The sequence below is a fragment of the Actinoplanes sp. NPDC051343 genome (assembly GCF_044455125.1).
Classification (GTDB): Bacteria; Actinomycetota; Actinomycetes; order Mycobacteriales; family Micromonosporaceae; genus Actinoplanes.
This window is the reverse complement of record NZ_JBITEL010000004.1, coordinates 621,897-679,567: the sequence shown is the minus strand read 5'-3', so window position 1 is coordinate 679,567 and position 57,671 is coordinate 621,897. Positions and strand designations below refer to the sequence as shown.

Genomic DNA, 57,671 nt, shown 5'->3' with positions numbered 1-57,671 from the left:
CACCGTCGTCGGCCTGTCCCCGCTCCAGCTGGTGCTCGTCGGCACCCTGATGGAGACGGTCTGCTTCGTCGCCCAGGTGCCGACCGGTGTGATCGCCGACCTGATCAGTCGCCGGCTCTCGGTCATCATCGGCTATCTGCTGATGGGGGCCGGCCTGCTGGTCTGGGGCCTGTTCCCCTCGTTCACCGCGATCCTGATCGCCAACGTGATTTGGTCGGTCGGCGCGGTCTGCGTCGACGGCGCCGAACAGGCGTGGGCGGCCGACGAGATCGGCGACGACCGGGCCACCCGGGCGTTCGTGCGGGGCGGCCAGATCGGCCAGGCCGGCGCGCTGCTGGGCATCGTCGCCGCGACCGGACTGGCCGTGTTCGGGCTGGCCGTCCCGATCGTGGCCGGTGGTGTGCTCACGCTCGCTCTCGGCGTACTCCTGGCGTTTGTCATGACCGAGGAGCGCTGGTCGCCGACGGCGACCGAGGAACGCACCACCTGGCGTTCGATGCGCCGGCAGGTGGTATCGGGCGGCCGGGCCGTGCGGCGCGGCGGCATGCTGGCCGGCATCGTGGCCGGCACCCTGTTCGCCGGCATGAGCAGCGAGGGTTTCGACCGGCTGAGCCAGCCGTTCCTGCTGCCGTTCCTCGGCGGGGCGCCCACCGAGCTGGTGTTCGGCGCACTGACCATGGTCGCGGCGGTCGGCTCGATCGTGGTGACCGGCGTGGCGGGTCGCCGGCTCGACGCGCTGCATCCGCAGCGGACCGGCCGGGTCCTGGCCCTGCTGGAAGGGCTCACCGCGGTCGGCATGATCTGGTTCGGCCGGACCGGCCGGCTCGGCCTCGCGGTCGCGCTCTACCTGCTGGTCCGGCTGCTCCGGGACGGCGCCGGCCCGATCCTGACCGTCTGGCTGGTGTCGGCGACCGAGCCCGGCTCGCGCGCGACCGTCTTCTCGATCCAGGCCCAGGCCGACGCCCTCGGCCAGATCGTGGGCGGCCCACCGGTCGGCCTGGTCGGCCAGAAGCGCTCGATCGGCGCCGGCATCTCGGCGGCCGGCCTGTTCCTGCTGCCGGCCATCGGCCTGTTCGCCCTGGCCGCCCGGCGCTCACCGGTGCGCGGTGATCCCCAGCCGGTCAGCGGCTGACCGACATCGACGTGCCGGGTGGCGGTTCCGGTTCCGGAACTTGGCGTCTCGACGTCGCACCGACCTGGGGAGATGGCTGGGAAGCGCTTCCCAGGTCGGTAACCAGGGATTGACATGCCTGAAATTGAGGGTTCACAGTGTCTTCAGAAAGAGCGCTTTCCCCGGCGCTCCGCCTGTCCCCGACCCCAGGAGTCATCCCCATGACATCGCCAGTCCTTCAGACCAGACGCAGACGGGTCGCCCCCGCCCGCGCGCTGGCTCTCGCGGCCGGCCTCGCCGGCCTGCTGTCCCTCTATTTCGTCGCCACGACCACGCACGCCGACGCGGCCGAGGTCGTGGTCTCGCAGGGCAGACCGGCCACCGCGTCGTCGACCGAGTCGCCCAACGGCTACCAGCCCGCCGAGGCGGTCGACGGCAACAACGGCACCCGGTGGGCCAGCGCCTGGTCCGCCGCCCAGTGGTTCCAGGTCGACCTGGGCACGCCGACCGCGGTCAGCCGGATCGCGATCAACTGGGAAAACGCCTATGCGACCGCTTTCCAGATCCAGTTCTCGTCGGACGGCACCAACTACTCGCAGGCGTACGCGACGACCACCGGCACCGGCGGCCAGCAGAGCATCTCGGCTTCCGGCACCGCACGCTACGTCCGCATCAACCTGACCTCCCGGGCCCTGTCCGGCTACGGCTACTCGTTCTGGGAGTTCCAGGTCTTCGCGGGCGGCACCACCACAACCCCGCCTACGACCCCGCCGACGACTCCCCCGACCGGTGGCACCGCGCGCCTGTTGTCCTACAACAAGCCGGCGCACGCCTCGACGGAGCAGAACGACGCCCAGTGCAACCCGTGCACGGCCGACAAGGCGTTCGACAACGACCCGGCCTCGCGCTGGGCGACCAACCCGACGACCGGCTGGGTCGACCCGGGCTGGATCTACGTCGATCTCGGAGCCACTGCCCAGATCAGCCAGGTCGTGCTGCAGTGGGACCCGGCGTACGCCAAGGCCTACCAGATCCAGGTCTCCCCGGACGCCGCCAACTGGACCACGATCTACTCGACCACGACCAGTGACGGCTTCAAGGACGTCATCAACGCCACCGGCTCCGGCCGCTACGTGCGGATGTACGGCACCGCCCGCAGCAGCACCTACGGCTACTCGCTGTGGGAGTTCAGCGTCTACGGCACCGGCGGCAACCCGACCGCCCCGCCGGCCCAGCCCGCCGACCCGTCGTTCCCGGCCACCAGGATGGTCTTCGACGACGAGTTCAACGGCGCGTCCGGCACGAAGCCGGACGGTTCGAAGTGGACCCAGGACTTCGGCGGCGGCCAGAACGGCGAGCAGGAGTACTACACCAACGGTGACAACACGACCATGAACGGCAACGGTCAGCTGGTCATCGCCGCGAAGAAGGAGTCGTCGAACGGTCACGACTACACCTCGGGCCGGATCAACACCGGCGGCCACTTCACCTTCCAGTACGGCCGGGTCGAGTCCCGCATCAAGGTGCCGAAGGGTCAGGGCTTCTGGCCGGCGTTCTGGATGATGGGCGCCGACTTCCTCTCCGGGCGGCCGTGGCCGTACAACGGCGAGGTCGACATCATGGAGATCCTCGGCAAGGACACCTACACCTCGTACTCGACGCTGCACGCGCCGATGTACAACGGTGGCGGTGGCTACGGCCAGTCGTACAAGGCAGCGGGCGGGGCCGACCTCTCGGCCGACTTCCACACCTACGCCGCCGAGTGGGACAGCAAGGGCATCCGCTTCTACCTCGACAACCAGCTGGTGTTCAACGCCGACCGGAACACGGTCGAGAACACCCGGGGTGCCTGGATCTACGACCACCCGTTCTACATCATCCTCAACCTCGCGGTCGGCGGTGACTGGCCGGGCGCGGTGGACGCCACCACCCCGTTCCCGTCCCAGATGCTCGTCGACTACGTTCGCGTCTACCAGTAGTTAATTGATCATGGACATCGGCCGGAAGCCCCGAGAGAGCGCTCTCCCCCGGCTTCCGGCCGGTGCTATAAACAACGCCATGAGCACCCGGCCCCCGCGCGGCGGACACCAGCCGACCATGGACCAGGTCGCCGAGGCGGCCGGGGTCTCGCGGGCCACCGTCTCCCGGGTGATCAACGGCGCCCCGACGGTCGACGCCAAGATCCGCGAAATCGTCCAGCGGGCCATCGCCGAGACCGGATACGTACCCAACGTGGCCGCGCGCAGCCTGGTCACCCGCCGCTCCAATTCGGTCGCCCTGGTGATCAGCGAGCCCGACCGGCCGGACAACCACTCGTTCCTCAACCGGATCTTCACCGACCCCTACTTCGGCCGCATCACCGCCGGCGCTACTCAGGCCCTGCGCCCGCACGACATCCACCTGGTGATCATCCCGACCGACTCGACCGACCATCACCAGGTCATCCGCTACCTGCGCCAGGGGCACGTCGACGGCGTACTGCTGATCAGCAGCCACGAGCACGACGAACTGCCCCGGCAGGTGCACGACCTGGGCATCCCCGCGGTCGTGTCGGCCCGGCCCGCCCAGCCCATCCCGGCCAGCTTCGTCGACGTCGACCAGCGTCTCGGCGCCCGCCTCGCCGCCGACCACCTGCTCGGCCGGGGCTGCCGCAAACTGGCCACGATCAGCGGACCGACCGACATCCCGTCCGGCCTCGACCGCCTCGAAGGCTTCCGCATCTACCTCGAACAGCGCGGCCTCGGCCCGGTGCCGGCCATCGAGAGCGACTTCACCCGGGCCGGCGGCGAGGAGTCGGCGCGGCGGCTGCTCACCGAACATCCCAATCTCGACGGCCTCTTCGTCGCCAGCGACCTGATGGCCGAGGGCGCCCTTCGCGCGGTCCAGGACATGGGCCGCCGTGTGCCCGACGACATCGCGGTGGTCGGCTTCGACGACAGCAGTGCCGCCCTCGACTGCCGGCCGCTGCTCACCACCATCCGCCAGCCGGTCGAGGAGATGGCGGCCGAGATGGCCGAGGTGCTGATGGCCCACATCGCCTCGCCGTCGCGGCTCCCCCGCTCGGTCATCTTCCAGCCGACCCTGGTCATCCGGGACTCGGCCTGACTTGACTGACGGCAGTCTATTTTTAAGACTGTTACGCATTACCCCTCTCCCCGGAGGATTTCCCCCATGCGTAAATCCCGTTTTCTCATCGCGGCGGCCGTCGTCGTGGTGGCCCTGGGCGGCGGTCTGACCGTCGCCTCCCGAAGTGACACGGCCCAAGCGGCCGTCGTCTGGAACGAAGACTTCAACGGCGCGGCCGGCACCGGCGTCGACTCGTCGAAATGGAACTTCGACACCGGCGGCAGCGGCTTCGGCAACCAGGAACTGGAGTACTACACCAGCGGCACGAGCAACGTCGCCATGGACGGCCAGGGCCACCTGGTGATCACGGCCCGCAAGGGCAGCGGCGGGCACAACGACTGCTGGAACGGCACCTGCCAGTTCACCTCCGGCCGCATCCAGACCGCCGGCAAGTTCACCCAGCAGTACGGCCACGTCGAAGCTCGCATCCAGGTCCCCAACGGCTCCGGCCTCTGGCCCGCCTTCTGGATGCTCGGCGGCGGCAACTGGCCCGCCGACGGCGAGATCGACATCATGGAGGTCGTCGGCCGGGACCCCAACCGGCTGTTCGGCACCCTGCACGGCCCCGGCTACTCGGGCGGCAACTCGTTCGGCGGCAACATCGTCGCCGGCTCGCCGTGGTACCAGGCGTTCCACAACTACGCCGTGGACTGGTCGCCGGGCCTGATCGTCTGGACCGTGGACGGCCAGGAGTACTTCCGGGCCACGCCGGCCTCGCTGCAGGCGGCCAAGGGCAACGTGAGCTGGGTCTACGACCACCCGTTCTTCATCATCCTCAACCTCGCCGTCGGCGGTAACTTCGGCCAGGGCAACCCGGCCGGCCTGCCCGCCGAAAGCAAGATGCTGATCGACTACGTGCACGTCAGCACCTCGACCACGACGCCGCCGCCGAGCGGTGGCAACGCGCTCAAGTCCAGCCTGAGCGGCCGCTGCATCGACATCCCGGGCGCCAACCCGGTCGACGGTGCCCGGCTGCAGACGTACGACTGCAACGGCAGCGGCGCCCAGCAGTGGGCGGCGAACAGCGACGGCACGATGCGGGCGCTCGGCAAGTGCATGGACCCGGCCGGCGGCGCGCTCACCAACGGCACGCCGGTCCAGCTGGTCACCTGCAACGGCAACCCGGTGCAGCGGTTCACCCTGTCGGCCGCGGGCGACCTGGTCAACGTGTCCGCGAACCGGTGCGTCGACGTGAAGGACAACAACACCGCCAACGGCGCCCAGCTCCAGCTGTGGGACTGCGCCGGCACCGCCAACCAGAAGTGGACCCGCGCCTGATCCGCCCGGGTCGAACGACAGGAACGCCGGCCGCCTTCGGGCAGCCGGCGTTTCCCCTTACGGCAGCAGCAGGCCCCAGTGGACGGCCCAGGGAACGAACATCACGCCGCCGGCGACGAGCAGCGCGAGACCACGGTCCCGCCGGTGCCACCAGGCGGCGGTCACCGGGACGGTGAGAGCGACCACCGCGACCGCGAGCAGCTGCAGGACCAGCCAGGGCAACGGGCGTCCGGCCAGCACCGGGCCGACGACCTTGGCCGCGCTCGCGAGCATGAACAGGACATAGAGAATGGTGCCGGCGACGGCGATCGGACCCAACGAGGCCAGCCAGTGCGCCGACCGCGGGGACCGGACGGGTGATCGGCGCAGCCGGCGGGCCACGGGATAGCCGGCAAAAGCGCCCAGCAGGATCAGCAGAACGGCGAGCTGGGCCCACCCCGAGTCGTACCAGGCGGGCGCGACGATCCGCGGGGGCGCCGGCTCCGGAAGCAAGGGCACGACGCGGACCGCGGGCGGGTGCGCCGGATCCGCGGCGATCCAGGCCGCCTCGTAGTCGCCGTAGTCGGCCGGGAGGTCCGTCAACCGGTCGAAGCCGCCGTTCGCCGTCACGTGCAGGTCGTGATTGACCGCGGGGACGATGCGTACGGTGTGATGGGCGTTGCCGCCGGTCCGCAGCGCCGTCGCGATCAGCCGGCTGCTCAGCGCGGGCAGCGCGTCGCGGTCGAGCTGCCCCCACTCGGCCAGCACCGGCTGGCGCACCTGCCGCCAGGCGGGCAGCCCGTCGTAGTCCGCCTCAGCAAACAGATTCGCGCCCATCGCGCTGCGCACCGCGGTCCTCTGCATGGTGCCGACCAGTGATCCGGTGACGCCGGCGTGGTCCAGATACCGGCCGTACGCCCACGCCGTCTGCGCGGCGACGGTGGCGCCCACCGCGCCGACGGTGATCAGGAACTTGACATCGGTGGAGCGGTTCGCGGCCAGGGGCGCAACCCAAGCGCCCTCCGACAGTCCCCACAGCCCGACCCGGGCCGGGTCGACGTCCGGCCGGGAACCCAGCAGCCGCAGCGCGGCGAGCGCATCGTCGGCCAGCACCGAGTAGTCCCGATGAATCACCGAGTAGCCCACCGTCCGCTTGTCGTAGACCAGCGTCACGATGCCGCGACGGGCGTACGCCTCGGCGTCCGGCTCGAGATAGCCCCGGCCACGGTTGCCCGCACCCTCCAGCATGACCATTCCCGGGCGCCGCCCCGCGCCCGATGCGGGGATCAGCACGGTGCCGTGCAGGACGACACCGCCGCCGCCGGTGAACGAGACGTCGGCGCTGGTCACCCCGTCCGCAGCGGCGTGGGCCGGTCCGCTCGTCATGGCTGTGAGCAGCGCGGCGAACAACGCTGCCCCGATCTTGCGTGCCGTCCCGGCCGGTTCTCGGATCATCAACTGAGCCTGGCGAAACCGGCAGGTGCCGGCCAGGGTGGCAACACCCGCTTCGCCGATGAGGTGGCAGCACCCTGTGCTTCGGCCGGGGCAGAGCCTAGCGTCAAGGTCATGCACCGATTCGGGGACCGGATGCGTGAGTTGCGGTGGCTGGCCGTCGGCGCGGTGATCGGGCTGCCCGCGCCCGCGCTGCTACTCCTGACCGTGGTGTCCGTTCCGGCCGGCCTCGCGGCCGGGCTGGGCATCGGGCTCTTCACGACGGCGGTGTGGGCAACCCGCCGGTTGGCCGGCGCGCAGCGGCACCGCGTCGGCGTGGCGACCCCCTACCGGCTACTGCCCACGCGGATGACCGCCCGGTTGGCGGTCGTGCTCCGAGACCCCGGCACGTGGCGCGACCTCGCCTGGCTGCCGGTCCAATTCCTGGTAGGACTATTCGGTCTCGTCCTGCCGGTCACGCTCTGGCTCGGCGCGATCGAGTGCGCGGCGGCGCCCGGCCTGCGCCTTCTGCTGCCCGAGCCGACCGGGTTCGACCCCGTGGTGCTGGAGGTGACCGGCCGGGCGGGGCCGTTCACGTGGTTGCTGGTGCCGGTCGGCCTCGCGCTGGCCGGCGTCGCCTACCGCCTCCCCCGGCCGCTGATGCGTGGCCAGGCACGACTCACGGCGGCGCTGCTCCGGCCCACCTCCGCCGCCCGCCTCGCCGTACGCGTCGACCAGCTGACCAGCACCCGGGCCGCCACTGTGGACGCCTCGGCGACCGAGTTGCGCCGCATCGAACGCGACCTGCACGACGGCGCCCAGATGCGGCTGGTCGCACTCAGCATGAACCTGGGCATCGCCGAGGACGTCTTCGACGTCGATCCGGCCGGCGCCAAGGCGTTGCTGACCGAGGCCCGGGCCGGTGCCGGCGCGGCCCTCACCGAACTGCGGGACCTCGTCCGCGGAATACACCCGCCCGTCCTGGCCGACCGCGGCCTCGCCCCGGCCGTGGAGGCACTGACGCTGGCTGCGCCGGCCAAGGTCGAGCTGGATCTGCGGCTGGACCGGCGGCTGGCCGCACCGGTCGAGTCCGCCGCCTACTTCGCAGTCGCCGAGGCGTTGACCAACGCCATCCGGCACGGCAACCCCGGGCGGATCGAGATCACCATCGTCGACGCCGGAACCGCCCTGCACCTCACGGTGCGCGACGACGGCCGGGGCGGCGCCGACGCCTCCGGAGGCACCGGCCTGCTCGGCATCCGGCGCCGGCTGGCCGCCTTCGACGGCGAGATGCGCCTCAGCAGCCCGCCGGGCGGTCCGACCGTGCTGGATATGGTGCTGCCGTGCGGGTCCTGATCGCCGAGGACCAGGCCCTGCTGCGCGACGGCCTGACCCGGATGCTGACCGCGTACGGCTTCGACGTGGTGGCGGCCGTGCCGGACGGCACCCGGCTCGCCGAGGAACTGGTCGCGCTCCGGCCGGACGTCGCGGTGGTCGACGTCCGGCTGCCGCCCACCTTCACCGACGAGGGGCTGCGCGCCGCCCTCACCGCGCGCCGCAGCGTGCCCGGCCTCCCGCTGCTCGTCCTCTCCCAATATGTCGAGCGGCTCTACGCCCGCGAACTGCTGGCCGACCGCGCCGGAGCGGTCGGCTACCTGCTCAAGGACCGGGTCGGCGACGTACGCCAGTTCATCGACACGCTCCGCCAGGTCGCGGCCGGCGCCACGGTCATGGATCCCGAGGTGGTCGCACAGTTGCTCGGCCCCGGCGACGCGCCGGGGATGCTGACCGCCCGGGAAGGGGATGTGCTGCACCTGATGGCCGAGGGCCACTCCAACGCCGCCATCGCGGCCCGGCTCACCATCACCGAGAAGTCGGTCAGCAACCTCATCAACACGCTGTTCGCCAAGCTCGGCTTGCCCCGGTCGGCCGACCAGCACCGCCGGGTGCTCGCCGTCCTCACCTACCTCGACCACCGGTGAGCACTCCCGCCCGACGTACGGCTCATGCCGATGAGCGGATACGACCGTAGCCGTATGGACGTGTCGGTCCGCGTACGACTTTGCTTACGTGGACGTACGCGTTGGGTTGAGCGGCTGGAAACGTTTGCAGGAGTCAAATTGACAGATCTAGTGCGATATTCGGAAGGCGGAGCATCCTTTTCGGATGTCGTCTCCGATTTCGCGTCCGTTATTCATCCGCTTCTGGGGTTGAACAAAATAGTCTCCAAGGTCATCGCCTCCCGAGTGGAGATGAAGCGGCTGAACGTCACGGCCGCGCGAGATCGCAACACCCATCGGGAGCGCATGACCGAGCTCCGGGCGCTCGGCAAACAGCGCGATGCCATCGTCGCGGCGAAACGCGAAGAGATCCGCGTGCAGGAACAGCTTGGCTTGCAGCAACTCGAGATGAGCTTCGACGCCGAGATGCAGCACATCCGGCTGGACGGCGCACTCCGGCACTTCGAGATCGAGCAACGATTCGCCGCCGAGATGGCCCGCATCGACGTTGTCTTCCAGGTGCAGATGGCCCGCCTGGTCGAGACGCGCCGGCAAAATACGTTGTTGTTCAAATATGCGCTGGAACGAGCCCGAGAGGCCGACAAGTCGCGCCGGCACATTCACGATGCGCTCCGCGAGTCGACGCGGCTGATGGGACAGCATCGGTTCGCCGAAATCGCGGCCGGAACCGTCGGCGTTCTCTCCCGTTCGCTCGCCACCATGCACGTTCACGACCAGGATGCGGCCGCGGCGATTCTGACGTCGCTCACCCGGCCGGAACTCCCGGCATGAGCCACCGCGAGCTCCTGATCACCGGAGTCGTGCTGGTGATCGTCGTAGCGGTATGTCTGCTGGCTGCCGGCGGCAAGCCGCCGCCACCACCCGCCGTGCGGCCGGCGCCTCGGCCGCCCGCCCAACGACCCTCCACACCGGTCCGGGCCTCCCATTCGACCGCTACCGATCACCAGATCGCTCGTGCACGTGTGGTGTTCCAACAGCGCATCGGTGCCGCACGCGAGGCGGAACAGGAGCGGATCCGGCAACGGGTGCTCGACCAGGAACGGCGCATCGCCGAGCGGTTGAGTCGCGCGCAGCGGGAGTACGACTTCGAAGAACTCCGGTCGTTGCACCGCAGTTCACGCGAGACGGCCGACCTGGCGTACACCGTGATGAAGTCGGCGTTCGCGACGAAGAAGGAGTTGTCCGCGGCGATCAGCCGGACCCACCGGGCGATCGATGCCGACCGCGCTCGTGGGGGTCGGCAGATCCCCACGCTGCGGCGCACGCTCGACGTCCTGCACGACGACCGGAAGGTGCTGCAGACGTATTGCCAGCGGTACGAAGCAGACCTCGATCGACTCAACAAGCGCACCGGAGGATTGCGCGACGCCATCGCCGCGAACTGCGGTTCCAAGGGACGCGCGTGGTATCAGGCGTTGATGGCCCGAACCGCTGCCCGGCGCGACGGCCGCTCACAGTAGCCGTCGTGCTTTACACCTCAACGGACGGACGGAGGGGCGGCTCGAGCCGTTCGGTCTTGACGGCAGGCGCCGGGGCCGACCAGATCGCGGCGTTGAGCACCGCCCACGCCACCCCGACCAGCACCGCGGCCAGGGTCTCGCTGGTGCGGCTCCAACCCAGGTAGACCCACGACCCGGCACACATCACCACGTCGGCCGCCGCCACCGTCCAGACTGCCACCCGCCATTTCCACGGCAGCCGCCCCGCGAGCAGCCAGGCCAGCAGGCCGACCGCGCCGGCCAGCTGGGCCGTGTGCCCGGCCGCCAGGGAGGCCATCGGGGCGGCCGCCTTGAACGGGATGTGGCCGTCGAACTCGGCCGGGGACGGGAACACCACCGAGCTGGGTGCCTCCCAGATCGGCCAGGCCGGCGGGGTCGCCCACCACAGGGCTGCCGCCAGCACTACGACCGGCAGCACCGGCCCGATCGCCGACAGCAGGCCGGCCCCGGACTTCCGGCGGCGCCATCCCCGTACGGCCGAGACCACCACCGCCACCGCGAACAGCACCCCCGGGTCGGCGAACGTTGCCGTTTCGAGCGCGAACCGGTAGCCGTCCGACGTCCACTGCCCGCGCGCCCAGTCGCCGATTGCGGTGTCCGCGGTGGACAGTCCGCTGAATCGCATGATCAGCGGAATCAGCAGTACCAGTACGGTCGCCAGCACGCACAGCGCGGCGATGCTGAGAACGATGTCGACCAGGGGCTTCGTGGCCGCTCGACGCCCGGCGACGGAGATCGGGTGGCGCCCGAGCCAGCGCCCGGCCAGCACCAGCCCGACGATCAGGGCCGCCATGACGGCGAGCGCGCCCCCGGCCCGCCCGGCCCGGGCGGCGAGCGCGTCGTACGACGCCCCGGCCGCATAGCTGGCGCCGACCAGCCAGCACGACCACAGCACCGCCGACGGCATCTGCCAGGCGATGAACCGCCGGTAGGACAGCCCGTTCAGGGCCGCCAGCCGGGGCATCAGCGTCCGTGCTCCGACGATCCACTGGGCCAGGAAGATCGCCCGTCCGCCGAAGCGGGTGAACAGGCGCTCGGCCCGCTCCCACTTGCCGATCCTGGTCGTGCGCAGTCGCGGCCCGTGCCGTTTCCCCGACCGATAGGCCAGTGAACCCCCGGCCCAGGCCGCGACCACCCCCGTTACCGCCGCCGGCACCACCTGCACCGTCCCGGCGTTGGCCAGCAACCCGATCGCGATCAGCGCGGTGGCCGCCGGCAGCACCAGCCCCGCCACCACCGCCGACTCGGCCGCCACCAGCAACCCGACGACCAGGTAGACCAGTGCCGGGGGCAGGCCGTCGAGCAGATCGCGGAGGGTCCCCATGCCTGAGGACGCTAGGTGGGTCCTTTCACTACCTTCAATCGGTGAAAGCCCCTAAGAGGGCGGTTCCCAGCTCGCGCAGGCGGGTGTCGGAGTCGGCGAGCCGGATCGCGACGATGAAGGTGCAGTAGGCGGCCCGCAGCTCGGTCAGTTCGTCGGGCGAGGCCTGGCTCAGCAGTTCGTGGGCCCGCTGGGCGGCCGGGCGGAAGTCGGCCGGCGTCTCGGCCGGAGGTGCCGGCAGCGGGCCGGTCAGGTCGGCGTCGGGGCTCTCGTCGGCCGGCTCGGGCTCGGGCACCGCCATCTCGGAGCGCAGCCGCAGGTTGGCGCTGCGCAGGCCGATCGGGCCGATCTCGAGCGAGGCCGGGGGCAGCTCGCGGGCGATCAGCGCGGCACCGCGGGCCACCAGTTCCTCGGGGTCGAGGTCGGAGCGGATGCGGGCCAGCCCGAGGTGTTCGGCGAGCCGCTGCCGGATCAGCGGCATCCGGGTCGAGCCGCCGACCAGCAGCACCTCGTCGACCGGCGCGCCGCCCGCGGCCCGGGCCGCCGCGCCCAGGCAGTCGAAGGTGCGGTCGAGGTCGGGCTCGATCATCGACTCGAACACCCGGCGGGGTAGTTGCACCGAGGCGCTGACCGTGGCGGTCAGCCGGGGCAGTTCGAGGCTCGTGGTCTCGGCCGTGTCGAGCTCCCGCTTGCGGATCTCGGTCTCGGCCCGGATCCGGTCGCGGATGCGTTCGTCCTGGCTGAGGTCGACGTGGTAGCGCTCGCGGATCTGCCGCAGCGCGTAGCCGACCACCCGCTCGTCGAAGTCGTCGCCGCCCAGCCGCGGGTCGCCGGCCATGCCGAGCACGGTCACGCCGTCCGGTCCGGCCTCGACGATCGCCGCGTCGAAGGTGCCGCCGCCCAGGTCGTAGATGGCGAAGGTGCCCGCCCGCTCGGCGCCGACGGCCACGGCCGCCGCCACCGGCTCCTCGAGCAGGCGGCGCACGGTGAGCTGGGCGAGACCGGCGGCCTCGGTGATCGCCTTGCGCTGGGTTTCCGTGTACGTCGTGGGAACGGTGATGACGGCCTCGTGCACCGGTTCGCCGATCAGTACCTCGGCCCGGCGCTTGAGTTCGATCAGCAGGTACGCGCAGAGCTCGTGCGGCTGGTATTCGCGGCCGCGGAACCGGATGCGCCGGTTGGACCCGAGCTCGCGTTTGATGCCGGCGATCACCGCGCCGGTCTCGCCGACCGACCGCCGCCCGACCGTGAGGCGCCCGACGGTGACCTGGCCGGCGTGGTCCTGGCCGACCACCGCGGCCAGCGGCGGCAGCACGACCACTCGCCCGTCGTCGCCGGCCAGCGCGGCCACGCAGGTCGTGGTGCCCAGGTCGATGCCGATCACCGGGTGCCGGTTGGTCCGATGGTGGGCCCCGAAGAGGTCGTGCTCGGTCAAGGCCGCCCCTCGTGACCAGCAGTGCGCAGGTGGTACCTGCCGGTCAAGCTAACATCCGTCGCCGACCCGACAGAACTCACGATCATCGATCCGTCGGACATCTGACGAACGCTGGACAGAGCCGGGGTCGCGGCCCTGCGGCACCCGTGAAAGGGTCCCGGGCATGACCGTCGATTTGCGACCGCTGTCCCCGGACGACTTCGACCGGCGCCGGCCGCGGCTGATCGCCGCGTTCGCCGACGACCTGGTCGACAACTCGGGCGTCACCCGGGAAGAGGCCACCGCGGAGTCGGCCCGGCAGCTCGACGAGCTGCTCCCGGACGGGGCCGACACCGAAGGGCAGATCCTGCGCAAGGCGGTCGACGACGACGGCACCGAGGTCGGCTTCCTCTGGATCGCGGCGGCCGGGCTCTCCCATCCCGGCATGGCCTGGGTCAGTGTGATCGAGGTTGCGCCGGCGGCCCGGTCCCGCGGCATCGGCAGCCGCATGATGCTGGCCGTCGAGGACGACCTGCGCCGGAGCGGGGCGGCCCGGCTCGGGCTGCACGTCTTCGGGCACAACACGGGTGCTCAACGCCTTTACACCCGGTTGGGCTACGGCGTCCTCAACCAGATCTGGCAGCGCCCGACAGCCGACACCACGCCCGCCCCGACAGCCGACACCGCGCCCAGCCCGGCGGCCGATACCTCGCCCGGCCCGGCGGCGACGCCGGGGGCGACCCGCGCGGCCGCGGCCGGCGCGGGTGTCGAGCTGCGGCCGGTCCCGGCCGACGTGGCCGCCGAGTTGGTCGACGGTCTGGTGGCGACCGACCCGCACGGGGTGGCCCGCGACCCCGAGGCGGGCATCGAGCAGGCGCGGCGCTACGTGCGGCAGATCGCGCCGGACGGGCTGGACGCGCCCGACGTCCGCATCCGCGCCGCCTACTCCGGCGGCCGGCGGGTCGGCTGGATCTGGTTCGGGCTGCCCAAACCCCAGCATCCCGCGGTCGGCGTGGTCAGCCACATCGAGGTCCTGCCGGACGAACGGCGGCGCGGACGCGGCCGGGCCATGGTGGCGGCCGCCGCGGCCGAGCTCGCCCGGCACGACGTGGCGTACATCGGCCTGGACGTGCCGGGCACCCGGCACGCGGCGCTCGCCTTCGCGGCGAGCGCCGGTCTCGGCATGACGCTGATCTCCCAGCAGATGGTGAAAAAGTTGTAGGTCTAGTTTCCGTAGACCCGGGTCGGCGTGATCAGGACCGCGGTGCGGCCCTGCTCGCGCATGACCCGGTCATATTCCGCCCAGTCGTCGTGGGTGCCGCCGGCCGCGGCGAAGATCTCCCGCAACAGCAGGCGCAGGGCCTCGGCGTCGACGCCCGGCTGCGGGTCGCCGGGGCCGGCCAGGACGGCCGTGCCCTCCACCGCGGCCCACTGCCAACCGGCCCGGAAAGCCACCGTCACCTGCGGGCGATGCCGCAGGTTGGCGAGCTTGACCCGGCCGTACGTCACGAAGCCGAGCACCGCCCCGCCGTCACGTTCGATGATGCCGGTGTTGACCAGCGACGACTGGATGGTGGCGTCGGCGCGCAGCGTCGACACCACCGCCAGCCCGGAATCCTTGCGGCTCAGCTCCCAAGCCTCGGCCAAAGTGGTCATGTGTCCCCCTCGTCGGTGCACGAACGCTCGACCCCTCGGGCGCCCACGCCGCACCGCACGCTACCGGCCGCGGCGTGGAATGGTTGAGGGCATGCTGGCGAGATCGGAATTGGCCCGGTTCCTGCGCGAGAGGCGGGCGCTGCTGCGGCCGGACGCCGTGGGCCTGCCCGCGGACGGCCTGCGGCGCACGCCCGGTCTGCGCCGCGAGGAGGTGGCCGGGCTGGCGAACATGTCGGTCGACTACTACGTGCGGCTGGAGCAGGCACGCGGGCCGCACCCGTCGGCCCGCATCCTCGACTCGCTGACGTCGGCGCTGCGGCTCGACGCGGCCGAGCGACTGCACCTGTTCCGGCTCGCCGGGGCCGATCCGACGCCACCGGCCGGACCGGTCCGGCGCGTACGGCCGTACGTTTCGGCGCTGTTGCGTCGGATGCCGGAGGCAGCCGCCGTGGTGACCGACGCCGGTTATGACGTCGTCGGGTGGAATCCGCTGGCCTCGGCCCTGCTCGGTGACCTCGGGGCGCATCCCAACCTGGCCCGCCGGCGCTTCCTCGGCGAGGCGCCGATCGCCAGCACCGCCTACGAGGAGTTCGGGGCGATCGCGGTGTCGCGGCTGCGAGCGGCAGCCGTGCGTTACCCGCGCGACCGGCGCCTCGGATCGCTGCTGGCCGAGCTGCACGCCGGCAGCGAGGAGTTCCGGCAGATCTGGGCGTCCGATCCGGTGCGCTCGCCCGGCCACCGCGTGAAGATGATCGATCATCCGTCGGCCGGGCGGCTGCGCCTGAACTGCGACGTGCTGGCCGTGCCGGACGACGATCAGCAGGTCGTGTTCGTGACCGCCGATCCGGGGTCGCCGACCGCGCGGGCCTTCAAGACCCTGGTCTGATTTCAGCGCCACGTCAGCGCGGTTTCCACGCCCGGTGACAGCGTGCGCGCATGATTGCTTCGATAGCCGGCGTCGCGGTCCTGGGCGCCCTTTCTCTCGCTCCTTCGACCGCGCTGACCACGGCGCCCGGCTGCTACGGGGACTGCAAACCCGGGGTGGTCCGCTCCCAGGGCGTGCTCAAGTACGACACCCTTCCCGGCTTCAACGACCAGGTCACCGTGTTTGCGAGCGACCTCGCCCTGGTGGTGACCAACCCGGGCTCGACGATGACCGCCGGGCCGGGATGCACCCTGGTGAACACCCACCAGGCCCGCTGCGACACGGCGTTCTCGGTCTCCGTCCGCTCGCTGGACGGCGACGACACGATCACCAACGCGACGGCGATCGCGTCCCTGCTGCGAGGCGGGGACGGCAACGACCGGATCTTCGGCGGGACCGGGGACGACGTGCTGGTCGGCGGCTTCGGCGGCGACCTGCTCCAGGGCGGCCCGGGCTTCGACACCGCAGACTATTCCGAGGTGTCGAACCGGCTCGGCATCCGGGCCGACCTCGACGGTGCGACCGGCGACGACGGCAGTTCGGAGGACGGCCCGGCCGGCGCCCGCGACACGATCGCGGCCGACGTCGAGAACCTCGTGGGCACCCACGCCGATGACATGCTGATCGGGAACACCGGCCCGAACGTGATCGACGGTTCGGGCGGCCACGACCAGGTGCAGGGGCTGGGCGGCGACGACGCGCTGACCGCCGACGGCGGCGGTTCGATCGACGGTGGCGCCGGCTCGGACCAGTGCACCTCCGACCTCCGCCTGGTGCCGAACGCACCCGACCGGTTCGCCGGCTGCGAGCACACCTCGGTGTTGACCCCCTAGAACTTCAGCGCCTCGGCGATCGGGGTGTCGCCCGCGAACAGCTCGAAGGTGACCCCGATCGTCGACGGCATGGTCAGGCAGGCGGCGAGGACGGCGGCCACGTCGTCGCGCGGGATCGGACCGCGGCCGCCCAGTTCGCGGGTGGCCCGGACGAGCCCGGTGCCGGGGTCGTCCTTCAGGCTGCCCGGCCGGACGATCGTGCAGTCGAGGCCGCTCGCCACCACGTACGCGTCGGCCTCGGCCTTCGCCTCCAGATAGGTCCGCATCGAGGGCCCGGCCGAGGCTGGGTCCTGTGCGCCGATCGACGAAACCATGACGTAGCGCCGGACCCCGGTCTCGACGGCCGCGTCGGCCAGCTTGATCGCGCCACCGAGGTCGACCGTGCGTTTGCGCGCGGGGCCGCTGCCCGGGCCGGCGCCGGCCGCGAAGACCACCGCGTCGGCGCCCTTGACGTAGCCGGCCAGCGACTCGTCGTTCTCGAGGTCGCCGATGACCGGTACCGCGCCGGCCGCCTGCAGGTCGGCGGCCTGTGAAGGCTTGCGGATGAGGCCGCGGGCCGTGTGACCGTCGGCGGCGAGCAGCTTGAGCAACCGGAGGGCGACCTGGCCGTGGCCGCCCGCAACGAGGATGTCCATGCGTCCTTCTTACCCCTGATCGGCCGGCGGCCGGCGCAGGAGATAGGTGTCCATGATCCAGCCGTGGTCGGAGCGCGCTGCCGTGCGCGTCTCCTTGATCTCCTCGGCGACCTCGGCGACCGGGCCCGACCGGAGGATCTCGTCGTCCGTGCCGATGTAGGCACCCCAGTAGATGTCGGCCTGGAGATAGGCGGCGAACGCCTGCTGGGCGTCCAGCATCACCACCAGGTCGTCGACCCCGTCGGGCCAGCCCTCGGCAAGCCGCCGCCCGGTGGTGATCTGCACCGGCCGGCCGACCCGGTTGAGCGGCACCCGATGCTTCGCGACGAGCGCCGACACGCTGCTGATGCCGGGGATCACCTCGTAGTCGAAGAGCGTCCGGCCGCGCTCGAGGATCTCGTCGAGGATCGCGATGGTCGAGTCGTAGAGGGTCGGGTCGCCCCAGACCAGGAACGCCCCGGTCTCGTCGTCGAGCAGGTGTTCCGCGATCAGCGCCTCGGTGACCTCGGAGCGGCGGCTGCGCCAGTCGGTGACCGTTCCCTCGTAGTCGGCCGGGGTGCGGTCGCGCTCGGGATCGCGGCCCTCGGCGATGCGGCGCCCCGGGCGGCCGTACGCCTTCATCAGGCGCTGCCGGAGCTCGATCATGCTCTGTTTGGCCTCGCCCTTGTCGAGCAGGAAGAACACGTCGGTGCGGCCGATCGCCTTGGCCGCCTGCAAAGTCAGATGGTCGGGGTCACCGGCGCCGATCCCGATCACGTAGATCTTCCTCACGGGGAAAACCCTAGTCGGGAAGGATCGGCACCGACGGGCCGAGGTCACGACCCAGGGAGGCGGCCCGGGTCAGGGCGGCCGAGCCGAAGCGGTCGCGGACCGCGTCGACCGCGATGTCGAGCTGATCGTCGTACGGATCGTCGAAGGGCAGCGGCATCTGCACCGCACCCTCGCCCTCGAGGTTGCTGACCGCCAGGCCGACCAGGGTGAGGCCGCGGGTCTCGATCAGCGGCCGGGCCTCGGCCAGCAGCGCCCGGGCCGCCTCGAGGATCGCCCGGGTCTGCATGGTCGCCTTGAGCAGGCTGCGCGAGCGGGTGGCCCGGCCGAAGTCGTCGAACCGCAGCCGCAGCGTGACCGTGCGGCCGGGCCGGTTGGCGCCGCGCATGCGCCGGGTGACCCGGTCGGCCAGCGCGGCCAGGGTCGCATCGATCTCGGCGAAGGGCCGCGGCCGCCGGCCGAGCGCGCACTGGGAGCCGATCGACTTGCGGCGGTGGCCGACCCGCACCCGGCGGGGGTCGCGATTGTGGGCAAGCGCGTGCAGGTGGCGGCCGGCGTGCGCGCCGAGGATGGCGACCAGCCCGGCCTCGCCGATGCGGGCGACGTGGCCGACCGTGTGGATGCGCTGATCACGCAGCTTGCCCGAGGTGACCGGGCCGACGCCCCAGAGCCGCTCGATCGGCAGCGGGTGCAGGAACGCGAGTTCCTCGCCGGGCGGCACGACCAGCAGCCCGTCCGGCTTGCCGACGGCGCTGGCCACCTTGGCCAGGAACTTGGTGCGCGCGACCCCGACCGTGATCGGCAGGCCGACCTCGTTGCGCACCCGGACGCGCAGCCGGGCGGCGATCTCGCGCGGCGTACCTCTGATCTTGCGAAGGCCGGCCACCTCGAGGAACGCCTCGTCGATCGAGATACCTTCGACGATCGGGGTGGTGTCGCGGAAGATCTCGAACACCGCCTTGCTGGCGGCCGAGTAGGCCGACATGCGGGGCGGCACCACGACCGCCCGCGGGCAGAGCGCCCGCGCCTGGTGGACACCCATCGGCGTGCGCACGCCGAAGGCCTTGGCCTCGTAGCTGGCCGCGAGCACGACGCCCATGCCCACCAGGACCGGACGACCGCGCAAGGCTGGGTCGTCGCGCTGCTCGACCGACGCATAGAACGAGTCGAGATCGGCGTGCAGAATGGTCGCCTCATCGCCCACGACCTGCATCTTAGAACAGATGTTCGACTATCGGAAGCTGCCTAGAAAATCATCGAATCAATAGCTGTAAGTCCTTGACTATTGACCCACTCACATGAATGAGCGTTATGTGGGGAGGTTCTTTCACATCATTGCCACTCAACGTGGAGGCATTAGTGATCAAGGCTTCGACCATGCGGTCGCGGCTGGCCGCCGTCGTCGTGATCGGCACGGCAGCTGCCACGGTCCTCGGAGCGGGACCGGCCACCGCCGCACCCCGCCCCGGGCGCCACGTGCTGAACGGGAGCCAGCCGCACTGGCTGGGCAAGGCCCGGGCCACCGGCAGCGCGCCCGCCGACAGCAGCCAGATCTCGTTCGGGCTGCTGCTCAAGCTCCGCGACCAGGCGGGCGCCGAGGCCACCCTCGCCTCGATTTCCGACCCGGACAGCGCGAGCTACGGCAACTGGCTCACCAACAAGGACTTCGTGGCGCGCTACGCACCGACGTCCGCCGACGTCTCGGCCGTGCAGTCCTGGCTCAAGTCCCAGGGCTTCGGGCTCAGCGAGACCCTCGGCGGCATGTACGTGGAGGCGTCCGGCACCACCGCCCAGATCAACAAGACGTTCGGCACCAAGATGGAGAACTACTCCTATCTCGGCCAGACGATGCACGCCAACAGCACCGACCTGTCGCTGCCGGACGGCACGCCGTCGAGCGTCACCGGCATCCTCGCCGGCGTCACCGGCCTCGACCAGGGCAGCGCGCTGAAGAAGCCGGCCGACACCCTCCCCGGTCCGGACGCCGGCTTCCGGATCGGTACGCCGTGCTCGAGCTACTTCGGCCAGAAGATCGCCAAGGGCTACCCGGCTGCCGACGGTACGAAGCAGCCGTACGTGACGTGCGGTTACGAGCCCAAGCAGTACGAGTCCGCGTACGGCGAGAGCGACCTGCTCAAGCACGGGATCAACGGCCGCGGCGTGACGGTGGCGATCACCGACGCGTTCGCCTCGCCGACGATCGTCAAGGACACCACGATCTACAACTCCCGGCACGGCCTCCCCGCCTGGAGCCGTAACCAGTTCTCCCAGATCACCCCGGGGCCCAACGGCTACGACAACGTCAGCGACTGCGGCGGCTCGGGCTGGTACGGCGAGGAGACCCTGGACGTCGAGTCGGTGCACTCGATGGCACCGGGCGCCAAGGTCGTCTACGTCGGCGGGAAGGACTGCAACGCCGGCCTCGACAACGCCTGGGCGGCCACGATCGACCACCACGTGGCCGACATCGTGACCAACTCGTGGGGCACCGCGAACGACGACATCAAGGACATCACCCAGACGTCGCTCGACTTCTACTCGCAGTTCTCCCTCGAGGCAGCCCTGACCGGCATCACCGTGGACTTCTCGAGCGGTGACGACGGCGACCAGACCGCGGGCGGGACCTCGCCGGCCGACAAGACGGTCGACTTCCCGGCCGACCTGCCGTTCGTGACCGGCGTCGGCGGCACCAGCGTCGGCATCGACAAGCACGGCAACCGGTCGTTCGAGTACGGCTGGCAGAACGACTACTCGTCGCTCTCGGACGACGGCAAGTCGTGGGTCGACGAGGCGTACTCGTCAGGCGGTGGCGGCGGCACCAGCATCATCTTCAAGCAGCCGTTCTACCAGCGCGGCGTCGTGCCGGACTCGATCTCGAAGTACTTCGGCTCGACCCGGATGCGCACCGTGCCGGACATCTCGATGCCGGCTGACGCCAACACCGGTCTGCGGGTCGGCCAGACCCAGACCTTCCCGGACGGCGTCTACTACGACGAGTACCGCATCGGTGGCACCAGCCTGGCGTCTCCGCTGCTGGCGGGCATGCAGGCGGTGGCGAGCCAGAAGGCGCACCACCCGGTCGGCTTCGCCAATCCGCTGTACTACCGGGAGACGGGCACTTCGGCGATCCGTGACATCGTGGCGCCGAGGACGCCGGTCCACCAGGTGCGGATCAACCTGAACAACGGCATCGACACCGCCGACGGCACGAGCGTGCTGCTGCAGACGATCGACGCGCAGTCGTCGACCATCCACAGCACGCGCGGCTACGACGCCGAAACCGGCGTCGGTTCACCGGGGTCGAAGTTCTTCCACTGATCAGCGTTTCATCAAGGGGCGAGCCGGTTCCGGCTCGCCCCTTGACTTTTTATTGATCAGATTCGATAAATAAGGAATGTTAACTAAAAGGCTCCTCGCTGGGGCCTCGGCGGCTGCGATCGCGGCCACGGGGCTCATCCTCACCACGCGGGCAGCCGACGCTGCCACCAACTATGCGGTCGCACCCTATGTGGACCTCTCGGCCGGCAGCGCCGACTTTCTCGACACGGCGATCACCCAGGGCCATCTGACGGCCTTCACCGCCGCGTTCGTGATCGCCTCCGGCTGCACCCCGATCTGGGGCGACACGCTCACCCCCGGCAACTCCACGGTCGATCCACGGATCTCCCGGGCGAAGTCCGAAGGCGCCCAGCCGATCATCTCGTTCGGCGGCGCCGGCGGCGTCGAACTCGGGCAGGGCTGCACCAACCAGTCCTCGCTCCAGGCCGCCTACCAGAGCGTGATCACGCACTACGGCATCAACCACGTCGACTTCGACATCGAAGGTGCGGCGATCGCCGACACCGCGTCGGTCGACCGGCGCTTCAAGGCGATCAAGGGCCTGGAGAACGCCAACCCGGGCCTCAACGTCTCGGTCACCATCCCGGTGCTCGAGAGCGGCCCCGACACATGGGGCAAGGCGTTCCTGGCCAACGCCGCCTCGAACGGCGTCCGGCTCGACATCATCAACGCGATGGCGATGGACTACGGGCACCCGAACGCCGACATGGCCGGAGCGGCCGAGACGGCGGCGGCCGGCACCCTGGCGGCGGCCCGGGCGGCCGGGCTCAACGTCAGCTACGCCAACATCGGCATCACCCCGATGATCGGCCAGAACGACACCGCGGGCGACGTGGTCAGCCAGGCCAACGCGCAGACCATCGTCAACTGGGCGCACGCCAACGGCATCGGCCGGCTCGCCTTCTGGTCGGTCGGCCGCGACCAGCCCTGCGCCGGCGGCGGCGTCTCCCCCAACTGCTCCGGCCTCGGCGGCAGCCCGCTCGACTTCACGAAGATCTTCAACGCCGGCGGTGGCGGCACCGGACCGACCACTCAGCCGACGACTCCCCCGACCACCCGGCCCACCACTCCCCCGACCACCAAGCCGACGACCCCGCCCGCCTCGGGGACGACATGGGTGGCCAACCACGCCTACAAGATTGGTGACGTCGTCACCTACAACGGCGTCAGCTACCGCTGCATCCAGTCCCACACCTCGCTGACCGGCTGGGAGCCGCCGAACGTGCCCGCCCTCTGGCAGCGCCTCTGACCGGCTCCCGATTGGCCAGCCCCAGGATCAGCACCGGGACGGGCACGGCGGCGGTCCACCACGCGTGGGCCGCCGTCGGCGTTCCCGGCAGGAGCCACGGCGAGTGGTCGCCGGACAGGAACAGCGTCGCCGCGATCAGGCCGCCCTGCGCCGCCGGGCCGGCCAGCGCGCTGGTCACGGAGTGTCCCCGCCGGGACGCCACGGCCGCGCCGGCCACGCCGGTCAGCCCGCAGACGGCGGCCTCGGCGGCCAGGCCGGTCAACGGGAGCCGGTGCCCGGGTGCGAGCAGGGCGAACAACGCGAGCCAGGCCAGCGTCGCGGGCACCAGCGCGATGACGGTCCTCAGCCACTGCCGCAGCCAGCGGGGTGTCGGGGTCGTCGCGACCGGGGCCAGCGGCTCGATCAGCGCGAAGCACGCACCCGTGCCGAGCAGGAACGCCGCTATGCGCAGCGCCCACACCTGGCTGGCCGGCGCCGCCGCCCCGGCGACGGCCGGGACGCAGGCCAGCAGGGACAGCGCGCCCGCGACGGCCACCGGCGGCCAGGGGATCATCCGCGTCACCGGGACCGTGAGCAGCACGACCTGCCGGATCCGAAGATTCACCGCCGGACCGCGACTACCGCGGTGATGATGCCGACCACCACCACGACCGGCGCCCAGCGGCGCCAATGCCGGGCAAGAGCCGCGCCGACCAGGGCGGCCAGGACCGCGACCAGGTAGACCACGTGCCGCCCGGTCCCGCCCGGGGTCGTCTCCAGGACGACCGGGAACAACCGCCACGCCAGGCCGTCCGGGTTCGAGCCGAGGACCGGGAGGGTCGCGAGCAGGGCCGCGGCGGCGAACAGGGTCAGCGGCCCGGCCGGAGTGGCGGGCCACCAGAGGCCGGCCGCGATCCCCAGGACCGCGCCGATCATGGGAATCAGGACCGGCACGGCGAGCAGCCAGAGGTCGGGCCGTCCGGACGGCCGGAGGACCGCCAGCTCGACGCCCTCGATCAGCGCGCCGGCGGCGCCGGCCACCGGGATGAAGGCCAGCAGGGCGAGCGCCCGGCGCCGGGGCGGCGCCGGGAGGGTGCCGGTGAACTCGGCGGCACCGGACCGGTCGTCGCGGGACGCCGCGAGGTGGCCGAGAAGGATCAGTACGCCGGCCGGCACCAGGGCGGCCCGGCCCGAGTCGGCACCGAACTCTCCCCACCGGAGACCCGCGCCCACGCCCCACACCGTGCACAGGGCCACGGCGAGGACAAAGCCCGCCCACAGCGCCGACATCCGGGCAAGCAGCCGCCCCTCGGTGGAGGCGAGCGTGGTTGTGGCAATGGTCATCGGATCGTCCCCGCGGCCGGCTCCGGGCCGAGCAGCTTCAGGTAGCCGTCCTCGATCGAGGGCGGCACCGCCACACCCTCGGGCGGCTGCTCGCCGAGCGTCCGGTAGTCGCCGTCGGCGGTGCGCCAGTAGATCGCCGTACCGTCCGGTGGCCCGGCCGACCGCCACACCTGGCCGTCGGCCAGCCGGGCCAGCGCCCGGGGAGCGGCGTCGAAGACCGCGCGGCCGGCCCGGAGCACGATCACCCGTTCGCAGAGCGCACCGACGTCCTCGGTCTGATGCGTCGAGAGCAGGACCGTACGGGTTTCGCCCAGCCGCGAGATCAGCGCCCGGAAGAACATGCGCTGCTCGGGATCGAGCCCGACCGTGGGCTCGTCGAGGACGATGAGATCGGGGCTCCCGAGCAGCGCCTGGGCCACGCCGAGGCGCTGCCGCATGCCACCGGAGAGCTTGCGGACTTTCACGTTCGCGCGATCGGACAGGCCGACCTCCTCCAGAACCCGGCGCACCTCGGCGCGGCGGAGCCGGGTATCGACGATCTCCTTGAGTACGGCGACGTAGTCGAGGATCGCCGCCACCGAGAAGTTCGGGTAGAGACCCGGGCTCTGCGGCAGGTAGCCGAGGCGACGGCGCAGAGCGGTGCGCTGGCGGGAGTCGGCGGGGTCCAGCCCGTACGCCTCGATCCGGCCCTGATCCGGCGCGAGTGCCGTCGCCAGGCAGCGCAGCAGCGTGGTCTTTCCGGCCCCGTTCGGGCCGAGCAGGCCGGTGACGCCGACCCCGATGTCCAGATCGAGCCCGTCGAGCGCGATCGTGGCGCCGAAGCGTTTGCGGAGACCGCTCATGCGTACGGTGGTCATCGGCTCTCTCCCGGGTCGAGGTGACGACGCCGCAGCGTCAGGACGACGATGGCAACGACGGCGGCGGCCAGGTAACCGAGCTGGGCGGGCGCGACGAAGAGCGAGGTCCGCGCGACCAGCGAGGCGAGCAGCCACAGCCCACCGAGGAGGCCGGCGGCGGTCACCAGTGGCAGCACGGTCGCCAGGGCGAGCGTGCCGACGCAGAGCAGGAACGCCGGCAGGAGCCAGGCCGCCACCCACCAGCCCGGCCCCGGCAACGCCGCCGCCGCGATCAGCCCCATCCCCATGGCGAGGCCGACGACCACCGCCGCGCGCCGGAGCACGAGCGAGGGACCGGCTATCGGCGCCGTCGACGTGATCTCGTGCATCGAGTCGGCGGGCGGACCGTACGCCGTGGCGACCGCCAGCACGGGCAGGATCGGCGCGAAGACCAGGAACAGCAGTTGGCTCGCACCGATGTGGGCCGCCACCACCGCGAAGGCCAGCACGGCCGCCGTCGCGAGGAAGTACGACCAGCGCAGCGCCGGCGTGGCCGTGAGCAACCGGGCCCGGTGCCCGGTCAGAAGCGACGGCCGTCTGTCGACGATCGTGTCGGCGACCCCGGCCCAGGTGAGGTCGAGCCACTCGGGGTCCACCGGCACCGCCGCCCGGCACTCCGCGCACGCCGTCACGTGCGCGTCGACCGCCATCACCCGGCTCGGCGTGAGCGAGCCACCGGCGTACGCCCGCAGCAGCTCAGCATCCACATGCCAGCTCATGCTCTCTCCTCGCGACGTCATGCCAGCAGTTCCCGCAACCGGGCCCGGGCCCGCATCAGCCGGGTCTTCGCCGTGCCCTCGGCGACGCCCAGCAGCGACGCCGCCTCCCGCACCGTGAGGCCGTCCAGCGCGGTGGCCTGGATGACCGCCCGCAGTTCGGGCGGCAGGCGATCGAGCGCCGCCCCGAGTTCGCCGTGCTCGACGCTCAGCAGCACAAGATCCTCGGCCGACGGCACGGTCTCGGCGTCCTCCCCGACGGCGCCGCTCAGCCAGCGGTGGCCGGGCCCGCGCAGGGCGCTGACGAGCCGGCGGATCGCGATGGTCCAGATCCAGGCCGCCGCCTCCGCGCCGGTCTCACGGTAGTTGCGGGCGTCCCGCCAGACGGCGACGAAGGTGTCCTGCACGGCGGCGTCGACCACATCGGGATCGGCGCACCGTCGTGTGAGCCGCAGTCGTATCCAGGGCGCGTGCCGCAGATAGAGCAGGCGCAACGCTCCCATGTCCTGGGCCGCGACCGCCCGCAGCAGCTGAGCGTCGCTGAAGTGCTCGATCGGGCTCACCTAAGGACTATCGCGGGCCGAGCCGAGTTCGGTTCATCCATGGGGCAGGATGCCCGCATGACCTCCGAGCGCCCCGCCCTCGCCGAGCAGTTCGACCTTCGACCCCACCCCGAGGGTGGCTGGTACCGAGAGACCTTCCGCTCGGCGCGGAGGGTCACGCTCGAGGGGTACGCGGGTGAGCGCCCGACTGCCACCGCCATCTATTTCCTGCTGAACCCGGGTGAGGAGTCGGCCTGGCACGTGGTGAAGTCGGACGAGATCTGGTTCTGGCATGCCGGCGGCCCGCTCACCCTGCGCCTGGGCGGCGACGGCCCCGCGCCCGCCGCCGACGCGACCGAAGTCACGCTCGGGATGGGCTCGGGCGAGGAGCCTCAGGTGTTGATTCCAGCGGGGGTGTGGCAGGCCGCGATCCCGGCCGGCGACGAATATGTGCTGGTCAGCTGCGTGGTCTCGCCCGGGTTCGACTTCGCCGACTTTCGCCTGGCCTAGCGGGAATTCCGCCCGGAGATTCTCAGTTGACCAAAGTTGAGCGCACAACGCTCAACCCCGAAGAGAACGCTCCCGCTGGAGGAACCACCCATGTTGCTTCGTAGCGCGACCGTCCGCGACCTCGACCACGTCACGGCCCGCGTCTTCGACAGCGCGACCCGGAACTCCGGCGCCCGACTGGACGCCTACCGGATCGACGACACCTTCTACATCGACATCGACCTGCCCGGTGTCGACCCGGCCAGCATCGACGTCACCGTCGACCGCAAGGTCCTGACCGTCCGCGCCGAGCGCAGGCGCCCCGAGCAGGAGGGCCTCCGCATGCTGGTCGCCGAGCGCCCGACGGGCCCGATCACCCGCCAGGTCTTCCTGTCCGAGACCCTGGACACCGACCGGCTCGAGGCGCGCTACGACAACGGCGTGCTGACCCTGAGCATCCCGGTGGTCGAGCAGGCGAAGCCGCGCAAGATCGCGGTCGCCGTCTGATCTTTCAAAACCGCGAGAACAAAGCCGCGCCCGGTCCGGGCGCGGCTTTTTCCGTACGCACGTGCTAGTGCTCGAACTGCAGCCAGTTGACGTTCACGAACTCGCTGTCGTTGTTACCGGTGAACGTGAAGAACACCGTGTGCGCGCCGGTCAGCGGCGACTTCAGCGTCACCTCGTCGGTGCGCCAGGTCTGCCAGTCGCCGGTCGAGGTCACGTTGAGCACGCCGACCGCCGCCTGCGCCGGGTCGTCCAGGTGGACTTCCATCCGGCCGCCGTCGTCCGTTCCGGCCGCCACCCGCACCAGCAGCCTGGTCGCCGGCACCGGCCCGAAGTCGACGTTGTCGAACCGCATCACGTCGCCGGTGGCGATCCAGCCGACGTTCTTACCGCCGCCTTCGTCGTTCGTGTCCTGGGTCTGGATGCCGGTCAGCGCGGCGGCCGACTCGGCCTGCAGGGTCGGATAGACCGTCGGCTTGGGAGGCGGCGTGGTGGTCGGCGCGACCGACGGCGGCGCCGGCGCCGAGGCCGGCACCGATCGCGGCGGCGTGGCGGCCGTGGCCGGGGCGGGGCTGTCCTGCCAGCGCCCGATGCCGTAGCCGATCAACAGCAGCGCGACGCCGGCGAGTCCGGTGAGGACCCGCCGGCGCATGACGTACGAGCGCGTGCGGTAGACCGACGGCGCCGGTGGGGGTGCGACCAAGGTCAGACCGTTTCGGCGACGATCGACTCGGCCGGCGGCTCGGCGAAGTGGCAGGCCACCAGCTGGTCGTCCGGCCCGATGGCCTTCGTCTCGAGCGGCGGGTCCTGCTGGGCGCAGATGTCCTGCGCCTTCCAGCACCGGGTGCGGAAGCGGCACCCGGACGGCGGGTCGACCGGGCTCGGCACGTCGCCGACCAGGCGGATCCGCGACTTCGGCGGCACGCCGCGGACGACCGCGATGTCCGGCACCGCGGAGAGCAGCGCCTGGGTGTAGGGATGCTGGGGCGCCTCGTACAGCGTGTCGCGCGGCGCCTCCTCGACCACTCGGCCGAGGTACATGACGGCGACGCGGTCGCAGAAGTGCCGCACCACGCCGAGGTCGTGGGCGATGAAGACGAACGCGATGCCCAGCTCCGAGCGCAGGTTTTCCAGCAGGTTCATGACCTGGGCCTGGATCGACACGTCGAGCGCGGAGACCGGCTCGTCGGCCACGATGACCTTCGGCCGGGCGGCGAGCGCGCGGGCGATGCCGATGCGCTGCCGCTGACCGCCGGAGAACTCGTGCGGGTAGCGGTTGTAGTGCTCGGGGTTGAGGCCGACCAGTTCGAGCAGCTCCTGGACCCGCTTGAGCTCACCGCTCTTGGGCACCATGTCGTGAGTGCGCAGCGCGGTGCCGACGATCGTGCCCACGGTGTGCCGCGGGTTGAGCGACGAGTACGGGTCCTGGAAGATCAGCTGGATTTCACGCCGGTAGGGCCGGAGCTGCCGCTCCGACATGTGAGCGATGTCGACGCCCTGATATTTGATCTTGCCCGCGGTCGGCTCGAGCAGGCGGGTGATCAGTCGCGCGGTGGTCGACTTGCCACAGCCCGACTCGCCGACCAGGCCGAGGGTCTGGCCCGGCTCGACGGTCAGGTCGACCCCGTCGACGGCCTGCACCCACTGGGTCCTGCGGGCCAGCAGACCCTCGCCCTTGGTGCGGAAGTACATCTTGACGCCCTCGAGCTCGAGAAGGGGTGCCCCCTCGACCTTCTTGACGCCGGACGTCGCGGTTGCGGTAGCAGCGGTCATGTCTCGATCCTCTTACGGCAGCCGGGGCAGGACTTCGGTCTCGAAGACCTTGTCGGGGTCCTTCAGATGACACCGCGAGGAGCGGCTCAGGTCCGCGGTCCTCGGGATCAGCTCCGGCTTGAGCGTCCGGCACAGGTCGTTCGGAACCCGGTCGCGGAACTCGCAGCGCGGATGGAAGGCGCAGCCGCTGGGCATGGCGAGCAGACTCGGCGGCGAGCCGGGGATCGGGTGCAGCGGGCCCGGGTTGCCGGAGACCGCCGGGATGCTCTCGAGCAGGCCCCAGGTGTACGGCATGAGGGGCGTACCGAGAATCTTTTCGACCGGGCCGTGCTCGACCGCGTTGCCTGCGTACATCACCAGGATGTCGTCGGCGATCTCGGCCACCACACCGAGGTCGTGGGTGATGAAGACGACCGCCGAGCCGAAGTCGCGCTGCAGGTCGGCGATCAGGTCGAGGATCTGGGCCTGCACGGTCACGTCGAGGGCGGTGGTCGGCTCGTCGGCGATCAGCAGTTTCGGGTCGTTGACCAGGGCCATGGCGATCATCGCGCGCTGCCGCATGCCGCCGGAGAACTCGTGCGGGAACTGGTCGATGCGGCGGGACGGGTTGGGGATGCCGACCCGGCCCAGCATGTCGATCGCGCGCGCTTTGGCGGCCCGCTTGGAGACCTTGTTGTGCGCCCGGTACGACTCCATGATCTGGGAGCCGATGGTGAAGAACGGGTGCAGCGAGGACTGCGGGTCCTGGAAGATCATCGCGGCCTGGGCGCCGCGCACCGTCCGCAGTTCCTCCTCGGACATGCCGACGATCTCGCGTCCGCCGACCTTGATCGAGCCGGACATCCGGGTGCTGGCCCGGTCGTGCAGGCCCATCACGGCCATGCTCGACACGCTCTTGCCCGAGCCGGATTCGCCCACGATCGCCAGGGTGCGGCGCAGCGGCAGCGAGTAGGTCAGGCCCTGTACCGCCTGCACCACGCCGTCCGCGGTCGGGAAGTTCACGTGGAGATCGGAGACCTCCAGGTAAGCCTCCTCGTTCTCGCTTCGCGCCCGGCGCTCCCGTACGACAGTCTGCGGTGCCCGGATCGTCTGGTCGCTCATGTTTTCTCCGCTTTGCCGATCGGTGGCGCCGGAGGCCGATCGGGCCTCCGGCGGCACGGGAAGTCTCCTGCCGACCTGGCCGGGCTCGCCGATCTCGGTCATCCGAGCCGGACCCGCGGGTCGAGAAACGTGTAGACGATGTCCACGATCAGGTTCATACAGACCAGTACCACCGCACCGATGATGACACTGCCCAGAAGCACCGGCAGGTCGTACTGAGCGAACGCCCGGAGCGTCATCACGCCCAGGCCCGGGAGGCCGAAGATGCTCTCGGTGAAGAGCGTGTTGACGAACTGATAGGCGATGTCGAGGCCGAGGATCGTCACGACCGGGGTCAACGCGGCACGGACACCGTGCCGGTAGACCACGCGGCGCTCGCTGATGCCCTTGGAGCGCGCGGTCCGCACGAAGTCCTGACCCAGCGACTCGATCATCGATGCCCGGGAGTACCGGGTGTAGGACGCGGCGTTGGTCAGCCCCAGCGTCAGCCACGCGGCCAGCAGACCGGTGGCCCACAGCAACGGATTCTGCGTGAGCGGATGCCACTCCGGTCTCGGCAGGAAGCCCCGGGTCAGATAAAGCGCGACCAGCAGGGCGACCACGAAGTAGGGCACCGAGTTGACCACCAGGCTGGTGCCGACGGCGATCCGGTCGAGCGTGGACGATCGGTATCGGGCCGCCAGCGTTCCGGTCATCAGGCCGACCACGGAGTAGATGATGGCGCCGCCGAGCACGATCGACAGGGTCACCGGGAGGGCCTGGCTGATGATCTTGGTGACCGGCTGGCCGGTCGGGAACGAATAGCCTAGGCAGGGAGCAGAGCAGTGCCGGGTGGTGCCGCCGAGCTCCAGGTCGCGGCCGACCACGATGCCCTTCAGATAAGAACCGATCTGCTCGAGCGGAGGCTCGTCCAGGTTGAGGTTCTTTTCGATCTCCTGAACCCGATCCGGCGTGCATTTGGGCCCGCAGATCGTGCCGGCCGGGTCGGTGGGGGCGAGGAGGAAGAGCGCGTAGCTGGCAACGATGGTGACGAACACGACCGATATGGCGCTCACCACTCGTCGCAGGATGTAGAACAGCACGGCTTGGACTCCTCATGGTTCATGTTCCGCGGGTCCGAGTGTCCCGCGTGAAGAGTGCCCGCGGGCGGCGCGATCGCGCTCGGCCGACAGGGGTGGAGCAGAAAAGCGGTGATGCGTTCGGATGGACCTGGTGGCCCGGTCCGCCGGAGCGGGCCGGACCACCGGATCGGTTACTGATCGAGCGTCAGCTCTTGAGGTACATGTCCTGGAAGGACGGGAGACCCATCGTGGCGTCACCGACGGTGGTGCCGACGTTGGTGCCCTGCACCGTGGCCATCTTGGCGTAGTAGAACGGGATCGCGATGTACTTACCCATGATCTCGGGGTCGAGCGCGGTCCACTTGGCAACGGCCTGGTCGCTCGGGAGCGCCGCGGCCGCGTCGATCTCGGCGTCCAGCGCCTTGTCGCTCAGCATGCCCCAGCTGGTGCCGTCGGAGATGCTGTGCGTCTGGAAGAGCACCGGGAACCAGCTGAAGCCGGTCGGCCAGTCGGAGCACCAGCCGCGCGGGGCCTGGCCCAGGTTGACCGGGGCGTTGTAGTCAGCGGTCTTGGTGCGCAGGTCGGCGGTCGAGACACCGACCGCCTTCACCTTGAAGCCGGCCGCGGTCAGGGCGTCGGCCCGAACCGAGCTGACCTGCTGCGGGGTGGACTTGGTGTTGTCGTAGTACCAGCTGACCTCGAAGCCGAGCTTGCCGGCGTCCTGCAGCATCTTCTTGGCCGCGGCCGGGTCGCCGGCGCCGGTGTCGTTCAGACCCGGCAGCGGGGTGTACTTCTGGTAGCCGGGAACGCTCGGCGGCAGGATCGTGCTGTTGCGCTCGGCGGTGTACGGGTTGAGGCCCGCCGCCTTCCACTCGGCGTCGTACGGCCACGCCGTGGCGATCGCCTTACGGACGTTGATGTCCGGGATCTTGCGGGTGTCGAGCGGCCAGACGACGTTGCACGGGCTCTGGCCCTGCACCAGCTGGTTCTGCTTGCCACCCAGCACCTGCTGCACCAGCGAACTGTCGATGTCCGCGTAGTTGATCGCGCTGGCGTCCGGGCCGCTCGAGTTCAGGACCTGCTGCTGGGTCTTGACGTCGTCCTGACCCCACTTGAAGTCCCAGGCGTCCGGGTACGCGTGACGCGAGGCGTCGGTGTTGGCGTCCCAGTTCGGGTTCCGCTTCAGCTTGAGCTCGCTGCCCGGGGTGAACACGTCGAACATGTACGGGCCCGTGGTCATCGGGTTGTTCTGGTAGTCCTGCTTCTTGTCCTTCGCCTTGGGGATCGGCGTGAACATCGGGAAGGTCATGAAGTAGGGCAGGTCGGGGAACTTCTTCGACAGGTGGATGATCAGGGTGTCGGCGCCCTGGGTCTCTACACCGCCGAAGGTGTCGCCGCTCTTGTACGGGCCCTTGTAGGTGCCGCCGTCCTTGAAGTAGGTCAGCTGGTACGTCGGGCCGGCGTCGAAGACGTCGTGTGCGAAGGACCGCTTGACCGCGTACGCCATGTCGTCGATCGCGATCGGCGTGCCGTCGGCGTACTTGATGTTCGGCTGGAGCTTGAAGGTCCAGGTGAGGCCGTCGGCCGAGTTGGTGCCCAGGTCGGTCAGGTCGGGCACGAGGACCGGCTTGCCCTGCCGGATCACGTACTGCGTCGGCGTGCGGAACAGCAGCTTCGCGATCTCGTTGGAGTCGGTGTAGTAAATGTTGGTCGGGTCGAGCGTGTTCGGCGTCGACTGCGAGTAGACCGTGATCGTCCCGCCCTTGTGAGCGCCGGCGACCTCGGGCGCCGGGCCCTTGGCGTTACGGTCGATGCCCTGCACCGCCGTGTTGATCTTGCCGGTGTCGCCGCCCTTGGTGTCCTTGTCGTTGCTGGAGGACGGACTGCCACAGGCGGACAGGCCCAGGGCCAGGACGGCGGTGGCCGCCAAAGCCAATCGAACTCTTGCCATTTCTCCTCTTCTCAATCTGATCTGCACTGCCGTTACCGCCGGGTGCGCGGATCGAATGCGTCGCGGATGGAGTCACCGAGCAGCGCCAGCGAGAGCACCAGGATGGTGATGCCTCCGACCGGCAGCCACAGGTAGAGCGGGTCCGCCCGGTAGAAGTTCGTCGCCGCCGAGATCGTCACGCCCCAGGAGGGGGTCGGCTCGGTGAGGCCGACGCCGAGGACCGTCAAGGCGGCCTCGTTGACGATATAGGCCGGAAGCGCCAGCGACGTCGAGATGACGATGGGCGCAACCAGGTTGGGCAGCAACTCCTTGAACAGGATCTTGCGGGTGGGAACTCCGATCACACGCGCGGCCTGGATGAACTCCCGCTCGCGCAGGGAGAGCACTTCGCCGCGGATCAGGCGGGCCAGGTTGGCCCACCCGAGGAACGAGAGCACGAAGATCAACGAGTAGAAACGGACCGTCGCCGTGGTGTCGGCGCCGACGCCCTCCTTGTTACCGACCGCGATGGTCAGGATGACGGCGGGGACGGCGATCGCGAAGAGCAGGTACGGCAGGCTCAGGACCAGGTCGATGATCCAGGAGAGAACCCGGTCGACCCAGCCACCGGCGAAGCCGGAGACCAGCCCGATCACGATGCCGATGAGCGTCGAGATCACGGTCGCCAGGCTGGCGACGATCAGCGACGGGCGGGCGCCATAGACCCAGCGGGAGAAGAGGTCGCGGCCGAGCCGCGGCTCCACGCCGAACCAGTGCTGCGAGGTCGGTCCCACGGTCGGGTAGCCGAAGTCGTCGATCAAGTTCTGGTGCAGGGCCGTCGGATCCTGCCCCTCGATCTTGGAGAGCACCGGCGCGAAGACCGCGATGATGACGAAGAAGGCGAGGACGCCCAGGCAGATCATCGCCACGCGGTCCTTGCGCAGGCGGCCCAGGGCGATCCGCGTGGGGGACTTGCCCCGCGTCGTCGACTTCTGCTCGGGGGCGGCGGCGGTCTCGGGCTCATCCGAGAGCAGGCCTGGCGAAGCCACTTCAGCCTCTTGAGCCAGTGGTTCCACGCTTTGTCACCTCCATGGACGGACACACCTCACATGCGCCGTGCGTGAGAGGTATTCGGATGCTGCGGTTGGGAACGTAGTCCGGAACTGGCTCGTAGGAAATGAGTTGACGCATCGAATGAATAACGGCCCGCTGAAAGTCATGGATGGAACCTGTCACATCTGACCACCCCTCAGTGGGCCACGAACTGCTACTCGTCGGCATAAAACGCCCTTAACGCCGGGTTACGCAACGAACTTTGTCCGGTTTGGAGACCCAAAGGGCAATCGTACTGTTGCGCAAAGTTATCAAAGACACGTCGATACCAACAGTGTCCTCTGTTTCGTACCCGTTTCTCCGACATGTCGATCTTGGAGGCTCCGAACCGTCGGTTCGTCCGGCCGGTACCGCTGCCGAACGGAGGATCTTCGGTCACAGGCCGTTATGGGGGCGATATCAACGGCCGGAGGCCCCTACGACAGACGTTCCTGATATGACTCAGACGTTATGACGACCCCCAAAATAGGGGTACGACGAACCGGGCGGCCCATTCCGATAACAACTGGGTCACCATTTTGACCATTCGCCACGTCGCTCGCCGCATAGGCGCCAAGGCTTCGGTGACGGTCTTTGGATGCCGCGTTCTGCGCGTTACCACGCCCGCCGACATCGAACCGCAGTCACGCTCCGTTTCGGGCCTCGTTCACCCGATCGGCGGACAGTAACGGTCTCAGACCTGAAGAGCCAGAGCCGTAAGGATCTCCTCGGCCCGCTCGACCGCCGCAGCGGGATCGGCCCCCGGGCCGCCGACCAGCGGATCCCAGTTCAGGTCGTAGAACAACTCGGTCACCCCGGCCTCGGCGAACAGCCGGGCGCCGGCCCGGATCTGCTCCCAGTCGCCGGAGAGCGGAAACCGGTCGTCGCGGGCGCCGGCCCGCACGACACCGCGCACCACGATGCGTACGCCGTCCGGGTCGCGGCCCGCCTCCTCGGCCGCCCGCCGCACGACCTGCGCGCCGCGCTCGATGTCGGCCAGGCGGGCCCGGCTGCTGCTGACCCAGCCGGCGGCGATCCGGCCGGCCCGGCGCAGCGCCGCGTCGGCCGTCCCGCCGAGCAGGATCGGCGGGCCGCCCGCCTGCACCGGCCGCGGCGCCATCCGGCTCGGCGGCAGCGAATAGACCTGGCCCTCGAACGCCGCCGTCTCGTCGGTGAACAGCGACTCGAGAACGGCCAGGTACTCCTCGGTGCGCCGCCCGCGCGGCGCCGGGTCGGAACCGGTGGCCCGGAACTCGGGCTCCGACCACCCGGTGCCGAGCCCGATCTCGGCCCGGCCGCGCGACAGCACGTCCAGCGTCGACGCCTGCTTGGCCAGGTAGGCCGGGGCGAGATAGGGCAGGTTGAGCACCGCCACCCCGAGCCGGATGCGGCTGGTCAGCGCGGCCGCGAAGCTCAGGGCGAGCAGCGGGTCGAGCACGCTCTGATATTCCGGTCCCAGCTGCTGATCAGCACCGACGAGCAGGCGCTGGAACGCCCACAGCCCGTGATAGCCGAGCTCCTCCGCCCGCTGCGCGAAACGCCCGAGCGCACCCGGCTCGCCCCACGCCCCGGACACCGGCGCGCCGAAACTGATCAACATGAGGTCACCCCTCCTCGAGGTCGCCCTCGGTGGCCAGGTAGATCTCCTGCAGGGCGGTCAGCGTCGCCGGCTCGGGGGCCGACCAGAGCTTGCGGTCGGCCGCCTCGAGCAGGCGCTCGGTGATGCCGTGCAGGGCCCACGGGTTGGAGTCGGTCATGAACTTGCGGTTGTCCTCATCGAGCACGTAACTGGCGGCGAGCTGCTCGTACATCCAGTCGGTGACCACGCCCGCGGTCGCGTCGAAGCCGAACAGGTAGTCGACGGTGGCGGCCAGCTCGAAGGCGCCCTTGTAGCCGTGGCGCTGCATCGCGGCGATCCAGCGCGGGTTCACCACCCGGGCCCGGAAGATCCGGGCGGTCTCCTCGGTCAGGCTGCGGGTACGCGCGTTGTCCGGGTTGGTGGAGTCACCGACGTACGCGGCCGGTGCCTTGCCGGTCAGCGCCCGCACCGTGGCGATCATGCCGCCGTGGTACTGGAAGTAGTCGTCCGAGTCGGCGATGTCGTGCTCGCGGGTGTCGATGTTCTTGGCCGCGATCTCGATCCGCTTGTACGCGTTCTCCATGTCCGGCCGGGCGGGCACGCCGTCGAGGCCCCGCCCGTACGCGAAGCCGCCCCAGACCGCGTAGACCTCGGCCAGGTCGGCGTCGCCCCGCCAGTTCCGGCTGTCGATCAGCGGGAGGATGCCGGCCCCGTACGCCCCCGGCCGCGACCCGAAGATGCGGGTCGTCGCCCGACGCCAGTCGCCGTGACGTTCCCGGTCCTGCTCGGCGTGCGCCTTGACGAAGTTGGCGTCGAGCGGCTCGTCGAGCTCGGCGACCATCCGGAACGCGTCGTCGAGCATGGCCACGACGTGCGGGAACGCGTCGCGGAAGAAGCCCGAGATGCGCACGGTGACGTCGATGCGGGGGCGGCCCAGTTCGTCCGGGGTGATGACCTCGAGGCCGCTGATGCGGCGGGACGCCTGATCCCAGACCGGGCGGACGCCGATCAGGGCCAGGATCTCGGCGATGTCGTCGCCGGCCGTACGCATCGCGCTCGTTCCCCAGGCCGACAGGCCGACCGATTTCGGCCAGTCGCCGTAGTCGGCCCGGTAGCGGGCGAGCAGCGACTCGGCCATCGCCTGGCCGGTCTCCCAGGCCAGCGCGCTCGGGATCGCCTTGGGGTCGACGGAGTAGAAGTTGCGGCCGGTCGGGAGCACGTTGATCAGGCCGCGCAGGGGCGAGCCGCTCGGCCCGGCCGGTACGTAGCCGCCGTCGAGCGCGTGCAGCACGTTGGTGAGCTCGTCCGTGGTCCGGTCGAGCCGGGGAACGATCTCGGTGGCCGCGAACTCGAGGACCCGCTGCACGTCCTGAGAAATGTCGGGGATGTCCACGGTGCCCCAGCCGGACTCCTCCATCGCGGCCACCAGAGCCCGTGCCTTCTCTTCGACCGCGTCCGTCTCGGCGGTCGACGCATCCTCGGACAGGCCGAGCGCCTCCCGCAGACCGGGCAGCGCCGCCACCTTCCCGGCCCACATCTGCCGCGCCCGCAGCATCGCCAGCACCAGGTTGACCCGGGCCTCGCCGACCGGCGCGGCACCAAGGACGTGCAAGCCGTCCCGGATCTGCGCGTCCTTGATCTCGCACAGCCAGCCGTCGACGTGCAGGATGAACTCGTCGAACTCCTCGTCACCGGGCCGGTTGGCCAGCCCGAGGTCATGATCCATCCGGGCGGCCTCGATCAGCGTCCAGATCTGGGCCCGGATCGCCGGCAGCTTGGCCGGGTCGAGCGTGGCGATCGAGGCGTGCTCGTCGAGCAACTGCTCCAGGCGCGCGATGTCGCCGTACGACTCGGCCCGCGCCATCGGCGGGATGAGGTGGTCGATCAGCGTGGCGTGCGCCCGGCGCTTGGCCTGAGTGCCCTCCCCCGGGTCGTTGACCAGGAACGGGTAGATCAGCGGGAGGTCGCCGAGGGCCGCGTCGGCGCCGTCCGAGGCCGACATGCCGACGTTCTTGCCCGGCAGCCACTCGAGGTTGCCGTGCTTGCCGACGTGCACCACCGCGTGCGCGCCGAAGTCGTCGGCCAGCCAGCGGTAGGCGGCCAGGTAGTGGTGGCTCGGCGGCAGGTCCGGGTCGTGGTAGATGGCGACCGGGTTGGCCCCGAACCCGCGCGGCGGCTGCACCATGACGACCACGTTCTCGTCCTGGAGCGCGGCGAGGACGATGTCGCCGCGGTCGACGTACAGCTCGCCGGGCGGCGGCCCCCAGTGCCGCTCGATGCTCGCCCGCAGGTCGTCGGGCAGCGTCGCGAACCACCGCGCGTAGCGCTCGCCGCTGATGCGGACCTTGTTCTCCGCCAGCTGGTCCTCGGTCAGCCAGTCCGGGTCCTGCCCGCCGGCCGCGATCAGCGCGTGGATCAGCCCGTCGCCGTCGTAGACGCCGAACGATCCGGTGCGGTAGCCGCGCCCCCGCAGCGCCTCGATGAGGGCGACCGTCGAGGCCGGGGTGTCCAGGCCGACCGCGTTGCCGATGCGCGAATGCCTGGTCGGGTAGGCGCTGAGCATCAGCACGATCCGGCGGTCGGCGGGCGGGATGTGCCGCAGCCGGGCGTGCGCGGTCGCGATGCCGGCCACCCGGTCGGCCCGCTCCGGGTCAGCGACGTACACCGAGAGCCCGTCCGGGTCGATCTCCTTGAACGAGAACGGCACCGTGATGATCCGCCCGTCGAACTCCGGGATCGCCACCTGGGTCGCCGCGTCGAGCGGGCTCAGGCCGTCGCTGCTGGCCGCCCAGACCGCCCACGAGCTGGTCAGGCACATCGCCTGCAGGATCGGCACATCAAGATCGGCGAGGACGCCGACGTCCCAGGCCTCGTCGTCGCCTCCGGCGCCGACGGTCGCCGGCTTGGTGCCACCGGCCGCCAGGACGGTCACGATCAGGGCGTCGGCCTCTCGCAATTGCGCCAGGAGCGCTTCCGACGCCGTACGCAGGGAGGCCGTGAAGATCGGCCGGGGCCGGGCCCCCTTCGCCTCGAGCGCCTGGCAGAGGGTTTCGACGAAGGCCGTGTTGCCGGCCATGTGGTGAGCCCGGTAGTAGAGAACCGCGACCGTCGGGCCGTCCTGATCTTTCGCCTCGCGCTCCAGAATGCCCCATTCGGGGCTTTCGGCGGGGGCCGCGAAGCCGTGACCGGTGAGCAGCACGGTGTCGGAGAGGAAGTCATGCAGGGCGGCCAGGTTGCCGGCACCGCCGAACGCCAGGTAACGATGCGCCTCGGCGGCCACGCCCGCGGGCACGGTCGACAGCTTCATCAGCTCGGCGTCCGGTGCCTGCTCCCCGCCCAGCACGACCACCGGCACCGGCCCGGCGAGCAGCGCGTCGACGCCCTCCTCCCAGGCCCGCTTGCCGCCGAGGATGCGGACCACGACCAGGTCGACCCCGTCGAGCAGCCGGTCGAGGTCGTGCACGCCGGTCCGGGCCGGGTTGGCCAGGCGCCAGGATTTGTCCGCCGCCCGGGCGCTCAGCAGGTCGGTGTCGGAGGTCGACAGCAGCAGGAACACGCGCTCTCCTCAGGGGTCCGCGCCCCGGATCGAAGGAACCGGCGACCGGAGTTCCTGGCTCCCAGGCAGGCCCTGGTGACAGTGGCGGGACCGCGCCGGACTCCCCATCCAACCGCGCCGGACTCCCCATCCAACCGCCCCGCCCACCGCCCAAGAGCGACTGAAGGCTGGGCTCAACTCCGCGGCGTCGCCGCTCGTAGACCCTCAGCCTCCCGGCCCCCGCCACACCCCGTCAAGCCGACCCCCCAGCTGTGACGATCGTGACCCGAGCGTGCGGACCGGGCGAGGGGCGACCGTAGTATCGGCTGTCGTGCCCACCCGACAGACCGCTGACGACGCCTGCCCCGGCGCGCTCCGACTGCACGCGGCCGCGGACGGGCCGCTCGCGCGGGTGCGGCTGCCGGGCGGGATGCTCACCGGCCGTCAGCTGGGGGTGCTGGCCGAGATCGCCGCGGAGCACGGGGACGGCGCGCTGGAGCTGACCTCGCGGGCCAACGTTCAGCTGCGGGCGCTGCGGGCCGACCCGACCGAGCTGGCCGAAAGGCTCTCCGGGGCCGGGCTGTTGCCCTCGCTCGCGCACGAGACCGTACGCAACATCGCCGCCCCGCCCCTCGCCGACGCGGTGACGCGCGGCCTGGTCGAAGCGCTCGATCGGGCCCTCTGCGCCGACGACGTGCTCGCGGGGCTTCCCGGGCGCTTCCTGTTCGCGGTGGGACGCACTGCGCACTCGGCCGACGTCGCCGCGGTCCCGGCCCGAGCCGGGTGGGCGATCGTGCTGGGCGGGGCCGACGTGGGCATTCGGGTGCCGGACAGCCACGTCGTCGCCACGATGCTGGCGGCGGCGCACGGGTTCCTCGCCGAGCGGGCCGGGCGGGAACCTCGCCCGTGGCGGCTGCGGGAGATCCCGGACGGGCCGCGACTCATCGGGGAGCGGCTCACCGAGGCGCCGCTGCCGGAGGCCACTACCGCGGAGGGCCTGCCCACCACGGAGAAACTGCCCTCCGAGGCAAAACTGCCCTCCGAGGCAGAACTGCCGTCCGGGGCGGAACTGCCGTCCGGGGCGGAACTGGCCCCTGCGGGGGAACTGGCCTCCGGGGCGGAACTGGCCAGAACCGAGGAACTGGCCCCGGCGGAGACGCGGGCTGCGCCGCTGGTCGGGAAGCTGGTGGGGCCCGGGCCGAGTGAAACCGCGGTGGGGGTGCTGGTGCCTTTCGGGCGGCTCACCGGCGTACATCTGAGGGTTCTGGCGCGGGCGGAGCGCCTCGCCGTCACCCCCGATGGCGGGGTTGTGATCTTGGGTCTCACGGCTGAGGCGGCGAACCGGTGGACGCGCGAGCTGGGCGAGGCCGGGCTGGTCACTGAGGGTGACTCCAAGTGGGTTGGCGTTACTACCTGTGCTGGGCGGCCGGGTTGTGGGAAAGCCCTCGCCGACGTTCGGAAGGACGCGGACGAGGCGGCGCGGTTCGTGGACGGGCGGCCGGTGCACTGGGTCGGGTGTGAGCGCGGGTGCGGGTCGCCGGCCGGGCGGCACGTGCGGGTGGAGGCGACCGGGGACGGTTACCTGGTGGACGGCGAAGCGGTGCGGGGCGACCTCGGCGAGGTCGTGGCGGCGAGGAGGGCCTGATGGAGTACGAGAAGGACGGCGCGGAGATCTATCGGCGGTCGTTCGCCACCATTCGGGCCGAGGCCGACCTCGGCGGGCTGCCGCCCGACGTCGCACGGGTCGCGGTGCGGATGATCCACGCCTGCGGCATGGTCGACCTCGTCGGCGACATCGGGTACAGCCCGAACGTGGTCGCGGCCGCGCGCAAGGCGTTGGAAAGTGGCGCGCCGGTGCTGTGCGACGCCGAGATGGTGGCGGCCGGTGTGACCCGTCGGCGGTTACCAGCTGACAATGAGGTCGTGTGCACTCTGCGTGATCCTCGGGTGCCGGGGATCGCTGCGGACGGAAACACCACCCGGAGCGCGGCCGCCCTCGACCTTTGGGGCGACCGGCTCGGCGGGGCCGTCGTGGCGATCGGGAACGCGCCGACCGCGCTGTTCCGGCTGCTCGAGATGGTCGCCGCGGGGGCGCCCCGGCCGGCCGCGGTGCTCGGCATCCCGGTCGGGTTCATCGGGGCGGCCGAGTCGAAGGACGCGCTGGCCGCGTCCGACCTCGAATATCTGATCGTGCGGGGCCGCCGCGGCGGCAGCGCCATCACGGCCGCCGCGGTCAACGCGCTGGCCTCGGAAGCGGAGTAGGAGCGGCATGGCAGGGCGGCTGTTCGGGGTCGGCGTGGGTCCGGGCGACCCGGAACTGGTCACCGTGAAGGCGGCGCGGCTGATCGGCGAGGCGCAGGTGGTGGCCTACCACGCGGCGCGGCACGGCCGGAGCAACGCGCGGGCGATCGCCGAGGTCTATCTGCGGCCGGGGCAGATCGAGGAGGCGCTGATCTATCCGGTCACCACCGGGGAGACCGATCATCCGGGCGGCTACCAGGGCGCGATCGACGAGTTCTACGCCGAGTCGGCGGACCGGCTGGCGGCCCACCTCGACGCCGGGCGCGACGTGGTCGTGCTGGCCGAGGGCGACCCGTTCTTCTACGGCTCCTACATGCACATGCACAAGCGGCTGGCCGACCGCTACGAGGCGACGGTCGTGCCCGGTGTGACCTCGGTGAGCGCGGCGTCGGCGGTGCTCGGGCGGCCGCTGATGGAACGCGACGAGGTGCTGACCGTGCTGCCGGGCACGCTGCCCCCGGCCGAACTGGCCGAGCGGCTCGCGGCGACCGACTCGGCGGCGGTCATGAAGCTGGGCCGGACGTTCGACGGGGTGCGCGAAGCGCTCGCCCGGGCCGGCCGGTTGGACGACGCCTGGTACGTCGAGCGCGCCACCACCGACCGGGAGCGCACCGCCCGGCTGTCCGACGTCGACCCCGGCAGCGTCCCGTACTTCTCGCTGGCGATGCTCCCGTCGCGGGCGGCCCGCAGCGCAGGCCCAGCCGGCGCCGCGGAGCGGGCGGCCTCGAGCGCAAGCCCGGCCGGCGTAGAGGAGCAGGCGGCCTCGAGCGCAAGCCCGGCCGGCGTAGAGGAGCAGGCGGCCTCGAGCGCAAGCCCGGCCGGCGTAGAGGAGCAGGCGGCCCGGAGTGCGAACCCGGTCGAGACCCCGCGCGACCACCCGGGCGAGGTGACCGTCGTCGGTCTCGGCCCGGGCGACCCCCGCTGGCTCACCCCGGAAGCTCTCGACGCGCTGCGCGAAGCCGACGACCTGGTCGGCTACACGACCTACCTCGCCCGGGTGCCCGAGCGGCCGGGCCAGACCAGGCACGCCAGCGACAACCGGGTCGAGGCCGAACGGGCCGCCTTCGCCCTCGACCTGGCCAAGCGCGGCCGCCGGGTGGCCGTGGTGTCCAGCGGTGACCCGGGTGTCTTCGCGATGGCCACCGCGGTGCTCGAGGTGGCCGAGGACCCGCAGTGGAAGGACGTCGACGTACGCGTCCTGCCCGGCCTGACCGCTGCCCAGGCCGTGGCGAGCCGGGCCGGGGCCCCGCTCGGCCACGACTTCTGCATCATGTCGCTCTCGGACCGGCTCAAGCCGTGGCCGGTGATCGAGTCGCGGCTGGCCGCGGCGGCCGGCGCCGACCTGGTCATCGCGATCTACAACCCGGCGTCGAAGAGCCGGACCGAGCAGTTGGTGCGGGCCCGCGCGCTGCTGCTGGAGCACCGGTCGGCGGAGACCCCGGTGATCGTCGGCCGGGACGTCGGCGGACCGGCCGAGTCGGTGCGGGTGACCACGCTCGGCGGGCTCGACCCGGCCACCGTCGACATGCGGTGCCTGCTGATCGTGGGGTCCTCACAGACCCGCGTCGTGAGCCGTGCCGACGGCTCGACCCGAGTGTTCACGCCGCGGTCGTACCCGGCGGTCTGACCGGGGACCACAGCGACTCCCGTTTCGCACCCGCAAAGCAATCAGTGATCTCGACGAACTCGGCGCACGCTCGCCGAAAAGGAGGGCCGTCCCAGTACAGACAGTTTTATTGAGTGAAGGACATCAGCAGAGTGCCCCTCTCCCGCCGCCGTACCGCCATGATCGCCTCTTCGCTCCTGCTCGGCCTCGCCGTCCCGGCCACCCCGGCCCTGGCCAAGACGGCGGCCAAGCCCACCGCCGCCAAGCCGGTCACCGCCGCCAAGCCGGCAAAGGCAACGCCGACCCCCGCGAAGACCACTCCGACCCCCGCCAAGACGACTGCCGCTCCGAAACTCGCGGCCGCCGCGGAGACGGCGCCGACGCTGGCCACCCGGCTGGCCGCGGTCAAGGTCGCCAAGACCCTGAACTACTACCCCGACACCGCCGGCTGGTCCAAGATGTGGTCCGACTTCAACGCGACCCAGATCAACGCCGACCTGGCCAAGGCGCAGGCACTCGGGGCCACCAACGTACGGGCGATCCTGTTCCCGACCACGATGGGCTACCCGACGCCGACCGCGACGTACATGGACCGGCTCAGCCAGTTCGTGACCATGGCCGCCGCGCACAACATGACGGTCAAGTTCACGCTCTTCGACTGGTGGGACGGCTACTCCGACGTCACCGGCAGCACCACCTGGGCGCGCACCGTGCTGACGCCCTACAAGGACGACAAGCGGGTCATCTCGGTCGAGGTGAAGAACGAGTTCGACGCCACCGACGCGGCCGGCGTGACCTGGGCCAAGAAGATCGTCCCGGCGATCCGGTCGATCGCCCCGACCATGCCGCTGGCCTTTTCGGTCGACGGCACCGCCGGAGCCACCGGCATGGCGAAGATCAAGTCGGTGATGACCGCGACCCCGCTCGACTTCTACGACTTCCACTTCTACGGCAACTCGGAGCGGGCGCTCGCCAACATCAGGAAGGCGCAGGCGGCGGTCGCCCCGACGCCGGTCGTGATCGGCGAGGTCGGCCTCAACACGCTGCAGTACACCGAGGGCGAGCAGGCCGCGTTCCTCGCCCGGGTGTTCGAGGCGGCCAAGGTCGCGGGCGTCGGCTCGGTCGCACCGTGGACGCTGTACGACTTCACCGGCACCGCCATTCCGTCCTCGCAGGTCGCGAAGTTGCCGGCCCAGTACAACTACGGGCTCTACCACACCGACGGCTCGGCCAAGCCGGCCGCCGCGGTGGTGAAGGCCGAGTTCACCGGGGCCGCGCTGCCGGCCGACCTGCTCGACCCGAGCTTCGAGCTGACCGCGGACGCCAGCCCGTGGACGGCGTACCTGCCCGACCTCGGCGTCGGCGTGCGGACCACCTCGTCCGCGCACAGCGGCAAGTGGTCGGTCAGCTTCACCAAGACCGGCAAGGACCCGTCCGGCGCGCCGTCGATCCGGGTCTCCCCGGTCGCCCCGGTGCAGGCGGCCCAGAAGTGGCACGCCGAGGTGTGGGTCCGGGGCAACGGGGCCACCGGAGGAAACCAGATCGCGCTGAGCTGGTTCGACGCCAATGACAAGTGGCTCGGCGGGGTGTCCTCGGCCTCACTGCCCGTCGGCGCCACCACCTGGACCAAGCTGTCGGTCGACGGGATCGCCCCGGCCGGATCGGCCAGCCTGCAGATTCACCTCAAGTCGGGCGACAACTCCGGCACGGTGTGGTTCGACGACGTGTCGATCAGCAATTCCTGATCACTGACGGCGATCGGCACGCCGATCTCCTCCAGCAGGCGGACGTACGCGGAAACCGTGCGCTCCCACGAGGAGGGGTCGGCGTGCCGGCGCCCGGTCAGCCCGGCCGCCCGCTCGATCGCGACCACCAGGTCGCCGGGCGAGGCGGCCGGTGTCATGACCGCGCCCGAGTAGCCCTCGGCCGCCTCGACGAGCCCGCCGACCGCGGTCACCACCACCGGCAGGCCGTGGCTCATCGCGATGTGCAGCGGCCCGCTCGCCGAACTGCGCCGGTAGGGCAGCACGACCACGTCGGCCTCGCCGAAGTAGCGGTCGACCTCGGCGTCGGCGACGTACCGGTTGACCAGCGTGATGCGGCCGACGGCCGGCGACTCCGCGATCATGCGGGCGGGCCGGTCCCAGCCCTCCCAGGTCTCGCCGACCACGGTCAGGTGATAGCTCTCCGGCAGCCGGGCGAACGCCTCGACCAGATCTTCCAGCCCCTTGTAGGGGCGGATCGTGCCGAAGAACAGGAGCCGGTTCTTCGATTCGCCGCGGGCGGCCGGAATCACCGCGTGGTGGTCGTACGGGCCGTGCAAGGCGATCTGGGCGGGCACGCGGCCCAACCCGTACACCTCACGCAGCGCAACCAGATCGAACCGTGAGTGGACCACCACGCCGGAGGTGAGCCGCAACAGCGGCTTGATCAGCCATCGGGTGTAGAGCGAGGCCCAGCGATGCGCGGCCTCGCCGGTGTCCTGCACCTCGTGGAACTCGATGACGACCCGCGCTCCCCGCAGCCGCGCCGCAAGGGCGAGGGCCAGGTATGAGTGCAGCACGGTGCCGGTCCACCACTGCAGGACCAGCACATCGGTCTTCCCGGCAAATCGGATGGCCCCCAGCAGGCTGGGGATCGAGAACCAGTCCACGCCGTCGAAGACCGGCACCTCGTAGCGCAGACCGCTGAGTTGCTGACCGACCCGCGCCCGGCCGGGATAGAGGCGCCGGGGCAGCAGCCGGCGCATGAGGACCACCCCGACCTCGAACCGCTCGGCGAGCGCGTTGCTCAACCGGCAGGTGTAGTAGCTGATGCCGGACAGAAAATGCCAGCCCGAGCCGACGACGACGATGCGGGGCTTATCCGTTGAAGACCGCGATGCACTCACGGTAGGCCTCCTCGATCTGCGGGACGACGCGTGCGGCGGTGAAGTCGAGCCCGCGCCGGTGGCCCTCCTGGCGCAGCCGCTGCGCCAGGCCGGGCTCGGTGAGCAGCCGCACGAGCGCGGCATGGAGAGCGTCGACATCGCCCGGCGGCACCAGCAGGCCGCTCTCCTCGTGGCGGACGACGTCGGCCAGCCCGCCGGTGCGGGAGGCGATCAGCGGGGTCCGGGCCAGCAACGCCTCGACCGCGACCTGACCCATGGCCTCCATGATGGACGGAACCACTCCGACCACCGCGCCGTGCCAGGCCGCCATCACCTCGGCGTGCGGCACGTCGTGGCGGATCACGACCCCCTCCGGCACCTCGGGGGTGTCCGGCCGCGCGGTGCCGAGACAGACCAGGCGCGGTGCCGGCTCACTGCCCGGCCATCCGGCCCGGAGTTTCCGGTACGCGGCGAACAGCACGTCGATGCCTTTGTGCGGGCCGAGCGCGCCGACGAACAGCAGGTAGGGGGTGTTCGGCAGCCAGGACGGGCGCTTCGTGGCCCGGGCCAGGTCGTCGAGACCGTCGGGCACCAGGCTGGAGATGGTCTTCACCGGGATGCCGCTCGGCAGGCGCGCATCTTTCAGCGCGCCCGCGACCGACGACGAGATCGCGGTGACGAGATCGATGCCCTGGTGCGCGTTCGCGCGCAGAGCGGTGGCCAGGACGGCGGCCTTGACCCGGCCGTACTGGCCGGTGGCGCACGGGATGCAGCGGCTCAGGCGCGGTCCCGGGCAGCCCGGCACCATTGTCTTCTTGGCGCACAGCAGACCGTAGTCGTGGGCGGTGTGCACGTGCGGCCGTTTCGTGCGGCCCCGATTGATCGGCAGGTAGCTGTACATCAGCCAGTCGTGGCTGTGCACCACGTCGTACGGCTCGGCGCGCAACGCCTTCCCGATCGCTCGCGTGGTGACGGGGTCGGGCGCCGTCGGGTGGAACGGTTTGCGGGGGTCCTGGTTGAGGCCGGGCAGCGCGGTGGTCGCGATGCTCGGGACGCGGAGCACCCGCACCCCCCGGATCGTCTCGCTCCGCGCCGGCGCGGCCGGCGTCGCCAGCGTCAGAACGGTGACCTCGTGTCCGCGGCGGATCAGTTCCTCGCTGCTGGTGGCGATGCTGCGCTCGAGGCCGCCGATCAGCGGGGCGTACAGGTTGGCCAGGTGCAGAATCCTCATCGGAGGGCCGCCTCCTTGGGGCGTGACGGTGGACGCCGCAGGTTCCGCGGCCGCCGGCTGACCTTCGTGGTCCGGTTCCGCTTCGTGCCGAACACCAGCACCAGCAGGGCTCCCGCGAACTGGCCGGCCAGCCAGGCGATCCCGGCCGCGGCGATGCCCAGGCCGGGCAGCCACCACCAGGTCAGCACCAGGCAGGTCGTGGCCATCACCAGGTTGAGGTGCAGGCACCGGCGGAACTCGCGGCGGGACCGCCAGTGGGCGACGGCCAGGTTGGTGATGGCGTCGGGGATCGCGGCGACGACCAGGATTTTGAGCAGCAGACCGCCGCCGGCCGCGTAGCTGCTGCTGAACAGCCCCAGGATCTGGTCGCCGGCCGCGAACAGGATCAGGGCCGGCCCGCCGATCACGGCCAGCACGAGGCCGGCCGCCCGGGGCAGTTGGACGTTGCCGGCGTGGCTGCGTTCCGCGTAGAAGGCGGAGGCGACCGCGGGCGACACCATGAAGAGCACCGACGCGGTCATCCAGGCGACGTAGAAGTGCGCGTTGGCGCTCGCCCCGAGCCGGGCGGTGACCAGCACCGGCAGCAGCGCTCCCGGGCCGGCCTGAGCCAGGTTGATCAGGTGGTGGCCGGTCATCGCGGCGCGGACGTGCCGCACTTCGTGGACCAGCCCGGTGCCGGTGAGCCGCGCACCCTCCCGCAGCCGCCGGGGGCTGACCGCGAGCGTGACGACGGTGACGGCAATCGACGGCAGCGTCCAGGCGAGCAGAACGGCCTTCGCGTCGTGCAGGCCGGCCCCGGTGACGACCGGCAGCGCAACGACCTTGCCGGCGGCGAGGGCCAGGTTGCGCCAGAACATGCCGTGGCTGGCCCGGTGCGCGACGAACACGTAGTCGAGCAGCGTCGACGCGGTCAGCGCGACCGCGGTGGTGATCAGGGCCGGGCCGTTGAGCACGGCGAAGTTCCCAGCCAGCCGCGGCAGCACGATCGCGGCCGCGGTGGCGGTCAGCGCGGTGGCCGCACACCCGATCAGCAGGCCGCCGCTGACGATCCGCGACCAGACGACGGCCGCGGCAGCGGGCAGCCGCTGGATGAACATGTGCCCGATGCCCAGATTGGACAGCATGCTGACCACGGTCGCGACCGAGATGAGCGCGGTGGCGGCGCCGACCGCGCTGGGCGCCAGGCTGCGGGCGGCGACCATCCAGAACAGGTAGCCGAGACCGCTCGTGCCGACCGTGCTGGCCATGATGAGCACGCTGTTGCGGGCCAGCGAGTCCCCGGCCACCCGCTTCGCCACCGTGGTCAGCATGCGACGGGGCCCCGGCGGGTGAGGATGCGGGCCGGGAACGGGCCACGGCCGTAGAAGACGGTGCTCGCCGCGCCGAGGCTGATCCGGATCGAATGCAGGCAACCGTCGGCCGGAGCGGGGACGTGCACGCGCAGCGGCCTGGTCCCCGGCGAGATCGCCACCGGCAGGCCCGGACCGGCCGGCCGGCGGCCGATTTGCACCTGCAGGGCGGCCGTCTGCCCCGGCTCCCCGGCGCTGCTCACCTCGAGCGGCACCTCGAGCCCGGCCGGCGGGATCGCGACCGGCCGGGCGATGCCGGCCGCCCAGCCGGCGAGGGCGAGGCTGGTGTAGCCGGGCTCCGCCGGATGCGGCAACCGCTGGTAGACAACCGTTGCCGTGCCCCCGATGACGAGCGCGAGCAACGCCGGTACGCCGACCGCGGCGGTTGTGGACAGCCGTCGCGTTTTTGTCGTACCCGGGTGCTCTTCTGGCCCCACCCAGTGACCGGGGTGGGGCGAGCCGACGATCGAGGGCCTCGCCACGATCACGTAGGCGCCCAGCGCGACGGCCACGATCGCCAGCCCCAGGGCCAACCCGCGGCCCTCGATGCGGACGCCTACGACATAGAGAACCAGGGCCGTCATCGGGAGTGAGACCAAGCCCGCGACGACCGACAGACCCAGCCGGGCCACCGGCGTCAGCGGCTCGCGGATCAGCGCCCGGATCCACAGCGTGCCGACCGCCATCACGGCGACCAGGCAGAGGAACGGCGACAGGACGGGTACGGCCGGGGCGAACGCCAGGACGGCCAGGATCGGCAGGACGGCGGCGAGGAGGTGGGCGGTTTTCACGGCGTACCCCCGAAGGCGCTCGCCCGCAGCGAGCCGAAGTCGAACCGATAGATCGCCACGTCCGTGCTGTCGTAGATCTTGATCGTCCACGGCAGTGCGTCGAACTTGGTGAGCTGGGCGAGCGTGAACGCGGGCCGGTCGTCGTGTTCGATCGGCTCGTTGGTCTCGAAGTAGATCTTGATGTCGGGCACTTCGAGGGCCATCCGGCGGTCGACGACGAGGTAGCCGAAGCGCCACGACTGCAGCTGGCTGAGCAGCGGGCCCGACATGGGGCGGCCGGGCGGGGCCAGGTAGAGGTCGTAGGTCGGGAACGCACCCGAGCCGGTGACCGGGTCCTGTCCGCCGTACGAGCCGAAGATCAAGCCGGAGTAGCGGTCGGCGACGATGCGCAGGTCGCGGCCCTGGGTGCGGCGCAGCCAGGCGGCGGCGGCCAGCATCTCCGGGGAGGCGGCCCGGGTGTCCGAGCCGAAGGCCGGCGGGCCGGGGAAGCGGTAGGACGGGTTCATGCCGGCCGCGACGTTGCCGACCAGCAGCACCGCCCCGACCGCCAGCAGAGGGAGGCCGAGACGACGGAAACGGTCGAGGACGAACCCGACAACGGGCGCGACCACGAGGGCGATCCCGAGGTAGCTGAACGCCCACGAGCGCCGCGCCCCCTCGGCCCCGGACGGGGTGAGGATGAGCAGCGCGGCCGGGAAGTAGAGCGAGCCGAGGATGAGCAGGCTGAGCCGCGCGGCGCGGTCGACGAGCCCGCCGGAGCGGTCGCGCCACAGGCGGAAGGCGGCGAGGCCCATGCCGGCCATCGCGATCGGCGGGGCGACGAACGCGGCCGCCCGCTCCCACCACGGCGCGATCGACTCGCTGAACAGCTGGCGGCTGCCCGAGCCGTGCCGGCCCGCCATCCCGGCGGCCTGGCCGAGGGCCTGGCCGAAGTAGGGGTCGAGGTAACCGGCGGTCCGGGGCGAGACCCAGATCAGCCACGCCGCGACAAGCGCGGCGGTGGCTCCGGTGAGGGTCCAGGCGGTCACGGTGGCGGCGGCTTTCCACGACCGTACGGTGAGCACGGTCGAGACCAGCAGCATGATGCCGATCAGCCACAGTGCCGTCAGGTGATGGGTCGCGATCGTGGCCCCGGCGAGCAGCACCGTGAGGGCCGACCAGCCGAGCCGCACCGGCAGGACACCGGCCCGCAGCGCCCGCAGCAACGCGACAAGCGTCCAGATCAGCAGCGGGACGGCCAGCGACTCGTACCCGAACTGGGTGTCGAAGAAGAGGAACGAGCTGTTCAGGCCGTAGATGACCGCGGCGATGGCGGCCACCCGCGGGTCGCCCCACAGGTCGGCCGCCAGCACCGCGATCCCGAGCACGACCAGCACGTGGGCGAGCACCAGCACGATCAGCGCGGCCTGCCAGACCGAGATGCCGGCCAGCGCGGCGATCGAGGCGACCGTCGCGTGCAGGCCGGGGAAGTCGCCGATCACCCGGACGATCGGGTTGTTCTCGAAGAGCCGGCCATCGGCGAGGATCCCCTCGCTCTGCCGCCAGTGCGCGAACTCGTCGTGGTAGAGCGGGCCGTCCGGGTTGCGGAGCAGCTTGGGCAGGTAGGTGAACGCGGCGTAGCCGACCAGCACGCCGAGCCGGACCGACGGGCTCACGTCCCGCCGGCCGGCCCACGCGATCGCCGGCACGGCGAACAGCAGCACACCGAGCCAGAAGAGCGGGAACGGCGAGCCGTGCTGCCACTCCGCGAGCCGGTAGGAGGTCACGATCAAAGCCGTCCCGGCGGCCCCCGCGACCGCCAGGACGACCGTGCCGGGGAGTTTCCCCGAGATAAGGGTCATCAGTTGGGAACCCCCGCATTGCTCTGCCCATCCGACCGTCCCCGCCCGCCGCCCCTGAATCCGGCTAAAGGCTGCTGGACGAGGCGCACCCGCGGAGCCACACTCGCGTACACCTGCCGCGTCGAGGCAACAACATCGGCCCACGACGGCAGGGGGCTTTCCGCGTTTTCCGTCCGATCGGTGCCGACCGCCCGGCGCAGCGCCCCGGCCAATGCGACCTCGTCGTCCGGGTTGACCAGCCAGAGTTTTACGCCCGAGCCGGCCAGCACGGCCAGTTCCCGGTGGGCCGGGATGAACGACGCCACGGCCGGGATGCCGGCCGCGATCGCGTCGGCCACCGCCATGCCGAACGCCTCGTGGGCCGAGGCCGACACGGCGGCCGAGGCTCCGGCGATCGCGGCTGCGAACGCGTGGTCCGTGAGCCGCCCGTGGAAGGTGACCCGTTCGGCCAGGCCGAGCCGGCGGGCCAGGTTCTCGAGTTCCGGCCGGGCCGGGCCGGTGCCGACGACGTCGAGCCGGTGGTCGTCGTCGAGGTGGGTGAGCGCGCGCAGGATCCGGTCGACCCGCTTGTAGCGCTCCAGGCGTCCCACGCACAGGATGCGGTGCCCGTCGCCGGCCGCCGGGCCGGCCTCGAGGGCGGTACCGGCCCCGGGCGCGGGGTCGGTGCCGTTCGGGATCACGACTATCCGCTCCCCGGCGGCCGGGAAGTGCCGGACGACCAGGTCGCGTTCGGCTCGCGTGACGCAGATGATCCGGCTCGACCGGGCCACGATCCGCCGCCCGATCGGACGGTAGATCGGGTGCAGCACGGCACGCAGCCGGCTGTGCCCGGTGCCGTGGTAGTGCGGCGTGAAGACGAGCGGCGTGCGGTTGGTGAGTGCGGCCGGCAGCGCGGCCAGGGCGTGATAGCTGTGGGCGTGCAGCAGGTCGTAGCGGCCCGCGTGGGCGCGCATCCACTGCCAGTGTGCGAGCGAGAACCGGTAGTCGGCGGCCCGCACGGTGAGCGGGAAGCGCCGCACGAGCACCCCGTCGAGCCATTCCTCGGCCGCTACGGCGTGCTGGGTGAGCACCTCGACTTCGTCGCCGGCCGCGACGAGCCCGGCGGCCAGACGGCGGACGTGGGTCTCCACTCCCCCGACGTCCGGGTGATAGGCGTTGACCACGACACCGACCCTCACCGGAGGAGACCCCGGGCTTTGCGTCCGGCACGGTGGGCGGCCCGCTTACGCGGCCATTCCCGGGCGATCGTACGGAGTACGCGCAGGCCGTCGGTGACCGCGTTGAGGTTGCTCTCGCCGTGCAGACGAAGGTGTTCGTAGCTCGCCACCTCGACGATCCCGAGTCGGGCGCGGGCGGCGCGCAGCGTCAGCAGGGTCTCGATCTCGAAGCCGTCACCCCACAGCCGCCCGTCCCGCGTGTCCGGCGCCGGTGACGTGCTGTCCAGGTCGAACGCGTCGAGGCAGTGCGCCCAGAACGCGTTGTAGCCGTAGCACAGGTCGGTGTACCGGGTGCCGAACAGCATGTTGACCAGCAGGTTGAGGCCGTGGTTGCCGAGCCGGCGGAAGCGGGTGATGTCGGCGCTGCCGCCGTTGCCCCGGAAGCGGGAGCCCTTGGCGAAGTCGGCGCCCCCGCGCAGCGCGGCGAGGAATGCCGGGATCTCGGCCGGATCGGTCGACCCGTCGGCGTCGATCATGACCACGATGTCCCCGGTCGCCGCCGCGAACCCGCAGGCCAGGGCGTTGCCTTTGCCCCGGCGGTTCTGCCGTACGACGCGGATGCCGGGCATCAGGCGGCAGGCGACGTCGACGGTGTCGTCGGTCGAGCCACCGTCGACCAGGATGACCTCGTCGACCTCGGGCAGCCGGGCCATCACGTGGGGCAGGTTCCGGGCCTCGTTGAGCGCCGGAATGATGACGCTGACCAGGGGTTCACTCGCCGCGGCGAGTTCCTCCGGCGGTTCCGGCCCCGCTCCGGTCAACGGGCGGACATCAGGGACCGTAGACATGGTTATCTCCCAGGTTCGTGGTGCACGGACGACGTACGGGCCGCCGGTGCCGGAGCGTCCGGCACCGGCGGCCATCGGCGATCAGGCCGGGGCGCCCTGGACCGACCAGGAATAGATGTCCTGCTTCGACAGGGCGGTGCCGGTGCCGCCGGTGAAGCCGACCCAGGCCGACGATCCGCCCGCCGCGGTGGCCAGGTCGACGGTCTCCTGGACGACCAACTGCTCGGGTGAGCCGCTGCGGAACGGCTTCACGTACACCGACAGGTTCTTGGCCGCGGCGTCGTAGACGACCCGAGCTTCGAACGGCCGGCCGTAGAGCGGGATGGACGGGGTGCCGGACACCGAGTGCACGTCCGGGTTGCCGCCGACCACGACCGCGAGGTGGTTGCCGTTGGGGTCGGGTGAGTTCTGGAAGGTGTCGAACTCGACCGCAACGCTCTTCTTGATGCCGCGGTAGCCGATGCCGCCGCCCCAGCCGCCGAGGGCGCGCGGGCCCTCGGTCTGCACCAGGAACGCGATGCCGTCGGCGCCCGGGTCGGCGTGGTGCAGGTAGACCTTGAAGGTCGACTCGAACGACTGACTCAGGTCGATCTTGGACTTGGCCCAGGCCGAGCCGGCCTGCCGATAACCGCCGGTGGTCAGCCGCAGCACCCGCTGGTGCTGCCGGCCGGAGATGAGGATGTCGGCCGAGCCGTTGCGGTCGAGCATCTTGGACGCGCCGTTGAACGACGGGAAGTCGACCAGCGGGCCGCCGTCGCCGGCCGCGAAGGCGCCGGTCGGTGCGGTGGTGGTCGCTATGCCGAGGGCGAGCGCGCTCAGCAGCCCGCCACGGACGATTCGGGAGAAACGTGAAGAGGACACGGTTCCAGGCTCCAATTCGGATGGATTGCCACAAGTTGGACGTGCCATAAGGTAGGCCAGCCTGCGGAGCCGCGTGAGCGAGTCTCGACTAATTACCTCGAATCGGACGCAAGGTTCGAAACCTGGAAATCTTTCTCCTCGATGGCGGTCGAACCAGCCGCGGGTGCCCGGGCATGAATCGGTCTCACCATCGGGCGGCGGCTCACAGACCCATCCGTTCGGACGGTGGAATTGGTGGCGGAATTGCTCCGATAATCAATTCCGCGGCCGTCGCCGCGACACGGTCCGGCGATTCAAAGGTTTCTCCCAGCCGCAGCCGGCCCACTATGCACTACATTTCTCGGTGCGTGACCACTCCGCGACAGGCTCGAGAAAGATGGCCTGATCAGCCTAGTTTTTTGCGATCTTGATGAACCCTCGGCATCATCCGAACGGCTGATGCCCCGGGTTCGGGGACGACCCCATATTTCTTCCTTAAGTTCCGGCTAAGAATTCATCAATTCTCCAGTGTGAATTGCATTTCCACGGGCCGGCTCATACCGTCTGGGAGCCGGCGGGAATCAAGGGCCGGCTGGATCTTCAAAGAAGAGGTATCGCATGCGCAGGTCCGCCTATCGCCGTGCGGCCGCGTCGTCCGGGGGCAACCGCCGGATGCTCGCGGTCGGCGCCGTGGTCGCCGCGTTGGGCGCAGTCGTCGCCTTCACGACGATCTCCAACGCCGCCACCAACGACAAGCCCGCTGGAAGTGGGGCCGGCAAGGTCGTCAACGGCCAGACGATCCTGACCGACACCTGCGTCGACAGCAAGCTGGCGCCGCACGCCGGATTCCAGGACGGCGACCGCTGCGTCTCCACCGAGTTCGGTGAGGTCGGCGTGGCCGCGAACAACCCGGGGCTGCTGATCACCGACGCGCCCACCTCGGTCACGGTGAACACGCCCTTCACGCTGAAGGTCAGCACCCGCAACCTGATCCGGGACCGCTTCCTCGCGGCCGGCGCGGGCGGCTACTACGTGGAGAGCTCGGTCCTCAAGGACGGCATCGAGCGCGGGCACTTCCACACCGAGTGCCGCATGCTGCCGAACACCAACGAGGCTCCCGACCCGTCGCCGGTCCCCGCCTTCTTCGTGGCGACCGAGGACACCAAGGGCGGCAAGACGCCGGACGTCGTGACGATCCAGGTGCCGGGCATGCCGACCACGGGCACCGCGCAGTGCGCCTCGTGGGCCGGTGACGGCTCACACCGCATCCCGATGATGCAGCGCGCCAACCAGATCCCCGCGGTCGACTCGGTCCGCGTGGCCGTCAAGGGTGCCGGCGACAACGGCGGCAACAACGGTGGCGGGAACACCGGCGGCAACACCGGCGGCAACGGCAACACCGGTGGCAACGGCAACACGGGCGGGAACACCGGGAACACCGGTAACACCGGCGGCAACACCGGGAACACCGGTAACACCGGGGGCAACACCGGTAACACCGGGAACACCGGCGGGAACACGGGTAACACCGGCGGGAACACCGGAAACAGTGGGAACAACGGCGGGAACAACAACAACGGTGGCAACGGCAACACCGGCGGCGGTAAGGGCGCGACGACCGCGCCGACCACGAAGCCTCCGGCCCAGGGTGGCACCAGCAACGGCGGCGCGACCGGTCCGACCACCAAGGACGACTTCACGCCGGCAACCACAGCCCCGACCACCAAGGCCACGACCAACCCGTCCAACTCCCACTCGACCAAGTCCTCCACCACCGGCTCCACCAAGGCCGATGAGCCGGACAAGTCGACGCGTACGGAAAACGCCCAGAGCGACAGCGACACGCCGGACGTCGCCACGACGACCAAGGCTGCGAAGCCGAAGGCGAGCAGCAGTTCCGCGGCTCCGGGCAACTACGCCTACTCCAACGACGACGGCGTGCCCAACTCCGGTGTCAAGGGCGACGACCTGAAGAACATCGCCAACCCCCCGGCGGCCAAGGACTCGAGCGGCCCGCTCGCCCTGACCGGGAGCAACACGATGGCCTTCGTCGGTGCCGGCGCGGTGATCCTGCTGGTCGGCCTGGTCGTCCTGGCGATGACCCGGCGCCGGCGGCCGACCACCGGTACCTGGCACCAGTAAACGCGCGTACCTGTAACCCCGCGTACCTGCGGCAAGGGCGGCCCGGATCCCGGGCCGCCCTTGTCGTGTGCGAGGTCACGCCGACGCTTCGACCGCTGAGGGTAGCCTTACCGGGTTCGGCGAGACTCCGCTCGAGGAAGAGGATTTCCATGGCGAACAGGCCGTCCCGTCCCGTGACCCAGGCCGAGGTCACCCGGGTGGAGCAGCTCACCCCGCACATGGTCCGGGTGGTCGTGGGCGGCGAGGCGCTGCGGCGCATCGAGGCCGGCTCCTGCACCGACCACTACGTCAAGATCCTCTTCCCGCGTCCCGGCGTGACCTACCCGGAGCCGTTCGACATGGGCGCGATCCGCGAGACCATGCCCGCCGAGTCGTGGCCGGTCGTGCGCACCTACACGGTCCGCCGGTGGCTCCCCGAGGTGCCCGAGATGTGGATCGACTTCGTGGTGCACGGCGACGAGGGTCTCGCCGGCCCCTGGGCGGCGGCGGCCAAGCCTGGCGACCCGGTGCGGTTCATGGGTCCCGGCGGCGGCTACACGCCCAGCCCGGCCGCCGACTGGCACCTGCTGGCGGGCGACGAGAGTGCGCTGCCGGCGATCTCGGCCGCGCTCGACGGCATGCCGGCCGGCGCCCGGGTACACGTGATCATCGAGGTCGCGGGCCCGGCCGAGGAGCAGCCGCTGGTCACCACCGCCGACACCCGCGTCACCTGGATCCACCGGGGCGACGCGCCGATCGGCTCGACCCTGCCCGCCGCGATCCGCGGGCTCCCGTTCCCCGAGGGCCGGGTGCACGCGTTCGTGCACGGCGAGGCCAACTTCGTCAAGGACGTACGCTCGTTCCTGCGCAAGGAGCGGGGCATCCCGCTCGACCAGCTGTCGATCTCCGGCTACTGGCGCCGCGGCCTCAACGAGGACGGCTGGCAGTCGTCCAAGCGCGAGTGGAATCAGCAGATCGAACGTGAGCAGGAAGTAGTAAGTGCAGACCAGCGATGATCATGCGGTGCTGATCGACGAACCACGGACCGGCCGGACCCGGCTGATCGCCGTGGTGGCCGTCCTGCTCGCCGCGTTCAACCTGCGGCTCGCCGTGACCAGCGTCGGGCCCGTGCTCAACGAGATCCGTGGTGCGCTCGGCATGAGCGACACGGTGGCCGGGCTCCTCACCTCGGTGCCCGTGCTCTGCTTCGCCGTCTTCGGCCTCGCCGCGCCGCGCCTGGCCCGGCGGGTCGGCGCCGCCCGCGTGATCGTGACCGGTCTGGCCCTGCTCACGGTCGGCCTGATCGTCCGGCCGTACGTGCCCGACACCGCCCTGTTCCTGCTGTTCAGCGTCGTCGCCCTGGCCGGCATCGCGGTGGTCAACGTGCTGCTGCCGGTGATCGTCAAGGAGCAGTTCCCCGATCGGGTCGGCGCGATGACCGGGTTCTATTCGGTCTCGCTCAACGCGGGTGCGAGCATCGCCGCGGCGGCCACCGTGCCGCTCAGTCACGCCTTCGGCGGCTGGCGGCTCGGCCTGCTGTGCTGGGCGGTGATCTCGGTGATCGCGCTGCCGTCCTGGCTGCCGCTGCTGC

The 57,671-nt window shown here is 70.9% G+C and carries 50 protein-coding genes (2 of these 50 cut by a window edge); 22 read left to right on the top strand and 28 right to left on the bottom strand.

Going from position 1 to position 57,671, the window contains the following annotated elements; genetic code table 11:
- The 4 genes from ACIA5C_RS17365 to ACIA5C_RS17350 form a co-directional block, all read left to right on the top strand.
- Window positions 1-1,132 carry the 3' portion of an MFS transporter gene (locus tag ACIA5C_RS17365; protein WP_396055549.1) on the top strand. 89 nt of this gene lie to the left of the window's left edge, so 1,132 of the gene's 1,221 nt are visible here — the last part of the coding sequence; the start codon falls outside the window, past its left edge; the stop codon is at window positions 1,130-1,132.
- A gap of 200 nt (window positions 1,133-1,332) precedes the next feature.
- Entirely contained in the window at window positions 1,333-3,090 is a 1,758-nt protein-coding gene (locus tag ACIA5C_RS17360) for a discoidin domain-containing protein (RefSeq protein WP_396055547.1), read from the top strand.
- Between the two features lie 79 nt (window positions 3,091-3,169).
- Entirely contained in the window at window positions 3,170-4,216 is a 1,047-nt protein-coding gene (locus ACIA5C_RS17355) for a LacI family DNA-binding transcriptional regulator (RefSeq protein WP_396055545.1), read from the top strand.
- A 66-nt stretch (window positions 4,217-4,282) separates the two neighbouring features.
- On the top strand, window positions 4,283-5,515 hold the full coding sequence (locus tag ACIA5C_RS17350; RefSeq protein WP_396055543.1) for a ricin-type beta-trefoil lectin domain protein: 1,233 nt from the start codon (window positions 4,283-4,285) through the stop codon (window positions 5,513-5,515).
- 57 nt (window positions 5,516-5,572) lie between these two features.
- On the opposite strand, the gene ACIA5C_RS17345 is transcribed toward ACIA5C_RS17350, so the two are convergent.
- Window positions 5,573-6,949, bottom strand: coding sequence for an alpha/beta hydrolase family protein (locus ACIA5C_RS17345; protein WP_396055541.1), 1,377 nt, complete (start codon window positions 6,947-6,949; stop codon window positions 5,573-5,575).
- Between the two features lie 111 nt (window positions 6,950-7,060).
- On the opposite strand from ACIA5C_RS17345, the gene ACIA5C_RS17340 reads away from it, so the two are divergent.
- The 4 genes from ACIA5C_RS17340 (at window position 7,061) to ACIA5C_RS17325 (ending at window position 10,406) form a co-directional block, all read left to right on the top strand.
- Window positions 7,061-8,281, top strand: a complete 1,221-nt coding sequence (locus ACIA5C_RS17340; protein ID WP_396055539.1) for a sensor histidine kinase — start codon at window positions 7,061-7,063, stop codon at window positions 8,279-8,281.
- Entirely contained in the window at window positions 8,269-8,907 is a 639-nt protein-coding gene (locus ACIA5C_RS17335; RefSeq protein WP_396055537.1) for a response regulator, read from the top strand. The genes ACIA5C_RS17340 and ACIA5C_RS17335 overlap by 13 nt, the downstream gene beginning before the upstream one ends.
- A 138-nt stretch (window positions 8,908-9,045) precedes the next feature.
- On the top strand, window positions 9,046-9,717 hold the full coding sequence (locus ACIA5C_RS17330; protein WP_396055535.1) for a hypothetical protein: 672 nt from the start codon (window positions 9,046-9,048) through the stop codon (window positions 9,715-9,717).
- A 29-nt stretch (window positions 9,718-9,746) separates the two neighbouring features.
- Window positions 9,747-10,406, top strand: coding sequence for a hypothetical protein (locus tag ACIA5C_RS17325; RefSeq protein ID WP_396055533.1), 660 nt, complete (start codon window positions 9,747-9,749; stop codon window positions 10,404-10,406).
- 10 nt (window positions 10,407-10,416) lie between these two features.
- Here the strand turns inward: ACIA5C_RS17325 and ACIA5C_RS17320 are convergent, their stop codons facing one another.
- Together ACIA5C_RS17320 and ACIA5C_RS17315 are read right to left on the bottom strand one after the other, a co-directional pair.
- Window positions 10,417-11,769, bottom strand: coding sequence for a VTT domain-containing protein (locus tag ACIA5C_RS17320; RefSeq protein ID WP_396055531.1), 1,353 nt, complete (start codon window positions 11,767-11,769; stop codon window positions 10,417-10,419).
- Between the two features lie 34 nt (window positions 11,770-11,803).
- Entirely contained in the window at window positions 11,804-13,201 is a 1,398-nt protein-coding gene (locus ACIA5C_RS17315; RefSeq protein ID WP_396055529.1) for an Hsp70 family protein, read from the bottom strand.
- A gap of 163 nt (window positions 13,202-13,364) precedes the next feature.
- Here ACIA5C_RS17315 and ACIA5C_RS17310 point away from each other — a divergent pair, with 163 nt between their 5' ends.
- On the top strand, window positions 13,365-14,402 hold the full coding sequence (locus ACIA5C_RS17310; protein WP_396055527.1) for a GNAT family N-acetyltransferase: 1,038 nt from the start codon (window positions 13,365-13,367) through the stop codon (window positions 14,400-14,402).
- A gap of 2 nt (window positions 14,403-14,404) precedes the next feature.
- Here the strand turns inward: ACIA5C_RS17310 and ACIA5C_RS17305 are convergent, their stop codons facing one another.
- The gene (locus tag ACIA5C_RS17305; protein WP_396055525.1) at window positions 14,405-14,836 is read right to left on the bottom strand and encodes a TIGR03618 family F420-dependent PPOX class oxidoreductase; all 432 of its coding nucleotides are present in this window, start codon (window positions 14,834-14,836) and stop codon (window positions 14,405-14,407) included.
- Window positions 14,837-14,927: 91 nt separating this feature from the next.
- Here ACIA5C_RS17305 and ACIA5C_RS17300 point away from each other — a divergent pair, with 91 nt between their 5' ends.
- Together ACIA5C_RS17300 and ACIA5C_RS17295 are read left to right on the top strand one after the other, a co-directional pair.
- The gene (locus tag ACIA5C_RS17300) at window positions 14,928-15,722 is read left to right on the top strand and encodes a helix-turn-helix transcriptional regulator (protein WP_396055523.1); all 795 of its coding nucleotides are present in this window, start codon (window positions 14,928-14,930) and stop codon (window positions 15,720-15,722) included.
- A gap of 50 nt (window positions 15,723-15,772) precedes the next feature.
- Window positions 15,773-16,594: a calcium-binding protein gene (locus ACIA5C_RS17295; RefSeq protein WP_396055521.1), complete on the top strand. Its 822-nt coding sequence runs from the start codon at window positions 15,773-15,775 to the stop codon at window positions 16,592-16,594.
- Here ACIA5C_RS17295 and ACIA5C_RS17290 read toward each other — a convergent pair.
- Genes ACIA5C_RS17290 through dinB form a run of 3 tightly spaced genes read right to left on the bottom strand, consistent with a single transcriptional unit; the run spans window position 16,591 to window position 19,201 of the window.
- The gene (locus ACIA5C_RS17290) at window positions 16,591-17,229 is read right to left on the bottom strand and encodes an SDR family oxidoreductase (protein WP_396055519.1); all 639 of its coding nucleotides are present in this window, start codon (window positions 17,227-17,229) and stop codon (window positions 16,591-16,593) included. The two genes, ACIA5C_RS17295 and ACIA5C_RS17290, sit on opposite strands and share 4 nt — an antisense overlap.
- Window positions 17,230-17,238: 9 nt before the next feature.
- Window positions 17,239-18,000: a precorrin-6A synthase (deacetylating) gene (cobF, locus tag ACIA5C_RS17285; protein ID WP_396055517.1), complete on the bottom strand. Its 762-nt coding sequence runs from the start codon at window positions 17,998-18,000 to the stop codon at window positions 17,239-17,241.
- A gap of 10 nt (window positions 18,001-18,010) precedes the next feature.
- The gene (gene dinB, locus ACIA5C_RS17280) at window positions 18,011-19,201 is read right to left on the bottom strand and encodes a DNA polymerase IV (protein WP_396055515.1); all 1,191 of its coding nucleotides are present in this window, start codon (window positions 19,199-19,201) and stop codon (window positions 18,011-18,013) included.
- Between the two features lie 155 nt (window positions 19,202-19,356).
- On the opposite strand from dinB, the gene ACIA5C_RS17275 reads away from it, so the two are divergent.
- Both ACIA5C_RS17275 and ACIA5C_RS17270 read left to right on the top strand, forming a co-directional pair.
- Complete coding sequence (locus tag ACIA5C_RS17275; RefSeq protein ID WP_396055513.1) at window positions 19,357-21,315, top strand: protease pro-enzyme activation domain-containing protein; 1,959 nt, start codon at window positions 19,357-19,359, stop codon at window positions 21,313-21,315.
- A gap of 76 nt (window positions 21,316-21,391) precedes the next feature.
- Window positions 21,392-22,585 (top strand): carbohydrate-binding protein, encoded by a 1,194-nt coding sequence (locus ACIA5C_RS17270; protein WP_396055511.1) that lies wholly within the window; start codon window positions 21,392-21,394, stop codon window positions 22,583-22,585.
- Here the strand turns inward: ACIA5C_RS17270 and ACIA5C_RS17265 are convergent.
- Genes ACIA5C_RS17265 through ACIA5C_RS17245 form a run of 5 tightly spaced genes read right to left on the bottom strand, consistent with a single transcriptional unit; the run spans window position 22,503 to window position 26,023 of the window.
- Complete coding sequence (locus ACIA5C_RS17265; RefSeq protein WP_396055509.1) at window positions 22,503-23,189, bottom strand: hypothetical protein; 687 nt, start codon at window positions 23,187-23,189, stop codon at window positions 22,503-22,505. The two genes, ACIA5C_RS17270 and ACIA5C_RS17265, sit on opposite strands and share 83 nt — an antisense overlap.
- A complete protein-coding gene (locus ACIA5C_RS17260) occupies window positions 23,186-23,908 on the bottom strand; it encodes a hypothetical protein (RefSeq protein WP_396055507.1) in 723 nt (240 codons plus the stop codon). Before ACIA5C_RS17260 ends, ACIA5C_RS17265 begins: the two co-directional genes overlap by 4 nt.
- The gene (locus tag ACIA5C_RS17255; protein WP_396055505.1) at window positions 23,905-24,765 is read right to left on the bottom strand and encodes an ATP-binding cassette domain-containing protein; all 861 of its coding nucleotides are present in this window, start codon (window positions 24,763-24,765) and stop codon (window positions 23,905-23,907) included. The genes ACIA5C_RS17260 and ACIA5C_RS17255 overlap by 4 nt, the downstream gene beginning before the upstream one ends.
- A complete protein-coding gene (locus ACIA5C_RS17250) occupies window positions 24,762-25,523 on the bottom strand; it encodes a hypothetical protein (protein WP_396055503.1) in 762 nt (253 codons plus the stop codon). Before ACIA5C_RS17250 ends, ACIA5C_RS17255 begins: the two co-directional genes overlap by 4 nt.
- A gap of 17 nt (window positions 25,524-25,540) precedes the next feature.
- The gene (locus ACIA5C_RS17245; RefSeq protein ID WP_396055657.1) at window positions 25,541-26,023 is read right to left on the bottom strand and encodes an RNA polymerase sigma factor; all 483 of its coding nucleotides are present in this window, start codon (window positions 26,021-26,023) and stop codon (window positions 25,541-25,543) included.
- Window positions 26,024-26,140: 117 nt separating this feature from the next.
- Between ACIA5C_RS17245 and ACIA5C_RS17240 the strand changes: the two genes are divergently transcribed.
- Window positions 26,141-26,572: a cupin domain-containing protein gene (locus tag ACIA5C_RS17240; RefSeq protein ID WP_396055501.1), complete on the top strand. Its 432-nt coding sequence runs from the start codon at window positions 26,141-26,143 to the stop codon at window positions 26,570-26,572.
- 90 nt (window positions 26,573-26,662) lie between these two features.
- Complete coding sequence (locus ACIA5C_RS17235) at window positions 26,663-27,058, top strand: Hsp20/alpha crystallin family protein (RefSeq protein ID WP_396055499.1); 396 nt, start codon at window positions 26,663-26,665, stop codon at window positions 27,056-27,058.
- Between the two features lie 64 nt (window positions 27,059-27,122).
- Here ACIA5C_RS17235 and ACIA5C_RS17230 read toward each other — a convergent pair whose 3' ends face one another.
- From ACIA5C_RS17230 to cobN, 8 genes are all read right to left on the bottom strand, one after another.
- Complete coding sequence (locus ACIA5C_RS17230; protein WP_396055497.1) at window positions 27,123-27,758, bottom strand: carbohydrate-binding protein; 636 nt, start codon at window positions 27,756-27,758, stop codon at window positions 27,123-27,125.
- A 2-nt stretch (window positions 27,759-27,760) separates the two neighbouring features.
- The gene (locus ACIA5C_RS17225; protein WP_396055495.1) at window positions 27,761-28,828 is read right to left on the bottom strand and encodes an ABC transporter ATP-binding protein; all 1,068 of its coding nucleotides are present in this window, start codon (window positions 28,826-28,828) and stop codon (window positions 27,761-27,763) included.
- A gap of 12 nt (window positions 28,829-28,840) precedes the next feature.
- Window positions 28,841-29,929: an ABC transporter ATP-binding protein gene (locus ACIA5C_RS17220; RefSeq protein ID WP_396055493.1), complete on the bottom strand. Its 1,089-nt coding sequence runs from the start codon at window positions 29,927-29,929 to the stop codon at window positions 28,841-28,843.
- Window positions 29,930-30,027: 98 nt separating this feature from the next.
- Entirely contained in the window at window positions 30,028-31,011 is a 984-nt protein-coding gene (locus ACIA5C_RS17215; RefSeq protein WP_396055491.1) for an ABC transporter permease, read from the bottom strand.
- 184 nt (window positions 31,012-31,195) lie between these two features.
- Window positions 31,196-32,941, bottom strand: a complete 1,746-nt coding sequence (locus ACIA5C_RS17210) for an ABC transporter substrate-binding protein (RefSeq protein ID WP_396055489.1) — start codon at window positions 32,939-32,941, stop codon at window positions 31,196-31,198.
- 32 nt (window positions 32,942-32,973) lie between these two features.
- Entirely contained in the window at window positions 32,974-33,969 is a 996-nt protein-coding gene (locus ACIA5C_RS17205) for an ABC transporter permease (protein WP_396055487.1), read from the bottom strand.
- Between the two features lie 737 nt (window positions 33,970-34,706).
- On the bottom strand, window positions 34,707-35,612 hold the full coding sequence (locus tag ACIA5C_RS17200; protein ID WP_396055485.1) for a TIGR03619 family F420-dependent LLM class oxidoreductase: 906 nt from the start codon (window positions 35,610-35,612) through the stop codon (window positions 34,707-34,709).
- Window positions 35,613-35,616: 4 nt separating this feature from the next.
- A complete protein-coding gene (cobN, locus tag ACIA5C_RS17195; protein WP_396055483.1) occupies window positions 35,617-39,147 on the bottom strand; it encodes a cobaltochelatase subunit CobN in 3,531 nt (1,176 codons plus the stop codon).
- A gap of 310 nt (window positions 39,148-39,457) precedes the next feature.
- On the opposite strand from cobN, the gene ACIA5C_RS17190 reads away from it, so the two are divergent.
- The 4 genes from ACIA5C_RS17190 (at window position 39,458) to ACIA5C_RS17175 (ending at window position 44,778) form a co-directional block, all read left to right on the top strand.
- A complete protein-coding gene (locus ACIA5C_RS17190; RefSeq protein WP_396055481.1) occupies window positions 39,458-40,771 on the top strand; it encodes a precorrin-3B synthase in 1,314 nt (437 codons plus the stop codon).
- A complete protein-coding gene (locus ACIA5C_RS17185; RefSeq protein ID WP_396055655.1) occupies window positions 40,768-41,388 on the top strand; it encodes a precorrin-8X methylmutase in 621 nt (206 codons plus the stop codon). Before ACIA5C_RS17190 ends, ACIA5C_RS17185 begins: the two co-directional genes overlap by 4 nt.
- 7 nt (window positions 41,389-41,395) lie before the next feature.
- Window positions 41,396-43,054 (top strand): precorrin-2 C(20)-methyltransferase, encoded by a 1,659-nt coding sequence (locus tag ACIA5C_RS17180; RefSeq protein ID WP_396055479.1) that lies wholly within the window; start codon window positions 41,396-41,398, stop codon window positions 43,052-43,054.
- 158 nt (window positions 43,055-43,212) lie between these two features.
- Window positions 43,213-44,778, top strand: a complete 1,566-nt coding sequence (locus tag ACIA5C_RS17175) for a cellulase family glycosylhydrolase (RefSeq protein WP_396055477.1) — start codon at window positions 43,213-43,215, stop codon at window positions 44,776-44,778.
- On the opposite strand, the gene ACIA5C_RS17170 is transcribed toward ACIA5C_RS17175, so the two are convergent.
- The 8 genes from ACIA5C_RS17170 to ACIA5C_RS17135 all read right to left on the bottom strand — a co-directional run bounded on the left by ACIA5C_RS17170 (window position 44,712) and on the right by ACIA5C_RS17135 (window position 53,980).
- Window positions 44,712-45,923, bottom strand: coding sequence for a glycosyltransferase (locus ACIA5C_RS17170; protein ID WP_396055475.1), 1,212 nt, complete (start codon window positions 45,921-45,923; stop codon window positions 44,712-44,714). The two genes, ACIA5C_RS17175 and ACIA5C_RS17170, sit on opposite strands and share 67 nt — an antisense overlap.
- Window positions 45,895-47,133 carry a glycosyltransferase family 4 protein gene (locus ACIA5C_RS17165; protein WP_396055473.1) on the bottom strand — a complete coding sequence of 413 codons (1,239 nt, stop codon included), beginning with the start codon at window positions 47,131-47,133 and terminating at the stop codon, window positions 45,895-45,897. Before ACIA5C_RS17165 ends, ACIA5C_RS17170 begins: the two co-directional genes overlap by 29 nt.
- Window positions 47,130-48,431, bottom strand: coding sequence for a lipopolysaccharide biosynthesis protein (locus tag ACIA5C_RS17160; RefSeq protein WP_396055471.1), 1,302 nt, complete (start codon window positions 48,429-48,431; stop codon window positions 47,130-47,132). Before ACIA5C_RS17160 ends, ACIA5C_RS17165 begins: the two co-directional genes overlap by 4 nt.
- A 5-nt stretch (window positions 48,432-48,436) precedes the next feature.
- Complete coding sequence (locus ACIA5C_RS17155) at window positions 48,437-49,273, bottom strand: hypothetical protein (RefSeq protein ID WP_396055469.1); 837 nt, start codon at window positions 49,271-49,273, stop codon at window positions 48,437-48,439.
- Window positions 49,270-51,114, bottom strand: coding sequence for a hypothetical protein (locus ACIA5C_RS17150; protein ID WP_396055467.1), 1,845 nt, complete (start codon window positions 51,112-51,114; stop codon window positions 49,270-49,272). The genes ACIA5C_RS17155 and ACIA5C_RS17150 overlap by 4 nt, the downstream gene beginning before the upstream one ends.
- The gene (locus ACIA5C_RS17145) at window positions 51,114-52,292 is read right to left on the bottom strand and encodes a glycosyltransferase family 4 protein (RefSeq protein ID WP_396055465.1); all 1,179 of its coding nucleotides are present in this window, start codon (window positions 52,290-52,292) and stop codon (window positions 51,114-51,116) included. The genes ACIA5C_RS17150 and ACIA5C_RS17145 overlap by 1 nt, the downstream gene beginning before the upstream one ends.
- Window positions 52,289-53,119, bottom strand: a complete 831-nt coding sequence (locus ACIA5C_RS17140) for a glycosyltransferase family 2 protein (RefSeq protein WP_396055463.1) — start codon at window positions 53,117-53,119, stop codon at window positions 52,289-52,291. The genes ACIA5C_RS17145 and ACIA5C_RS17140 overlap by 4 nt, the downstream gene beginning before the upstream one ends.
- Window positions 53,120-53,200: 81 nt before the next feature.
- Window positions 53,201-53,980, bottom strand: coding sequence for an L-type lectin-domain containing protein (locus ACIA5C_RS17135; RefSeq protein WP_396055462.1), 780 nt, complete (start codon window positions 53,978-53,980; stop codon window positions 53,201-53,203).
- 597 nt (window positions 53,981-54,577) lie between these two features.
- Here ACIA5C_RS17135 and ACIA5C_RS17130 point away from each other — a divergent pair.
- From ACIA5C_RS17130 to ACIA5C_RS17120, 3 genes are all read left to right on the top strand, one after another.
- Entirely contained in the window at window positions 54,578-56,101 is a 1,524-nt protein-coding gene (locus tag ACIA5C_RS17130; RefSeq protein ID WP_396055460.1) for a hypothetical protein, read from the top strand.
- Window positions 56,102-56,250: 149 nt separating this feature from the next.
- A complete protein-coding gene (locus ACIA5C_RS17125) occupies window positions 56,251-57,096 on the top strand; it encodes a siderophore-interacting protein (RefSeq protein ID WP_396055458.1) in 846 nt (281 codons plus the stop codon).
- Window positions 57,080-57,671, top strand: partial view of a CynX/NimT family MFS transporter gene (locus ACIA5C_RS17120; protein WP_396055456.1) — the 5' portion only. Its footprint extends 611 nt past the window's final position; only the first 592 of its 1,203 coding nucleotides appear in the window; its start codon is at window positions 57,080-57,082; its stop codon lies off the right edge, out of view. The genes ACIA5C_RS17125 and ACIA5C_RS17120 overlap by 17 nt, the downstream gene beginning before the upstream one ends.

Excerpts from the sequence above, each read along its gene's own strand:
- ACIA5C_RS17350 (WP_396055543.1), top strand. The coding sequence starts at position 4,283 with ATGCGTAAATCCCGTTTTCTCATCGCGGCGGCCGTCGTCGTGGTGGCC.
- ACIA5C_RS17235 (WP_396055499.1), top strand. The coding sequence starts at position 26,663 with ATGTTGCTTCGTAGCGCGACCGTCCGCGACCTCGACCACGTCACGGCC.
- ACIA5C_RS17290 (WP_396055519.1), bottom strand. The coding sequence starts at position 17,229 with ATGGACATCCTCGTTGCGGGCGGCCACGGCCAGGTCGCCCTCCGGTTG.
- ACIA5C_RS17300 (WP_396055523.1), top strand. The coding sequence starts at position 14,928 with ATGCTGGCGAGATCGGAATTGGCCCGGTTCCTGCGCGAGAGGCGGGCG.
- ACIA5C_RS17180 (WP_396055479.1), top strand. The coding sequence starts at position 41,396 with ATGGCAGGGCGGCTGTTCGGGGTCGGCGTGGGTCCGGGCGACCCGGAA.
- ACIA5C_RS17165 (WP_396055473.1), bottom strand. The coding sequence starts at position 47,133 with ATGAGGATTCTGCACCTGGCCAACCTGTACGCCCCGCTGATCGGCGGC.
- ACIA5C_RS17200 (WP_396055485.1), bottom strand. The coding sequence starts at position 35,612 with ATGTTGATCAGTTTCGGCGCGCCGGTGTCCGGGGCGTGGGGCGAGCCG.
- ACIA5C_RS17210 (WP_396055489.1), bottom strand. The coding sequence starts at position 32,941 with ATGGCAAGAGTTCGATTGGCTTTGGCGGCCACCGCCGTCCTGGCCCTG.
- ACIA5C_RS17250 (WP_396055503.1), bottom strand. The coding sequence starts at position 25,523 with ATGAGCTGGCATGTGGATGCTGAGCTGCTGCGGGCGTACGCCGGTGGC.
- ACIA5C_RS17345 (WP_396055541.1), bottom strand. The coding sequence starts at position 6,949 with ATGATCCGAGAACCGGCCGGGACGGCACGCAAGATCGGGGCAGCGTTG.
- ACIA5C_RS17355 (WP_396055545.1), top strand. The coding sequence starts at position 3,170 with ATGAGCACCCGGCCCCCGCGCGGCGGACACCAGCCGACCATGGACCAG.
- ACIA5C_RS17255 (WP_396055505.1), bottom strand. The coding sequence starts at position 24,765 with ATGACCACCGTACGCATGAGCGGTCTCCGCAAACGCTTCGGCGCCACG.
- ACIA5C_RS17245 (WP_396055657.1), bottom strand. The coding sequence starts at position 26,023 with ATGGGAGCGTTGCGCCTGCTCTATCTGCGGCACGCGCCCTGGATACGA.
- ACIA5C_RS17175 (WP_396055477.1), top strand. The coding sequence starts at position 43,213 with ATGATCGCCTCTTCGCTCCTGCTCGGCCTCGCCGTCCCGGCCACCCCG.
- ACIA5C_RS17225 (WP_396055495.1), bottom strand. The coding sequence starts at position 28,828 with ATGACCGCTGCTACCGCAACCGCGACGTCCGGCGTCAAGAAGGTCGAG.
- ACIA5C_RS17150 (WP_396055467.1), bottom strand. The coding sequence starts at position 51,114 with ATGACCCTTATCTCGGGGAAACTCCCCGGCACGGTCGTCCTGGCGGTC.
- ACIA5C_RS17310 (WP_396055527.1), top strand. The coding sequence starts at position 13,365 with ATGACCGTCGATTTGCGACCGCTGTCCCCGGACGACTTCGACCGGCGC.
- ACIA5C_RS17125 (WP_396055458.1), top strand. The coding sequence starts at position 56,251 with ATGGCGAACAGGCCGTCCCGTCCCGTGACCCAGGCCGAGGTCACCCGG.
- ACIA5C_RS17240 (WP_396055501.1), top strand. The coding sequence starts at position 26,141 with ATGACCTCCGAGCGCCCCGCCCTCGCCGAGCAGTTCGACCTTCGACCC.
- ACIA5C_RS17140 (WP_396055463.1), bottom strand. The coding sequence starts at position 53,119 with ATGTCTACGGTCCCTGATGTCCGCCCGTTGACCGGAGCGGGGCCGGAA.
- ACIA5C_RS17340 (WP_396055539.1), top strand. The coding sequence starts at position 7,061 with ATGCACCGATTCGGGGACCGGATGCGTGAGTTGCGGTGGCTGGCCGTC.
- ACIA5C_RS17320 (WP_396055531.1), bottom strand. The coding sequence starts at position 11,769 with ATGGGGACCCTCCGCGATCTGCTCGACGGCCTGCCCCCGGCACTGGTC.
- ACIA5C_RS17295 (WP_396055521.1), top strand. The coding sequence starts at position 15,773 with ATGATTGCTTCGATAGCCGGCGTCGCGGTCCTGGGCGCCCTTTCTCTC.
- ACIA5C_RS17260 (WP_396055507.1), bottom strand. The coding sequence starts at position 23,908 with ATGACCATTGCCACAACCACGCTCGCCTCCACCGAGGGGCGGCTGCTT.
- ACIA5C_RS17360 (WP_396055547.1), top strand. The coding sequence starts at position 1,333 with ATGACATCGCCAGTCCTTCAGACCAGACGCAGACGGGTCGCCCCCGCC.
- ACIA5C_RS17130 (WP_396055460.1), top strand. The coding sequence starts at position 54,578 with ATGCGCAGGTCCGCCTATCGCCGTGCGGCCGCGTCGTCCGGGGGCAAC.
- ACIA5C_RS17270 (WP_396055511.1), top strand. The coding sequence starts at position 21,392 with ATGTTAACTAAAAGGCTCCTCGCTGGGGCCTCGGCGGCTGCGATCGCG.
- ACIA5C_RS17305 (WP_396055525.1), bottom strand. The coding sequence starts at position 14,836 with ATGACCACTTTGGCCGAGGCTTGGGAGCTGAGCCGCAAGGATTCCGGG.
- ACIA5C_RS17220 (WP_396055493.1), bottom strand. The coding sequence starts at position 29,929 with ATGAGCGACCAGACGATCCGGGCACCGCAGACTGTCGTACGGGAGCGC.